Below are 55,212 nucleotides of genomic sequence, written 5' to 3' on the forward strand. Positions count from 1 at the left end.
GAAGGTCGAATCGGCCAGCGTGAAGATGAAGCCGCCGTGGCAGATTTCGTGGCCGTTGAGCATTTCCTCGCGCACCACCAGCCGCAGCACCGCGCGTCCCGGCCCGCACTCGACCAGTTCCATCTGCATGAATTCGCGCGTGGCGCGGTCGGACGCGAACATGCTCGCGGCCACCTGCGCGGCGAGCGCCTGCGGATCGCGCCCCATCACTCGCCCTTGAACCGGGCCGGGCGCTTCTCGCGGAACGCCATCACCCCCTCGATGTAGTCGTGGGTGCGGCCCAGGGCCGACTGGGTGTCGCGCTCGAGATCGAGCTGCGCGTCGAGTTCGTTGCTGGCGGCGGCACGCAGCAGCTTGCGCGTCTCGACCAGCGCCTTCGTGGGCAGCTCCGCCAGCCGCTGTGCCAGCTTCAGCGCCGCGTCCATGCAGTCTTCGCCCTGCGCCGCCACGTCCCAGATCATCCCCTGGTCCTTCGCCTCGGCGGCCGTGAGCTTGTCCCCCAGCATGGCGCAGCCCAGGGCTCGGGCGAGTCCGAGCCGCTTCACGAGGAACCAGCTGCCGCCCGCGTCCGGGACCAGGCCGATCCTGCTGAAGGCCTGGATGAACACGGCGCCCGGCGCCGCCACCGCCAGGTCGCAGGTCATCGCCAGCGACGCGCCGGCGCCGGCCGCGACGCCGTTGACCGCGGCGACCGTCGGCACCCTCAGCGCCTGGAGTTTGCGCACGGTGGGGTTGAACGCCTGGTCGATGACGGGCCCGGGGTCGGCGCGCTCCACGAGGTTCGGCCCCGGCTCGAAGTCGAATTCGGCGAGGTCGGCGCCGGCGCAGAAGCCGCGGCCCGCGCCGGTGATCACGAGCGCCCGCACGCTGGCGTCGGCCTCGATCCGGTCGAGCGCCGCCCACAGTTCGCGGTGCATGGCGCGCGTGAAGCTGTTGAGGGACTGCGGCCGGTTCAGCGTGACCACGGCGACGGCGCCCCGGGTCTCGTACAGCACGGTCTGTTCGGTCATGGTTCTCCCTTGTTTTCGTCGCCGGCGCCCGCGTCGCGCGGCGCCCGTCTCCTGTGCCGCATGACTCTATCACCGCCGCGCCGCGGTCCGCGGCCGCGCCGCTTCGCTATAGTTCCCGCGCAACTTCCAGGAGAAATGTGATGGCGTACGAGCTCATCGAAGTGCGGACCGAAGCGGGCAAGGTCGGCATCGTCACCTTGAACCGCCCCAAGCAGCTGAACGCCCTCAACAACCAGTTGATGGACGAGCTGGGCGCGGCGCTGAAATCCTTCGATGCCGATCCCGCCATCGGCTGCATGATCATCACCGGCAGCGAGAAGGCCTTCGCCGCCGGTGCCGACATCGGCGCGATGGCCAGCTGGTCGTTCAAGGACGTCTACAAGGACGACTACATCACGCGCAACTGGGAGACCATCCGCGGCATCCGCAAGCCGGTGATCGCCGCCGTGAGCGGCTTCGCACTGGGCGGCGGGTGCGAGCTGACGATGATGTGCGACTTCATCATCGCGGCCGACAACGCGAAGTTCGGCCAGCCAGAGATCAAGCTGGGCATCATCCCCGGCGCCGGCGGAACCCAGCGCCTGCCGCGCGCCATCGGCAAGGCCAAGGCGATGGACATGGCCCTGACCGGCCGCATGATGGATGCGGCCGAGGCGGAGCGCTCCGGCCTGGTCAGCCGGGTGGTGCCGCTGGACAAGCTGATGGACGAGGCGCTCGCTGCGGCCCTCGTGATCTGCGAGTTCTCGCAGATCGCCGTGATGGCGGCCAAGGAGTCGGTGAACCGGGCTTTCGAGACCGGCCTGTCGGACGGCGTCATGTTCGAACGCCGGATGTTCCACGCGCTGTTCGCCACCGCCGACCAGAAGGAAGGGATGGACGCTTTCGTGAACAAGCGCAAGGCGCAGTTCCGCAACGAGTAGGCGGAACGCCGGAGCAGTTCCGGGGTCAATCGGCGGTGCCTGCCGATCGTGCCCGGCTTCGCTATAATGGCGGGCTCGGCGCTTTAGCTCAGTCGGTTAGAGCGATGGAATCATAATCCACAGGTCCGCGGTTCGAGTCCGTGAAGCGCCACCAATCAGCCCGGAAACCCGCACCAGCACACGCTGGGGCGGGTTTTTCACTTCCAAGGCCGGTGGTCCAAGCGGTGGGCCAATGCCGACCATGCGAAACGCCGTCCCGCACCTGCACCGCGACCGCCACGGAACCTTCTACTTCCGCATCACCGATGGCGGGAAAACCATCAAGCGGTCCCTGCGGACCAAGAATGTTGAGCTTGCTACGATGCGAGCAGCTTGCCTCAACTACGAATGGGATGCGATGAACCGCAGAACCGAGCCGACCGTCGCCGAGATACAGCAAGCCCTCTCCGAGGGCCGCATCAAGGAATTCGATGTGGAGCTGCCCAACGGCGTCAAGTTGAAGAACATCAACAACGACGACGATGCGCGAAGGGCCAAGGAGTTGCTCGCCAACATCGGCCCCATCTCGCAGCCCAGTGCCACACGGGCCATGATTCCGGAGCCGCCTCGCACGCTTGGTCCCGTGCTCCGCACCGCGACGAAGGCATTCGTCAAGGAGCTGCGGACCTCCAAGCTGCACAAGGCCAAGGGCATCGAGGACAAGGAGGCGACCTATGAGCAGTTCGCCACGCAGTTCAACAACCCCAAGTGCGGCGAGATCGACAAGGCCATGGTGCTCGCCTTCAAGGAAGCCCACTTGAAAAACGCCGGAGCTGGGCGCGTCAACACGAAGATCGGACACATGTCCGTGTTCTTCGATTGGGCCATCGGGCATGGCTTCGCCGATGCGAACCCGTTCACCGGCACGCGCATCGGCAAGAAGTCGCAGCTGGTGAAGGGCGTGCAGTCGTATGAGCCGTTCACCGCTGGCGAGTTGAAGTTGATCTTCAACCCGAAGACCTATCCCGAGTATGCGACGAAGGCTCACTTCCACTGGTTGCCGCTTCTGCTCCTCTACTCCGGTGCTCGCCCGGAGGAACTCGCGAGCATGCCGCTGGACAACGTTCGCAGCGAGGGCGGCATTGACTACTTCGCAGTGGCCTCGGGGAAGAACTCCAACAGCATCCGCAAGATTCCCTTCCACAAGGTCATTCGCAACTCCGGGTTCCTTGCATACGTGAAGATGCGGCGGAAGGTCGACCCGGGCGGGATGCTGTTCCCCGATCTCGCTCCCAGCAAGAACGGCTATTGCAAGAACGTCTCCCGGCGTTTCAATGAGAGCTACTTGCCGCAACTGCGAATCACGGAGAGCACGAAGCGGTTGTATAGCTTCCGCTCCACCTTCATCACACGCATGACCGAGTTGAACGTCAACCCCGGCATGCTGATGGCCCTCGTCGGCCACTACGAGCAGACCGCCGTCGATCTGAGCAGCCCGCACTTCAAGAACTACCAGGGCACGAAGCTGTTGACGGCGTTGCAGTCCACCATCGACCTGTTCGACGTCAAGATTTCGCTGACGCTCTGACGCTGCCAAGCGGGCGTTGACAGGCGCCCTGGCACGCTGCGAGGCTGGTGCTCAGGAGGACCACTCTATGAGCACTGCACTCGCACCCAGCCCCGATCTGCTCGCGGTGGACCTGCTCCGTATGCAGATGGAGTCGATGCCTGCCGAGGACTTGCAGGAACACATCGACGCACTCCGTGCGGTGCTCGTCGCGTTGGTGGAATCGCGCCATCTGCGACCCCACATTAGTCTCACAGCAGCCGCCAACCTCGACCGGCTGATTCGCAAGCTGCAAGCGAAGTTGCCGTATGCCCTGGACCTCCTGTGCAGCCTCCGCGTTACCGCTGCGTGGCTCGATGCCGCACGGCAGGCCGAAAGTGAAAAGGCCGGCAGCGAGTGCCGGCCTTCGCGTCTGGATGCTTGATGGCTCACGCCATCGCAGCTTCCGCGTCTGCTCTCGCTACTTGCTCGCACTCTCGTTGCTGCACCTGCTGGTGATCGCGAAGCGACTTCACCTTGCCCTTCCATCCATAGGACGATTCCAGCCGAAGCGAGCCGTGCTCGCCGTCGATCAACACCTTGCGTTCGCGTAACTCCCTAATAGCCCGCGTCACATTCGGGCGCTGCATCGACAAGGCTGCTGCGATTTCGCTGTGAGTCGGGCGAACATAGTTCTCGAATTCCATTTCGCTCATGAGATACAGCAAAACTCGCATCGACTCGCCTCGGAGCGGCTGCTTTGCCAACATCGCCAACCCATCTTGCATCGCCATAAACCATCCCTCCTTCATTCGCAATCGTCGTGGGACATAGACCATGTCTCCATCATCAATCACCTCTCCGGTATCGCTGTCAAGCAGCTTCACTCGCGTCGGGTGTTTCGTCTTCATCGCCTGCCTCCTCTGGTTGGTATCCGTGAAGATTCATAGGAATCTCACGCGATACCAACGAAGTCAAGCTCTCCCTCTGAGAATTCCTTTCTCTTTATGCCTATGGAAGTGACGCAATGGCTTATGCCGCCGTTGCGTCACTGATCTCGCTGCTTGCACAGGCGTGCAGCAGCGAAGCGCGAGCGGCGGCGCCGCTCGCCGGGCCGGACACCGTCGGCTCGCTGTCGCTCGCGAGCACGATCAACGCGTCGCGTTGTTCGTGCTGCGCGGATCGTGGCTGTTGATCCCTGCCCCACCGGGCAGGGCGAACAACCGAGCTTGCTCGGTGTAGTGAGTAGACCGACCTGCCGGGCGGTCGTGTCATCTTGGCTTCGCGGCGGTATCCATGTCTCATGACTGCACCCGCCGCTCCCGCATACGCCGTGCTCCGCGTGCACGCCAAGAAGGCGAAGACCATGGCCGCGATTTCCGCCGCGTCCGAACACCACATGCAAAGCGAGCCGTCCCCGCACCATGACCCGCGTTCCGGTGCGCCGCTGGTGCTGCACCTTGCGGCGGGCAAGACTCCGTATCAGGCCGCTCGCCACCTGCTGCAAGGCGTCGAGCGTCGCAATCGCGAGACGGTGCTGTGCCGCGAGGTAGTGCTGTCCGCGAGTCCTGGCTACTTCCGGCCAGGACGAGAGGAGCAAGCGGGAGTTGCCGACCCTGAACGGTTGAAGGCATGGACCGTCGCAACCCTCGCTTGGGTGAGGCGGCAATGGCCCGATCAGGTCGCCTCCGTCGTGCTACACGGTGCAGGCAGAGAGTCAACCCCGCATTGCCATGTCCTCGTGGTTCCTCGCGTGCGTGCTGATGGTGGATGCAAGCTGAATAGCAAAGCGCTCTTCGACCGTGCGAGGCTTCGTGAGTTGCAGTCCTCGTATGCAGAAGCTCTCGCACCACTCGGCATTCGGCGAGGCGAGCCGGGGAGCGAAGCGAAGCACTCGGAGGTAAAGCAGTTCTACGGCGTTGTGCAAGCTGCGAAGCAGATGCCCAGGCGAGCACCGCTGCCACCAGCGCCGAAGGCGCCGATGCCGCCCGCCAAGCTCTCGGTGCGAGTCTGGTCCAAGATGCTTGGCGTGCTCGGAATCGAGTCGGACCATGACCGTGCAATGCGAGCACACCGCCAGCAGCTCGCAACATGGCGGCAGGAGGTTCGTTCGATCATGGAACAGAATGAACAGGCTTGGCAGACCCTGCGAGCTGCTGCGTCCTTCGCGCCGCTCGCTCGCAAGGGCCACCACGCCCCGCGCGAGCCGCTGCTCGCACCGCCCGCGCCGGTCAGGTTGCAACCAAGGCACCAACCGCCACGGTAGCTCGTCTCCCGTAGGGGCAAGCCGCTGGCAGAGCTACTCATGCGCTCGAAAAAAGAGCACACTGAGGCTCCACCACTTTGCGTGGTGAGGAAGGCTGCGCCATGCATGAATTCTTGATCCACAATCGCGCCGAGCTCATAGAGCGCTGCAAAGCGAAGGTTGCTCTCCGTCCGCTGCGCTCTGCCACACCGGAGCAGCTGAAAAACGGCATTCCGCTTTTTCTGGAGCAGTTGATACGGACACTGCAAGCGGAATCGGAAGGCGAGTCCGGAGAGAGCATTCGGATTTCGGGTGCGTCCGGCGGCGGATCCTCGAGCACGGTGTCCGAGATGGGCTTGACTGCTACTGCGCACGGCAAGCGACTGCTGGAACTCGGCTACTCGGTCGACCAAGTTGTGCACGCCTACGGAGACTTGTGCCAAGCCATCACCGATACGGCGGTCGAGCGGGATGCACCATTCACGGTGGACGAGTTCAGAACGCTCAACCGCTGCCTTGACAATGCAATTGCCGAGGCGGTGACGGAGTTCAGCGTCCAACGCGACCTTGCGACGGCACGCCGTTACTCGGAGGAATCCAACGAGCGACACGGCTTTCTCCTCCACGAGTTGCGCAACTCCCTGCACACCGCCAGTCTCGCGCTGACGGCTCTGGAAACCGGCAAATTGCCGATTGCGGGTGCGACCGGGGCCGTGTTGCGACGCAGCCTGGTAGCGCTGACTTCGCTCGTCAAGCATGCGTTGGACGAGGTCCGTGTTGCCGCTGCACTTTCAGACGACAAGGAAGTCTTCTCGCTGGCTTCGTTCGTTGCGGATGCCGGTAGCGCCGCACTGCTCGACGCGAATGCACGCGGCTGCTCCTTCATCGTGCGAAACACCATTGACCCGGATATCGAAGTTGAAGGCGAGCGTGAGCTTCTTCTCGGAGCGGTGATGAACCTCGTGCAGAACGCCTTCAAGTTCACGCGCCCCGGGACGGAGGTTTCGCTGAATGCGCACGCAACCAGTGATGGCATCGTGTCGATCGACGTCGAGGACCGGTGCGGCGGCCTTCCCCCCGGCGTCGCCGAAATGATTTTCAGGCCCTTCACCCGTCGCCATGGGGACAAGAGCGGACTCGGCCTCGGACTCTCCATTGCTCGGCAGAATGTCGAGGCAGTTGGAGGCACTCTGACGGTGAGTGACTTGCCCGGGAAGGGATGCGTGTTCACGATTACCCTTCACAGACACAAGCACCACTTCGCGGCAGAAGCACCAGGGAAGTAAGGATGCATACAGGCCCCGTGGTGCACCATCTGGCACAATCGCTGGTCCGATCAACTCTCTGCCCGCTGCGAACGCAGTGCCTCGGAGTTTCCGACTGAGCGGCACCGCTTCTGGAATTGGGGGGCACCCTTTCCCTGAAGCGCCACCAGACCAGAAGAGGGTGACCGGCAGCAGCCGGCCACCCTCTTCGTTTTTCCGGCCTGCCTCTCGCGGCGCAACAGGCGGTCACCCATCTTTCGGTTCCGGGGCCGGTGCAGCCCCGCATCGCCCCTACAGTTCGCGCTCCCCGGCCGCCGCGAACTTGCCCCGGCCACGACCCGCTTTCGCGCTATCCCGCTCCGGACCCATGGCCACTGTCCAGTTGCTTTCCTCCACCGACATGCTCAACGGCGAGCCCTGGCAAGGCCAGGTGACGTCCGCCAGCGGCAGCCAGTTCACGGCCGGAACACCGCCGGTCGCCATCACGTTCACCGGCAGCTTCGCGCTCAGCAGCGCCGGCCTCAGCGGCATCGTCGACGGCGCGGTGCAGACCAGGAACGACGTCCAGCAACTGCTGATCTCCGGCCTGGCCGAGGACGCCGCCGCGGTCCAGGGCGTTCTGGCGCCCGCCCAGAGCCGGCCGGAGCTCTATGCCTGGCTGCTGCGCGCGGACGACACCGTCACCGGCAGCATGCAGCCCGACCTGCTGGCCGGTTTCCGCGGCACCGACACGCTGGATGGCGGCGCCGGCATCGACGGCGCGTTCTACAGCGGTGAGCGCGCCGGCTACCAGGCGACGAAAACCGGCGGCGCCTGGCAGGTGGTGGATCACAGCGGGCTCGACGGCGTCGATACGCTGGTCAACGTGGAGCGGCTGTCGTTCGAGGACGTGTCGGTGGCGCTGGACCTCGAAGGCAACGCCGGCACCGTCGCGCGCATCCTGGGCGCCGTCTTCGGCCGGCACGCCGTGGCCAGCACGGAACTCGCCGGCATCGGCCTGCGGCTGGCGGACACCGGCACCACGGCCGAAGCCCTGGTGCAACTGGCGCTCGACCACCGGCTCGGACCCTGGCACACCACCGACGACGTCGTGAACCTGCTCTATACCAACGTCACCGGCACACCACCACCGCAGCAGCAGCTGGCGGTGTACCGCGGGTGGCTGGACAGCGGCCTGTACAGCGAGGCCAGCCTGGGCCTGTACGCGGCGCAGACCGGCGAGAACGAGGCCGGCATCGGGCTGGCGGGCCTGGCCCAGACCGGGCTCGCGTTCGTCTGACGCCCGGAGGCGGCGCCGGCCGGCCGCCGCAGCGCGCCAACTGCGTACAGTCGCAGCTCCATGGCCCAGCGACCCGGCATCTTCCCGACCTTCTTCCTGTCGGGCTTTGAATGTTCGACCTTCCTGTGGAAGGACCGCCGGCGGCGCGACCTGGTCGAGGAAACGGGGCACCGGGCGCATGCGCTGGAGGACTACCGGATCCTGCAGCAGCTGGGCATCGCGGTGGCACGCGAAGGCATTCCCTGGCCGCTCGCGGATCGCGGCGCGGGCTACGGCTTCGACTGCATCGCGCCGATGATCGACGCCATGAAGCAGACGAAGATCACGCCGGTGTGGGACCTCTGCCACTACGGCTATCCGGACGGGCTCGACCCGCTGTCCGACGCGTTCACGAGCCGCTTCGCGAACTACTGCCGCGCGGCGGCCGAGCATGTGTCACGCCACCTGCCCGGACCGGCCTTCTTCACGCCGATCAACGAGATCACCTTCTTCGCGTTCTGCGGCGGCGAGTGGGGCTGGGTCGCGCCGTACCTGACCACGCGCGCCGACCGCGAGCGGTTCCGGCTCGCCTTGTGCAAGGCGGCCATCGCCGGCGTCAAGGCAATCCGCGAAGTCCGGCCCGACGCGCGCATGATGCACGTCGATCCGCTGGTGCAGGTGGTCGCGCCGCCGGATCGGCCCGACCAGGTGGAAGCGGCCCGCCACGAAACGCACGTGGACACCTTTCTGGCCTGGGACATCCTGTGCGGCAAGGAGCACCCGCAGCTCGGCGGATCGCCCGAAGTCCTCGACATCGTCGGGGTCAACAACTATTCGTTCGGCCAGATGGAGTACCGGGAGCGCGGCCCCCACCAGGCGCTGGAGCCGGGCCATCCCGGCATCGAGCCGCTGTGCGTGCTGCTGCAACGAGTCTGGGAGCGCTACCGCAGGCCGATGGTGATCGGTGAGACCAGCGGCATGGGCCACGGCCGGCCCGAGTGGCTGCGCGACGTCATGAACGAGGCCATGGCGGCGGTGAACCAGGGCATGGACCTGCACGGCATCTGCCTCTTTCCGGCGGTCGACATGCCGGACTGGCACACCGGCCAGTGGCTGCACAACGGGATCTGCGACCTGGTGGAATGCGGCGGCGACCTGCGGCGCCAGCCGTTCGGCCCGTATGTCGACGAGTTGCGCCGCTGGCAGAAGGAGCTGAACCGGGTGACGGCGGTGGACGCCGACCCGTACAGCGATCCGGTCGAACTGCAGGACGTGATCGACGCCGCGCGGCGGCTGCAACCCAGGCCCGACGCCGACTGGCACTAGCAGCGGCGGCGCGCCGGCGCGGGGCGGGCGGGTAAACTTCATGGCCCGGCAGCACCCGCCGCTGCCGCACCCGCGTGAGTGCCGCCCGCCGTCCCGGCCACGGCGCGTGCCGCGTTTTTCCGACACAGCCTCTGGATATCACCATGAACCGCTGCATCCGCTTCCTCCTTGTCTGCTTCGCCCTCGCGACAGCCCCTGCCTTCGCGCAGGGGCTGGAGCGTTCCGCGCCGAAGGACGTCGTCCTGGGCCGGATCGCGGTCACCGCGCCGCCCCAGATCACCGTCGACGGCAAGCCCGACCGGCTGTCGCCCGGCGCGCGCATCCGCGATCTCAATAACATGCTGGTGCTCTCCGCCAGCATCGTCGACAAGCCCATGCCGGTGGTCTACCGCCGCGACGCGGCCGGACTCGTGCACGAGGTCTGGCAGCTCACCGAGGACGAATACCGCAAGCTCGGCGGGGCGGGCAGCGGCGCGGACGGCGCGCGCCGTTTCGCGGAGCTGCTCACGCTGATCTTCGGCGGGCGCCGCTGAAGGGAGACGAAGATGGGAAAGAAAGTCTTCATCAAGACCTTCGGCTGCCAGATGAACGAGTACGACTCGGACAAGATGGCCGACGTGATGCGCGCCGCGGAAGGGTACGAGCCGACGGCGAACGCCGAGGAGGCCGACCTGATCCTGTTCAACACCTGCTCGGTGCGCGAGAAGGCGCAGGAGAAGGTCTTCAGCGACCTGGGCCGGGTCAAGCACCTGAAGGAAAAAGGCGTCCTGATCGGCGTCGGGGGCTGCGTCGCGAGCCAGGAAGGCGCCGCGATCATCGCGCGCGCGCCGTACGTGGACGTGGTGTTCGGCCCGCAGACGCTGCACCGCCTGCCGCAACTGCTGCAGCAGCGCGGGCAGCAGCAGCGGGCCCAGGTGGACATCAGCTTCCCCGAAGTGGAGAAGTTCGACAACCTGCCGGCCGCGCGGGTCGACGGCCCGACGGCCTTCGTCAGCATCATGGAGGGCTGCTCCAAGTACTGCAGCTACTGCGTGGTGCCGTACACGCGGGGCGAAGAAGTCTCGCGCCCGTTCGAGGACGTGCTGGTGGAGGTCGCGGGGCTGGCCGACCAGGGCGTCAAGGAAGTCACGCTGCTGGGGCAGAACGTCAACGCCTACCGCGGCGCGATGGGCGACAGCGGCGAGATCGCCGACTTCGCGCTGCTGCTGGAATACGTGTCCGACATTCCCGGGATCGAGCGGATCCGCTACACGACCAGCCACCCGAACGAGTTCACGCCGCGCCTGATCGAGGCCTACGCGAAACTGCCGAAGCTGGCGAGCCACCTGCACCTGCCGGTGCAGCACGGCAGCGACCGCATCCTGATGGCGATGAAGCGCGGCTACACGGCGATGGAATACAAGAGCACCATCCGCAAGCTGCGCGCGGTGCGGCCGCAGATCGCCCTGTCCAGCGACTTCATCGTGGGCTTTCCCGGCGAAACCGACGAGGACTTCGGCAAGCTGATGAAGCTGATCGAAGACGTCGGCTACGACAACAGCTTCAGCTTCATCTTCAGCCCGCGGCCGGGAACGCCGGCGGCCAACCTGCGCGACGACACGCCCTACGAGGTGAAGCTCGCGCGCCTGCAGCAGGTCCAGGCGGCGATCGAAGGCAACATGCGCCGGATCAGCGAAAGCCTGGTCGGCACGGTGCAGCGGATCCTGGTGGAAGGCCCTTCGCGCAAGGACTCGCAGGAGCTGGCTGGCCGCACCGAGTGCAACCGCGTCGTCAACTTCAAGGGCGCGCAGCACCTGGTCGGCCAGATGGTCGATGTGCGCGTCACCGCCACCAGTTCGCACGCACTGCGCGGCGAAGTGGCCACGGCGGAACGACTCGCGGCTTGAGGGCCCCGTCATCCCGGGCTTGACCCGGGATCCATGGGACCGGCGCGCCGGAGCCGCTCGCCGCGTCCCGGGTCGTCGTCGAGCTTCGTGGGCGCTGGTCCACAGGTCCACCAGCGCGATTGCGCCGGCCGTCCAGCGGCGCTACGCTGCGCTGCAGGAGGGATCAATCATGAAGCAGCGAGCCAGGTTGGCTCTGTATGCGTTGATGCTGGCGGGCTTCGGCGCGGGGGCCGTATTCGCAATCAGCGACCAGTTGATACCGAACTTCAGCGGCTGCCGCGATTGGCTGTGCTCGCTTGCCGACCCGATCGGGCTGGCCTTGCTGCTGATGGAAAGCGGCACGGAAAGCCCAGGGTTCCAGTCGGTGCAGCATGCCTACCACCGGATGCATGGAACGCTGGTGATTGCCGCGCTGCTGCTGGCGCTCTGCGCGGTCCGGGGACGCGCATTGTGGCGCACGCGCGGCGCGTCGCTGCCGCCGGAATTTGCGGGCTTCCCACTTGGCGTTGCGAGTTTCGGGGCGGTCATCTATCTGCTGGAGTCCAATGTGTGGGTGGTCGTTCCGTACCCCCTGCTCAATCCGCCGCGCCTGTACGGCACACTGTCCATGCTGCTCGCGCTGTTGCTGACGGAGGGCTCGACCCTCATCGCGAAACGCCGCGCAGCGCAGGCCCCGGCGCATGTGGCTGGCGAGGACGGCGCCGTCCCCGAAGACCGCCGCGCGCGTTCACGGCGTCGTCCCATCTGGACTATTGCCGCCGTGTCCTCGCCCGCGGTCGGCGTGCTGCTCACGCTCTTGATCTCTGTGACCGTCGGGCGCGCCGGCGGATACGCAGGGATGGCAGCCATGGGTTTGGGCATGATCGCCATCGCCGGGGGCCTGGCCTGCGGCGCCGTGGCAACGATCGTTGCCGTGGCACGTCGCGAGCGCTGGCCGGCGCTGCAGGTCACCGCCTTCCTGGTGAACTTCGGCGTCGGCGTGCCGCTGCTCCTGAAGTTCATGTGACGGCGACGGGCGGGGCTGGCTTGTCGCTCCGCCGCCCCTTCGCCAGCGCAGAGGCCTGCTGCCCGTCCTCGCCAGCTCCTAGAACGGCATCTTCGGCAAGCCGCCCTTGCCGCCGCCCATGCGCTTCATCATCTTCATGAGGCCGCCGCCCTTCATCTTCTTCATCATGCCCTGCATCTGCTCGAATTCGTTGAGCAGCCGGTTGACTTCCTGCACATGAACGCCGGCGCCGGCGGCGATGCGGCGCTTGCGGGTGGCCTTGATCAGTTCCGGCTTGCGCCGCTCCAGCGGCGTCATGCTCTGGATGATGCCTTCCTTGCGGCGGATGTCGCGCTCGGCCTTGTCCATGTCGACCTGGCCGGCCTTGGCCTGCATCTGCGCCGGCAGCTTGTCCATCAGGGTGGAAAGGCCGCCCATGCTCTTCATCTGCTGCAGTTGCGCCAGGAAGTCGTCGAGGTCGAAGCCGGCGCCGCTCTTGACCTTGGCGGCGAGCTTCTGCGCCGCCTCCATGTCGACGCCCGCCGTGACCTGCTCCACCAGGGCCACGATGTCGCCCATGCCAAGGATGCGCCCGGCATGGCGCTCGGCGTCGAACACCTCCAGCCCGTCGAGCTTTTCGCTGACGCCCGCGAACTTGATCGGCGCGCCGGTGATCTGCCGCACCGACAGGGCGGCGCCGCCGCGCGAATCCCCATCCATCTTGGTAAGCACGATCCCGGTGAGCGGTAGCGCCTCCTTGAAGGCCTTGGCCGTGTTGACGGCATCCTGGCCCTGCATGGCGTCGACGACGAACAGCGTCTCGACCGGCTTGAGCGCCGCGTGCAGTTCCCTGATCTCGCGCATCAGCGCCTCGTCGATCGCCAGCCGGCCGGCGGTATCCACCAGCAGCACGTCGAAATACTGGCGCCTGGCGTGATCCAGCGCCGCGCGCGCGATGTCCAGCGGCTTCTGGTCGGGGGTGCTGGGAAACCACTCGGCTCCGGCCTGCGCCGTCACGGTCTTGAGCTGCTCGATGGCCGCGGGGCGGTACACGTCGCCGGACACCGTGAGCACCTTCTTCTTGCGCTTCTCGATCAGGTGCTTGGCGAGCTTGGCCGTCGTCGTGGTCTTGCCGGAGCCCTGCAGGCCGGCCATCAGGATCACCGCCGGCGGCTGCGCGTGCAGGTTGATGTCGCTAACGCCCTCGCCCATCGTCGCCGCGAGTTCACGATTGACGATGCCGATCAGCGCCTGCCCGGGCGACAGCGAGCCCAGCACTTCCTGGCCCAGCGCCTTCTCCTTCACCCGGGCGATGAAGTCGCGCACGACCGGCAGCGCCACGTCGGCTTCGAGCAGCGCCATTCGCACCTCGCGCAACATGTCCTGCACGTTGCCTTCGGTGATGCGGGCCTGGCCCCGCAGTTCCTTGGCCAGGCGGGAGAGTCGTTCGGAAAGGGAGGAGGCCATCGGGGGTGCTCGGAGAACCGGCGCGGGGCGCGCCGCAGTTTCGCGCCGCAGTCAAGCGCGGCTAAACTGTGGGACCATGATTCTAGCGAGTGCGCCCTTTCCCAGTGTGGTGCTCACGCTGGCAGCCGCCGCGGCTTACGCAGTGCCGGCGGCCGGCGCGGCCCGCCTCTCCGACCGCGCCGCGCGCATCGCCCTGCTGCTCGGATGGTTCCTGCATGCGATGGTCCTGGCGTGGGGGCTGCTCAGCGAGCCGCCGCGCTTCGGCTTTGCCCCGGCGCTCTCCGTCACGGCCTGGCTGGTGCTGACCGTCTATGCCGTCGAGCAGCAGATGTTTCCGAAACTGGAGGCGCGCTGGGCGCTCGCCGGGCTCGGCTCCGCCGCCGTGCTGCTGGCGCTGGTCTTTCCGGGCTCCGAACTGCCGGTGACCGCGTCGGCGTGGCTGCCCCTGCACTGGGCGCTGGGCATCGCGTCGTACGGACTCTTCGCCGCCGCGGTGATCCACGCATGGCTGATGACACGGGCCGAACGCAGCATCCGCCACGCGGCCGACGCGCAGGCCGGCCTGCCGCTGCTGACGCTGGAGCGCCTCACCTTCCGCTTCGCGACGGCCGGATTCATCCTGCTCTCGGCCACGCTGCTCGCCGGCCTGCTGTTCAGCGAGAGCCTCTACGGGCACGGCCGTCCCGCGCGCCTGGATCACAAGATGGTGTTCTCCATCCTGTCGTGGCTGGTGTTCGCCTTTCTGCTGCTGGGGCGGGCGCGCTTCGGCTGGCGGGGGCGCAAGGCGGTGCGCGTGCTGTACACGGGATCGCTGCTGCTGCTGCTGGCCTACGCCGGCTCCCGCTTCGTCCTCGAAGTGGTCCTGAAGCGCCCGGCATGAAATACCTGCTGCTCCTGGCCGTCGTGCTGCTGGTCGTGTGGCTGTGGCGCGGCAGCCGCGCCCAGGACCGCGCCGAAGGCGGTGCCAGGCCGCGCCGGCCGGACCCCGGCGCGGCCCAGCAGGACATGATCCAGTGCCCCGTCTGCTCGGTGCACCTGCCGCGCTCGGATGCGCTGCCCGGCCCCGACGGCCAGCTCTATTGCTGCGCCGAGCACCGGGCGCGCGGAGCCGGGTGATCTCCTTGCGACGGCTCGGCGGAGACTGAAGTGAACGGGACGGCCTCGGACTTCGCGCCGCTGCCTGCGCTGGCGGAAACCACCCGCGACTCCGCCTTTTCGCGCCTTTGGCGCGCGTTCATGACGGCCCGGGTCGCGCTGGCCGTCGTGCTGGTGGCGCTGCTGGCCTCGTTGACCCTGATCATGGCGGCCGGCAGCGTGAGCCGCTGGCTGGTGGCGTTGAGCTTCACCTACCTGGCGGCGGCGCTGGGCGTGCGGCTCTTCACCCGGCCGCGGCCGCCGGGCTCGTCATTCGATCCGCAGTGGGTCTCCACCATCGGCGTCGACCTGGTCGTGTTCTCCACGTTGCAGTTCCTGCAGGCCGGCGGCATCAACTATTCACCGCTGCTGGCGCTGCCGGTGCTGATGGGATCAGTGCTCGGGTCGGGGCTGCTGGCGCTCGGCACCGCCGCCGGCGTGACGCTGCTGCTGTTGATGGACGCGTGGGTGCTGTCGCTGCACGCGGCCGAGGAGACGGCGGCGCGTTTCCTGCAGGCGGGCCTCACCGGCACCGGCTACTTCGCGCTGGCGCTGCTGGTCAACCAGATGGCCGTGCGGCTGGCGCGCGAGGAGCGCGCGGCGCGCCAGGGACAGCGTGCCGCGCGGGTGCAGGCGCAGGTCAACCAGCTGGTGATCGAGACCCTGTCCGATGGCGTCCTCGTCGTCGACACCGCCGGCCGCGTGCACGCGGCCAACCCCGCGGCGCGGGTCCTGCTCGGCTTCGAGCAGTCAGGCGACGCCCGCTTCACGCTGACCGCGCGGCCCGCCTGGCAGCAGTTGGTGACGCTGGCGGCAACCACCTTCGAACGGCACGAACCCCAGGTGGCGGACATCACGATCCCGCGGCCGCGCGACGAGCCGAGGCGGTTGCACGTGCGCACCCGGCTCACCAAGACCGACTCGTCCCAGGTCGAGCGCCTGTGCGTCGTCTTCCTGGAGGACCTGCGCGAACTGGAACAGCGCCTGCAGATCGAGAAGCTCGCCGCGATGGGCCGCATGTCCGCCGCCGTCGCGCATGAGATCCGCAATCCGCTCGCGGCGATCGCTCAGGCCAACGCGCTGATGGACGAGGACCTGCGCGAGCCGGCGTTGCGCCAGCTGAGCGGCCTCATCCAGAAGAACACGCAGCGGCTGGCGCAGATCGTGGACGAGATCCTGAACGTCGCCCAGATCCAGCCCCGCGACCGCGCCAGCCTGCCGCCGCTGGAACTCGATCCTGCTGTGGGGAGCGTCTGCAGCGACTGGGCCGTGCAGACGCGCAGCGGCGCCCGGCTGCAGGTGGCGCTCGGAGCCCCCGGCGCCCAGGTGCCGTTCGAGCCGCCGCACCTGCGGCGGGTGCTGGTCAACCTGCTGGACAACGCGTCGCGCTACGCCAGCGAGCAGGCCGGCGCGATCCGGGTGACCACCGCCCTCGTCGAAGGCCACGCCGAGCTGCAGGTGTGGAGCGACGGGGCGGCCCTGCCTCCCGCCGTCGAGCCGCGCCTGTTCGAGCCGTTCTTCTCCTCGGAAAGCCGCTCCAGCGGCCTGGGCCTGTACATCTGCCGCGAACTGTGCGAGCGGCATGGGGCGGCCATCCGCTATCGGCGTCGCAGCGCCGGCGTCGCGCCCGGCGCGCGCGAAGGCAACGAATTCTTCGTGAGCTTCGGCGCACAGCGGCCCGCGTTGGCCGGCGCGGCGCCATTTGACACAATGGCGGCCTGATGTCCGCTCCCGCCCAGCCGCCGCAGATCCTGGTCGTCGACGACGAACCCGACCTGCGCACGCTCTACGAGCTCACCTTGCTGCGCGAGGGCTACCGCGTCGATGCCGCGGGCAGCCTCGCCGAAGCGTGGCAGCGGCTCGAGGCCCAGCGTTTCGACGCCGTGATCACCGACATGCGCCTGCCGGACGGCCTCGGGCTGGAGCTGCTGCAGCGAGTCGCAGGGCAGCAGCGCAGCGAGCGCTGCATCGTGATGACTGCCTACGGGTCCGCGGAGAACGCGGTGGAGGCGCTGAAGGCCGGCGCGTTCGACTACCTCACCAAGCCGGTCGACCTCAAGCAGTTCCGGTCGGTGGTCGCTTCGGCGATCCAGCGGGACGCCACGCCGCCGTGGCCGCGCGCGGTCGGCGGCGCGCAGCGCCAGCCGCCGCCGGCAGCCGGCGCGACGGGCGGCGGCCCGGCGCTGCAGCGGCTGGTCGGCGAATCGGCCGCCATGCGCCAGGTGAAGGAGCGAGTCGCGAAGGTGGCGCGCAGCATGGCGCCGGTGCTGGTGCGCGGCGAGTCCGGCACCGGCAAGGAGCTGGTCGCGCGCGCCATCCACGACTGCAGCCACCGCGCGGGCGGCCCCTTCATCGCCGTGAACTGCAGCGCGATCCCGGAGTCGCTGCTGGAAGCCGAATTCTTCGGCGCGAGAAAGGGCTCGTATACCGGATCGCACCAGGACCGCGAAGGCTACTTCCAGGCCGCGCGCGACGGTACGCTGTTCCTCGACGAGATCGGCGACCTGCCGCTGCCGATGCAGTCCAAGCTCCTGCGGGCGATCCAGGAGCGCCGGGTGCGCCCGCTCGGCTCGACCCAGGAGGACGCGGTCGACGTGCGAATCGTCAGCGCCACCCACAAGGACCTCGCCGCCGAGGTGCGCGCCGAGCGGTTCCGCCAGGATCTCTTCTACCGCCTGAACGTCATCGAGATCGTGGTGCCGCCGCTGCGCGAGCGGCGCGACGACCTGCCGGCCCTGTGCGAGGCGCTGCTCGCACGGATTGCCCAGGAATCGCAGCTGCCCGTGCCGTCGCTGTCCGCCGAGTGCCTGCAGCGGCTCGCCGAGCAGCCGCTGGCGGGCAACGTGCGCGAACTCGAGAACCTGCTGCACCGCGCCGTGGCGCTCAGCGACGGCGAGCAGCTGCACGTGGACTTCGAGCCGGACCCCGATGCGCCGCCGCAGGCCGGCGAGCCGGGGCCGCCAGCGGTGCCCGCCGACCTCCAGGCCTGGCTCGACCAGCAGGAGCGGGAGATCCTGGTCAAGGCCCTGCAGGACAGCGGCTTCAACCGCACGGCCGCGGCGCAGCGCCTGGGCCTGAGCCTGCGGCAGATCCGCTACCGCATCGCGCGGCTGGCCATCACGGCGCCGGGCGACGAGGCCAATGACGATCCCACCTGACGTGCCGCCCGCGCTGTGGCACGACGGCTGGTACCGGTTCGCCCGCCGGCTCGCGTCGCCCAACCACGGCCCCCGTCCCGCGGGCGCGCAGGTCGACCTGATCGTGGTTCACTCGATCAGCCTGCCGCCCGGCGAGTACGGGGGCGACCAGGTGCAGCAGCTGTTCACCAACACGCTCGACTGGAATGCCCATCCCTACTTCAAGGGGATCGAAGGCATCACGGTGTCGTCGCATTTCTACATCCGGCGCGGCGGCGAGTTGTGGCAGTTCGTGAGCTGCGACGATCGCGCCTGGCATGCAGGTGCATCCCGCTACCGCGGCCGCGCCGACTGCAACGACGACTCGATCGGCATCGAACTCGAAGGGCTCGAGGGCGAGCGTTTCGAGCCGGCGCAGTACGAGGCGCTCGCCGCGCTTTGCGCGGCGCTCGCGCAGCGCTACCCGGTGCAACACGTCGCCGGGCACGAGCACATCGCGCCGGGGCGAAAGCGCGATCCCGGCGCCGGCTTCGACTGGCGGCTCCTGCAGCAAAGCCTCGCCTGGCCGCCGCAGTATTTCCCTGCATAGCGCGCGACCCCGACCCCGTCGCCGGTTGCTGCGTTGCAGCGAACGCTCCGGCGCCTGGACACTAGATCTAGTGGGTTGCGTGGCGGGTACACACTAGATATAGTGCCAACCTTCCACCGCACTCCGGCGCGATGCGGTGGCGGCGGGCCGCCTCGGGGCCGGCCCACACCAAGAAAAGAAGTGAATGGGAGAAGCAATGCAGATCGCCGTCAGCACACCGTCCAGCGCACCCACCGCCATGCCGCACAGCGGCGTCGCCGCCGCCAGTGGCGCCCTCGAACCCGGCGTCCTCGCCCACTACCAGATCATCCGCCGCAACGGCGCCGTCGTGGCGTTCGAACCGCAGAAGATCGCGATCGCCATGATGAAGGCGTTCCTGGCCGTGCACGGCACGCAGGGCGCGGCGTCGGCAAGCGTGCGCGAGACGGTGGACCAGCTGACGCAGGCGGTGGTGCGCGCGCTCATGCGCTCGCGGCCCGGCGGCGGCACCTTCCACATCGAGGACGTGCAGGACCAGGTGGAGCTCGGGCTGATGCGCGGCGGCCACCACGAGATCGCCCGCGCCTACGTGCTGTACCGGGAGCGGCGCGCGCAGGAGCGGGCGCGCCAGGCCACGCCGGAAACGCCGGCGGCGCCGGTGCTGCATGTGCTCGACGGCGGCGAGCGGGTACCGCTCGACCTGCAGCACCTGCAGTCGCTGATCGGGGCCGCCTGCGAGGGGCTCGGCGGCGACGTGAAGCCCCAGCCCATCGTGGCCGAAACCATGCGCAACCTGTACGACGGCGTGCCGATGGATGAGGTCTACAAGGCCTCCATCCTGGCCGCGCGGACGCTGATCGAGAAGGACCCGGACTACACCTATGCCACGGCCCGCCTGCTGCTGCACACGATCTTCAAGGAGGTGCTGGGGCGTGACCTGGCGCCCTCGGAGATGGCGCGCAGCTACGCCGAGTATTTTCCCGACTTCATCAGGCGCGGCGTCGACGCCGAGCTGCTGGACGAGAAGCTGCTGCAGTTCGACCTGCCGCGGCTGGGCGCCGCGCTGAAGGCCGAGCGCGACAAGCAGTTCGACTACCTGGGACTGCAGACCCTGTACGACCGCTATTTCCTGCACGTGCGCAAGACGCGCATCGAACTGCCGCAGGCGTTCTTCATGCGGGTCGCCATGGGCCTGGCCCTGAACGAGATCGACCGCGAAGCACGGGCCATCGAGTTCTACGAGGTGCTGTCGAGCTTCGACTTCATGTCCAGCACGCCGACCCTGTTCAACAGCGGCACGCTGCGCTCCCAACTGTCCTCCTGCTATCTCACGACGGTGCCGGACGACCTCGACGGCATCTACGAATCGATCAAGGAAAACGCGCTGCTGTCCAAATTCGCCGGCGGCCTGGGCAACGACTGGACGCGGGTGCGGGCGCTGGGCTCCCACATCAAGGGCACGAACGGCGAGTCGCAGGGCGTGGTGCCATTCCTGAAGGTGGTGAACGACACCGCCGTGGCGGTGAACCAGGGCGGCAAGCGCAAGGGCGCCGTGTGCACCTACCTGGAAACCTGGCACCTGGACGTGGAGGAGTTCCTGGAACTGCGCAAGAACACCGGCGACGACCGCCGGCGCACCCACGACATGAACACGGCCAACTGGATCCCCGACCTGTTCATGCGCCGCGTCGCCGAGCAGGGCGAGTGGACCCTGTTCTCCCCTTCCAATGTCACCGACCTGCACGACCTGGTCGGCGCCGAGTTCGAGCGCGCCTACGTCGCCTATGAGGAGAAGGCCCGCCGCGGCGAGATCAAGCCGACCCGGACCATCCGCGCCGTCGACCTCTGGCGCAAGATGCTCAGCATGCTGTTCGAGACCGGCCATCCCTGGATCACGTTCAAGGATGCCTGCAACGTCCGCTCGCCGCAGCAGCACGTCGGCGTGGTGCACTCGTCCAACCTGTGCACCGAGATCACCCTCAACACCAGCGACACCGAGACGGCCGTGTGCAACCTCGGTTCGGTCAACCTGCTCAACCACCTGAAGCAGGGCGCGGACGCGCAGGTGCTCGATCACGAGAAACTGCGCCGCACCGTCGCCACGGCGATGCGGATGCTCGACAACGTCATCGACATCAATTACTACGCCGTGAAGAAGGCGCGCGACGCCAACATGCGGCACCGCCCGGTCGGCCTGGGCGTGATGGGTTTCCAGGACGCGCTGTACCAGCTGCGCATTCCCTACGCGTCGCAGGCGGCCGTGGACTTCGCCGACCGCTCGATGGAAGCGGTCTGCTACCACGCCTACTGGGCCTCGACCGAGCTGGCGCGCGAGCGCGGCCGCTACTCGAGTTACCAGGGTTCGCTGTGGGACCGCGGAATCCTTCCGCTCGATTCGCTGGACCTGCTGGAGCAGCAGCGCGGCGGCTGGGTGGAGGTGGACCGCTCGAGCACGCTCGACTGGGACGCGCTGCGCCAGAAGATCGCCCGTGACGGCATGCGCAACTCCAACTGCGTCGCCATCGCGCCCACGGCCACCATCTCCAACATCATCGGCGTGGACGCCTCGATCGAGCCCTGCTTCGGCAACCTGTCGGTGAAGTCCAACCTGTCGGGCGAGTTCACCGTCATCAACCACTACCTGGTGCGCGACCTCAAGCGCCTGGGGCTGTGGGACGAAGTGATGGTGATGGACCTCAAGCATTTCGACGGCTCGCTGCGCCCGATCGACCGCGTGCCGCAGGAGGTCAAGGCGCTCTACGCCACGGCCTTCGAGGTGGAGCCGCAGTGGCTGGTGGAGGCCGCGGCGCGCCGGCAGAAGTGGATCGACCAGGCGCAGTCGCTCAATATCTACATGGCCGGCGCTTCGGGCAAGAAGCTGCACGAGACCTACACGCTGGCATGGCTGCGCGGGCTGAAGACGACCTACTACCTGCGCACGACGAGCGCGACCCAGGCCGAGAAGTCGACGGTGCAATCGGGTCGCCTGAACGCGGTGGCGAATGGCGCCGCCGTCGGATCCGGCGCGCTCGACGCGGCGGCCGCGGCGCCGGCGACCGACATCAAGTTCTGCGCGATCGACGATCCGTCGTGCGAGGCGTGCCAGTGATCGAGGAATGTGTCGGCGTTCTCCGACAGAACGTCGATGCAATTGAGCAACAGAATCGAGCGGTGACGCGAAGGGGCACTTTGCAATTCGCAATCACTGCTCACATAATCCGAGCACTGGAAAACTTATGTTGACCTGGGACGAAGAAGTCAAGCCCATTCCGCCAGCATTGAACAACGGTTCGAATTCGAGCCGGGTGCCGCATTCACCCGTTCAGACAGTTTCCGCCCTCCCCCAACTCGCTGCTGCCGTCGCGTCCGCACGGCCCGCGACCATCGCCGCGCGTCCCGCGCCGACCGCCGAACGCCGCGTCAACGCCGCCGACAAGCGGATCATCAACGGCCAGACCGACGTCAACCAGCTCGTCCCCTTCAAGTACAAGTGGGCCTGGGAGAAGTACCTGGCGACCTGCGCCAACCACTGGATGCCGCAGGAAATCAACATGAACCGCGACATCGCCCTGTGGAAGGACCCGAACGGTCTGTCCGAGGACGAGCGCCGGATCATCAAGCGCAACCTCGGCTTCTTCGTCACCGCCGACTCGCTGGCCGCCAACAACATCGTGCTGGGCACCTACCGCCACATCACGGCGCCCGAGTGCCGCCAGTTCCTGCTGCGCCAGGCGTTCGAGGAAGCGATCCACACGCACGCCTACCAGTACATCGTCGAATCGCTCGGCCTGGACGAGTCGGAGATCTTCAACGCGTACCACGAGGTGCCGTCGATCCGCGACAAGGACCAGTTCCTGATCCCCTTCATCGAGGCGATCATGGATCCGGGCTTCCACACCGGCACGCCGGAGAACGACCAGAAGCTGCTGAAGTCGCTGATCGTCTTCGCCTGCCTGATGGAAGGCATGTTCTTCTACGTCGGCTTCACCCAGATCCTGGCGCTCGGCCGCCAGAACAAGATGACCGGTGCCGCCGAGCAGTACCAGTACATCCTGCGCGACGAGTCGATGCACTGCAACTTCGGCATCGACCTGATCAACCAGCTCAAGCTGGAGAACCCGCTGCTGTGGACGCCGGAGTTCAAGACGGAGATCAAGGCGCTGTTCCTGAAGGCCGTCGAACTCGAATACCGCTACGCCGAGGACACCATGCCGCGCGGCGTGCTGGGCCTCAACGCCTCCATGTTCAAGGGCTACCTGCGCTACATCGCGAACCGACGCGCCACGCAGATCGGCCTTGAAGCGCTCTTCCCGAACGAGGAGAATCCGTTCCCGTGGATGAGCGAGATGATTGACTTGAAGAAGGAACGCAACTTCTTCGAGACCCGCGTGATCGAGTACCAGACCGGCGGCGCGCTGAGCTGGGACTGACACGCACGGGGGAAGAGACATGCACCGGATGCCGACCGTGCCGAAAGAGCATGGCGCCATCCGGGCAACGGTGTTCATGGAGCTGGGCCGCGGCCCAACTTCATGGATCGCTTCGTGCCACCAACAGGCCTGGAGCGCTTCATTGGTTGACGTTTTGATCAACTTGAACAGGAGATAGCAATGGCAACTGCGAAAAAACCGGCCGCGAAGAAGGCCGCAGCAAAACGGCCGGCCGCGAGGAAGTCTGCGGCCAAGAAGGCCCCGGCGAAGAAGGTAGCCGCGAAGAAGGCCCCGGCGAAGAAGGCCGCGGCCAAGCGTCCGGTCGCCAAGAAGGCGGCAGCGAAGCGCCCGGCCGCCAAGAAAGCGGCAGCGAAGCGCCCGGCAGCCAAGAAGGCAGCCGCGAAGCGCCCGGCCGCCAAGAAGGCGGCGGCGAAGCGTCCGGCAGCCAAGAAGGCGGCACCGGCCAAGAAGGCAGCTGCGAAGAAGACGACGGCGAAGAAGGCCGCCGCGAAGCGCCCGGCCGCCAAGAAGGCCGCCAAGAAGGCCCCGGCGAAGAAGGCTGCGAAAGCTCCTGCTGCGAAACCCGCGGCAAGTGCAGCGCCCGCGGCCCCGGCAGCCCCTGCGGCTCAGACGACCCTGAACCCGCAAGCAGCCTGGCCGTTCCCGACGGCAAGCAAGCCCTGAAGACACGGCAGTTTCGTGTCCCGACCCGGCATCGCAGGATGCCGGGTTTTTTGTTGCCCGCGGTCGGCGGTGCGGCGCCCAAAATGGCGTCATGAATTCCGGCGGCCTGCAATCCGAATTGTTCGAACCCGCCGCGCCCCCGCTGCCGGAGGGAATGCGCTACGAGCCGGAATTCCTGAGCCCGGCCGAAGAGGAATCGCTGGTGGCGCTGGCGCAATCGCTGCCGCTCGCCGAGATGAATTACAAGGGCTACACGGCACGGCGCCGCGTGGCGAGTTATGGCGGCTCCTACGATTTCGATGCAAACCGGCTGCGGGAAGCGCAAGCGCTGCCGCCGTCGCTCGAGCCGCTGCGCGCCAAGGTGGCGGCATGGCTGGGCGTGGCGCCGGGGGCGTTCACCCAGGCGCTCGTCGCCGAGTACCGGCCGGGCACGCCGCTCGGCTGGCACCGCGACGTGCCGGACTTCGAGGACATCGTGGGCGTGTCGCTGCTGGGTGAGGCCGTGATGCGCTTTCGCCCGTACCCGCCGGACCGGCCGAAAAAAGCCGACGTGCTGAAGCTGGTGGTCGAACCGCGCTCGATCTACCTGCTGCGCGGTCCGGCGCGATGGGCGTGGCAGCACGCCGTCGCGGCGACCAGGACGCTGCGCTACTCGATCACGTTCCGCACTGCGCGGCGGCGCTGACGGCGGCCGGCCGCACCCCGCGGGGCTAGCGCTCGCCCGCCGCGAGTGCCATGCGCCGGCGCAGCTGCTGCGCCTCCTCGAGCGCGCCGGCCTGTTCCGCGCGCAGCGCGCGCACCCCAAGCCACGCGAGCAGCGGACGCCGCCAGCCTTGCGCGGAGGCGGTGTCGCTGGCGACGACCAGCACGTCCGGACTGGCGCGCCCGGTGCGAAAGAGCACGCCCGCCGCCACCAGCCGCGCCACCGGATCGGTGATCGCGCCGAGGCCAGCCGGATCGGCGGCGCCTTGCGCCAGCGGCCGGTGCTGCGGCGGCAGCATCGGTACCTGCTCCGCGCCGATCCGGCCCGCCAGGTAATCGGCATAGGCGCGCTCGGCGGCGGGGGCGTCGGCGCGCAATGCTTCGAAGCCGGCGCAGGACTCGAACGCCAGGGTAGCGACCAGCAGTGCGCAGCGGGTGAGCTCCGCGCGTGCGACGAGGCCCGGCTGCCCGGTGCCCGCGAGTGCGGCGCGCGCGCGGGCGAACTCAGCGGCCGCCGCCGGAGCGCGGCCCTCGAGGAACGCCGACGTGTAGCGTGCGAGGCTGTCGTACGCGTTCATCTGCCAGTCGGGCGCCCGCGGCTTGCTGCCGCAGCCGGCGGCGAGGAGGACGAAGGCCAGCAGCCAGCGCCGGCTTGCGCTCATGGCAGCTTCACCTCGGTGTCGCGGGCAAACGGCCATTTGCGATTCAGCTCGTTGATCATCCCCTCGACCTTGCGCAGGGTGGCGTCCACCTCGCCGCGCAGCGTCCCCAGGTCCGCCGTGGCGCCGCGCACGTTGGCGCCTATGCCCTGCGCCTCGACCAGCACGGCGTCGACCCGGCCCAGGCTGGCTCGGGCGTCGCCGAGCAGCCGCTGCAACTCGCGCACGGTGGAGCGGGTGTCGTCCATCACGCCTTGCGGGCCGAACACCTGTGTTTCCGTCTTCGCCGCCATGCCGTCGACGCGCGCGGCGAGGCTGTCGATGCGGGCCAGGACCGCATTGGTACGGTCCAGCGCCGCCACCAGCTTCCTGGAGTCGGCTTCGTTGCCGAACAGCACGCCCATCGCGCCGCGCGGTCCGTTCAGCTTGTCGGCGACCTGCTGCACGCTGGCGAGCGTCTGGCGCAGCGCCGCGTCCTCGCGCGTCATGGCATTGATGTTCTCCAGGACCTCACGGGCCGTCGCCAGCACCCGCGGCAGTTCCGCGGTTGCATCTCCCCGCAGGACCGGACGCTCGGCGCCGTCCGGCAGCGGCGGATCGCCGAGCACGCCGCTGAACGCCCGGATCGCAGTGCCTCCCACGAGGCCGCGCACCAGCGTGAAGACGCTCGAGGTGCGCAGCCAGTGCGCATCGCGGCGCGGCACGTCGACCAGGATGCGCACGTTGCCGGCGGGCGCCAGCTCGACGCGCCGCACCCGGCCGATCGGAAAGCCGGAGAACGTCATGTCCATTCCGGCGGCCACCCCTTCGGCGTCGTCGGTGACCAGGACCAGCGACTGCGTCGGTTCGAAAAAGCCGCGGGCATGCAGCAGGTAGAGCACCGAGCCGGCCACCAGGAGCGCCGTGAACACCAGCAGCAGCGCCGCCTTCAATTCGAGGTTGCGCACCGGGCTGGCGGCGCCCGGCTCAGAGCTCTCCAGCGGTGTCGGCGCGGCCGGCGGCGTGGCCATCAGGCGTAGTTCCCGGCGAGCGACACCGCTTCGAGCACCAGCAGCACGGCGAACATGCGCACCAGCCCCTGCAGCGCGGCGCTCTCGCGCGAGCCGTGGCTTTCGACGTCGTGGAGTCCCGACGCCATCGGAATGATGGAGACCGCCAGGCTGAAGAAGATCGTCTTCAGCAGGAAGATCAGCGCGACCGACGGATTGAACACATGGCCGAAGACGTGGGTGTAGCCGGCCACGCCGGCCAGCGTCCAGCCATACACCGCGAAGTACGCGAGCACCAGCGCGACGACGCAGCTCAGCGCCGCCAGCGTGATGGTGGCGTAGACGCCGGCCAGCGCCCGCGGCAGCGCTTCGGTGACCACCGGGTCGGCGCCGCGGCCGCGCAGGACCGCGAAGCGGCCGTCGCGCCGCATCTGCGCCAGCGCCGCGCCGTTGGGAATGGTGCAGCGCAAGGCGACGAACAGCGCCGCGGTAAGCGGAATGAGCTCCAGCACCAGCACGCGGATCACCATCTCCAGCGCGTAGCGCGACAGGCCGTAGCTGTACGCGGTGACCACCACGATGCGCGTGATCACGAGCGTGAGCAGCGCACACAGCGCGGTGAACCACCACAGGATCGGTGCCGTGTCCTGGTACAGGTGCCGCAGCAGGGCGGAGCGCGTCTCGCGGCCATAGCTCGAGGGCGAGCCGGCCAGCACCAGGATGCAGGCGCCGAAAAAGAGGATGCGCCACCAGCCGGCCGCCCAACGCAGCGGCACGGCGCCGGCCGGACCAAGCCTGGAAAACACGGAAGTCGGCACGCCCATGGCCGGGATGATAGGGCAGCGGCCCACCGGCGCCATTGCCCGCGCGACGCACCGATGCGAAGGCCGCATGCGTGTGGCGCGCGGCCACGCCCACCTTACGCGGCATTACAAAAGAAATCACGCACGGCGCGCCCTTTACCTGCCCTTTGCGATGTCGTCATCAGTCCAAGCGGCCGGTTTGGCAGAGTCGGCTGTCATGAGTGCCCCTGCCCCGTTTCGCGTCCTGCTGCGCGTCCTGCCCGTGGTGCTGCTGTTGCTCGCGGCGGCGTCGGTCCGCGCCGACCCGCCTGGGCGGGTGGCGCGCGTCAATCACGTGGAGGGCAGCGTCAGCCTGGCACCGGCGGGCGACGACGAGTGGACGGAGGCACCGCGCAACCGGCCGCTCACGCGCGGCGACCGGCTCTGGACCGATCGCGGCTCGCGCGCCGAACTGCAGGTGGGTTCGTCGGCGCTGCGGCTCGACGGCCGCACCCGCCTCGACATCCTGGCGCTGGACGACCGCTCGACGCAACTGAGCCTCACGCAAGGCACGCTGTACGTGCGCGTGCGCAGCATCCCGGAAGGCGAGAACTTCGAGGTCGACACGCCCAACCTCGCCTGGCGTGCCGCCTGGCCCGGCGACTATCGCATCGACGTCGATCCCGGCGAGGGGACGACCCGCGTGACGATCCACTCCGGCACCGGCGCCGTGTACGGCGAGAGCGGACAGGCGCTGCCACTCGGCGGCGGCCAGCAGATCACCTTCCGCGGTCGCGAGCTGGCGCAACTGGCAGCGCAGGAGTCGCCGCCGCTGGACGGCTTCGACCGCTGGGCGCAGGCGCGCAACCGGCGCGAGGACCAGTCCATCGCCGCGCGCTACGTGCCGCGCGAGGTGGTGGGCTACCAGGATCTCGATCCGCACGGGCAGTGGCGCCGCGACCCGGTGCACGGCGCGGTGTGGCTGCCGCAGGCCATGCCGGCGGACTGGGCCCCGTACCGGCACGGCCATTGGGACTGGATCGGGCCGTGGGGCTGGACCTGGATCGACGACGCGCCGTGGGGCTTTGCGCCGTTCCACTACGGGCGATGGACGCTGCTCGACGAGCAGTGGGCGTGGGTGCCGGGCCGCCTCGGCGTGCGTCCGGTGTATGCGCCGGCCCTGGTCGCCTTCCTCGGCGGCGGCACCGGCAGCGTGACCTGGTTCCCGCTCGCCCCGGGCGAGGCATGGCGGCCGCCTTACCGGACGAGCCCGGCATACCTTGGCGCCGTCAACCGCGACCTTGCGCTGGAAGCAAATCCGGTGCACGCACACCAGCGCAGCCCGCAGGCGCTGACGTCGGTGGCGGTGTCGGACTTTCACCGCGGCCGGCCCGCCGGCGCCGGCTGGCTGCGAATCGCGGCGAACGTCCTGATGAATGCGCAGGTCGTGGCGCCGCCGGCGATGCCGGATCGCACGGCGCTGGCGCAGGCGCGCGCCAACCGTGTGCCGGTCACCGCGCCGGCGTCAGTGCGGCAGGTCGTTGCCGATGCCGCGCGTCCCGAAGCGACAACACGTTCGGCCTCGCCGGCGCCGGCGCTGCGGGCGCAAGCAGCGACCCAGCCACCGGTGCGGGCGGCGGCTCCCGCCGCGTCGGATCCTGCGCCCGCAGCCGCCGCATCCACGCGAGCGGCCACCCCGCAGCCGGCGCGCGTGCCGAAGGCGGTGGCAGTCGCGAGGGAAGCGGCGCGCAGCGAAGCAGTCGCAGTCCGGCGCGAGCCCGGCGCCGTCCGCGGCAGCCGTGGCGCAGCGGCGCCGCCGCCCGTGCGTGCGCAGGCCCCGCTACCGGCTCGACCCGTTGCGGCCGAGGCGCGCCAGGCGGCGCAGGCGGCGGCAGCCCGCCAACGCGCGGTCCGCCAGCTCGAAGCGAAGCGCGCGGTCGCCGCTCGCACGGAAGAAGCGCGACGCGACAAGCTCCGCGCGGCGGACCTGGTGCGGCGCGAGGCGACAGCGAGAAGAGCCGAGCAGCTCCAGCGGCAGGAGCAGTTGCGGCGCGAAGCCGTCGCCCGCCGCGCGGAGCATGCGCGGCGTCAGGCGCATGCGCAGCAGGTCGAGCAGGCCCGCCAGGCCGCGGAACGCGACGCGCGGGCGCTTGCCGAGCAGCGAGTGCGCCGCGAGCAGCAGGCGCGCCGGGCCGAGCAGGAGCGCGAGCAGGCGGAGCGCGCGGCGTGGCAACGCGCGCAGCAGGCGACCACCGAGCAATGGCGCCGCGAGCACGATGCGTGGGAGCAGCGCCAGCGCCCCCGCGGGCGTCCGGACCTGCGCTCCGATCCCCGCTACGAACCCGCGTATCGCACGCCGGAAGTGTGGCAACGCGGTATTCCGCTGCTCGCGCCGGGCCGCACCAGCTGACGCCCGGCGCGCGGCAGGACCTGGCAAGGCTCGCAAGGAGAACGACATGGATGCACGCGGCAAGATCCTCAGCTCGCTGATGGTGATCGCCGGCCTCGCCGGCGCGGCGAGCTCCGCCCATGCGAGTGCCGCCGCGGCGGCCAGCATGAGCCATCGCGAAGGCTCGGTGGCGGTAGCCCCGGCCGGCGCCACCGAATGGACCGAAGCCGCGCCCGGGCGGGCGGTGGCGGGCGGCGACCGCCTGTGGACGGACCCGGGTGCGCGCGCCGAAGTTCACCTCGGCGGTGCCGTCCTGCACATGGACAGCGAGGCCTTCCTGGAGGTGGCCGATTTGGGCGGCGGACTGTTTCTGGGCCATCTGCATGACGGCGCGCTGATCGTGCGCGTGCGCGCGCTCGCGGCTGGGGACCAGCTCGAGATCGGCACGCCGCACTTTTCCGTCCGGTTGCTGCGCGCCGGCGACTACCGCATCGACGTCGACCCGGCGCGTGGCGCGAGCCGGCTGACGGTCGGCCAGGGGCACGCGTTCGTGCGTGCCGGCAAGGGCCAGGCGCTGGCCGTGCCGGCTTCGCAGCAGCTCGAATGGACCGCGGGCGAACTGAAGCTGGTGCCGGCAGCGCGGGCCGCGCCGGATGCATTCGAGCGCTGGGCCGCGGGTCGCCACCGTCGCGAAGAGCAGGTGCTCGCATCGCGTGCCCGGCCCGCCTCGCGCCAGGGCGTGGCCGACGCACAGACTGCGGGGGCATGGGTGTGGATCGGCTCCCGATGGGCCTGGATGCCGGCACCGGCACCGGTGGCACCGTCGTCAGGCGGCGAGTGGGAGGAACCGCGGGCGAGGTTGCCGGCGCCCAGCCGGATCACCCGCGGCGAGGCGGAGGATCCGCGCACGCAGTGGCAGCTTGACCAGGCGCAGCGGCAGATGCAGCCGCTGCCGCCCCGCACGCGGCCTCCGGGGCCCTGATGCAAGAACGCCGCAGCGGAGCTGCGGCGCTTGATTGGATGCCGGACAGGGTGACTCGCCCCGCCGTGCGGTCAGGCCTCAGTTGACGGCCTGGGCGAAGGAACGGACGACGGGCGCCGGCTTGTCTTCTTCGGGCGGCAGGTAGATCGTCGTGCGGTCGATCTTCGCGTCATAGGCCGCGAGTTCGGCGCTGGCGCTGCGGATCACGGCGCGGTCCAGCGGATGGCACTTGCGCTGGCTGAGGCGGCTCAGGGATTCGGATTTCTCGATCGTCTGCCGAATGCTGCCGGGGTCGGTGATCAGCGCGAAAGGATTGCCAGCCGCCGTTTCTGTTCTCATTCTCTGAACTCCTGTAATTGCCGAAGTGATCGATGGAGGCAATGTGGCAGGAGGGCCGACTTTGTAACGTCAGGGCGTTTCGTTACACCTTGTAGGACGCATTCTCACGCGGTAGCAAGAACTGATGCTGTGGCGAGCGAGGTTGCACAATAGCCGCATGCCCTTCCTGCCGCCCTTCATCGAGCCGACGCGGCACAGCGATCCCGACAGTGCGCTGGCCCAGGTCCGCAAGATCTACTCGCAGCAGATCGCCCACCTGCGGGGAGCCATGCAGCGCTTCGTTGCGGGTGAAGACCTGCCCGGCCACGTACGTGCCTGCTATCCCTATGTGCGGATCCACACCGACACCGTGATCCGGCAGGAGGTGCTGGAAAACCTCGGCCTCAGTTACGGCTTCGTCGCCGGGGTCGGCCGCTTCGAGACGACGCTGACCCGCCCGGACCTGTACGCGCGCTATTACCTGGAGCAGTTCCGGCTGCTGCAGCAGAATCACGGCGTCGAACTCGAAGTGGGCACCAGCACCCAGCCGATCCCTGTCCACTTCTCGTTCGCGGAGAACGACCACCTGGAGGGCAGCCTCAGTCCGGCGCGCCGGATGATGCTGCGCGACCTGTTCGACCTGCCGGACCTCGGGTCCATGGACGACGGCATCGCCAACGGCACCTGGGCGCCGCACCCCGGGGAGGCCCAGCCCCTGGCGCTCTTCACCGCGGCGCGCGTCGACTACTCGCTGCACCGGCTGCGCCACTACACCGGCACGCTGCCGGAGTGGTTCCAGAACTTCGTGCTGTTCACCAATTACCAGTTCTACATCGACGAATTCGTGCGGCTCGGGCACGAGGAGATGGCCAACCCCGACAGCGGCTACGCCGCGTTCGTGGAGCCGGGCAACGTCGTCACGCGGCGCGCGGGACTGGCCCCGGAACCGGGCGACGAACTCGGCGCCGTGCCGGGCCGGCTGCCGCAGATGCCGGCCTACCACCTGAGCCGGCCAGGCCACGGGGGCATCACGATGGTCAACATCGGTGTGGGGCCGGCGAATGCGAAGACGATCACCGATCACATCGCGGTGTTGCGGCCGCATGCGTGGATGATGCTGGGGCACTGCGCGGGCCTGCGCAACAGCCAGCAGCTCGGCGACTACGTCCTGGCCCATGCCTACGTGCGCGAAGACCATGTGCTGGACGAAGAACTGCCGCTGTGGGTGCCAATCCCGGCGCTGGCCGAAATCCAGCTGGCGCTGGAGCGCGCCGTCGCCGACGTCACCCAATGCCAGGGCGCCGACCTCAAGCGGATCATGCGCACCGGCACCGTGGCCAGCACCGACAACCGCAACTGGGAGCTGCTGCCGAACAACATGCCGCAGCGCCGTTTCAGCCAGAGCCGCGCCGTCGCCCTCGACATGGAAAGCGCGACCATCGCCGCCAACGGGTTCCGCTTCCGCGTCCCCTACGGCACCTTGCTGTGCGTGAGCGACAAGCCGCTGCACGGCGAGATCAAGCTGCCGGGAATGGCCAACAAGTTCTATCGCGAACGCGTCGACCAGCACCTGCGCATCGGCATGCGGGCCATCGAGATCCTGCGCGCCGAGGGGCCGCAGCGGCTGCACAGCCGCAAGCTGCGCAGCTTCGACGAGGTGGCGTTCCAGTAGCCGGCGCGGCGTCAGCGCAACGCGGTCGCCATCGGCTCGCCCAGGCGCACCGGCCGTGTCGGGGCCCAGTCCGGCACGAAAGTGAGCACGTTCTTCGGGAACAACATGACGACCGTGGACCCGAGCAGGAACCGGCCCATCTCGGCGCCCTTGGCCAGCACGATGTCCTGGTCTTCGTAATGCCACTCGCGGATGCCGCGGGTGCGCGGCGGATTGACCACGCCGTGCCACACGGTGGCCACGCTGCCCACGATGGTCGCGCCCACCAGCACGTTGACGAACGGCCCGAACGGCGTCTCGAACACGCACACCACCCGCTCGTTGCGGGCGAACAGGCTCGGCACGTGGCGCGCCGTCAGCGGATTGACCGAGAACAGGTCGCCCGGCACGTAGATCATGCGCACCAGCCGGCCGTCGCACGGCATGTGGATGCGGTGGTAGTCGCGCGGTGCCAGGTACAGCGTGGCGAAGTGGCCGTGGTCGAAGCGGTGCGCCAGCGCCTGGTCGCCGCCCACGAGGGCGCGGGTGGAATAGCTGTGCCCCTTCGCCTGGAAGAGCTGGTCGCGCTCGATCGGGCCGAACTGGCTGATCGCGGCGTCCACCGGGCACACGAACGGCGAATCGGCGATCGGCCGCACGCCTTCGCGCAAGGCGCGCGTGAAGAAGTCGTTGAACGTGGCGTAGCTCTCGATCGACGGGTCCGCGGCCTCCGACATGTCGACCCCGTAGTGGGCGACGAACTTGCGGATCACGGCGTGGGTCAGCGCGCCGCCGCGCAGGTTCGCGAACTTGCCCGCCAGCACGGTGAGCACCCGCTTGGGCAGCAGGTATTGCGGCGTCACCGCCAGACGGTTGGACATGGGGCCGGTCTTTCTCAAAACGGAAAATTCTGCCATCGGGCAGTGCCGGCGGGGCGGCGCCGCGGACGATCGCTGCTGACGGACAATACGCGCTGTCCACCTGCCCGTCGATGAGCGAACCCATTTTCGATGTCCGCCACCTGAGCAAGCGCTACGGCGGCACGCCCGTCGTGCAGGACCTGTCGTTCGGGATCGCGCGCGGCGAGTGCCTGGGCGTGATCGGGCCCAACGGCGCCGGCAAGACGACCACCATCCGCATGTGCCTGGGCCTGACGGCGCCCGACGGCGGCAGCATTTCGTACTTCCCCGGCGGCGCTGCCGCGGACGCCCTGACCATGCCGCGCGATGCGCTCGCCATCAAGGCGCAACTGGGCGTGGTGAGCCAGTTCGACACGCTCGATCCGGACTTCACCTGCGCCGAGAACCTGCTGGTCTACGGCCGCTACTTCGGGATGCGAAGCGCCGACATCCGCGCGCGCATTCCGCAGTTGCTCGAGTTCGCTGCCCTGTCGCACAAGGCGCAGGCGCGGCCCGCCGAACTCTCCGGCGGGATGCGCCGCCGCCTCAGCCTGGCGCGCTCGTTGATCAACGACCCGCGCCTGCTCCTGCTCGACGAGCCGACCACCGGCCTGGATCCGCAGGCGCGCCACCTGATGTGGGAACGGCTGCAGCTGTTGCTGCAGCGCGGCAAGTCGATCCTGCTGACCACGCATTTCATGGACGAGGCCGAGCGCCTGTGCTCGCGGCTGCTGGTGATCGACCACGGCCGCAAGATCGCCGAGGGCCGGCCGCGCGACCTGATCGCCCAGCACCTCGAGCCGGAGGTGGTGGAGGCCTACGGGCAGGGCGCGCTGGAACTGGCCCAGGCGCCGCTCGCGCGGCTGGCAGCGCGGGTGGAAGTCAGCGGCGAGACCGTCTTCTTCTACATCCATGACGCGCGCTCCCTGGTGGAGGCGCTGTCCGCGCGCCCGACCCTGCGCACGTTGCACCGGCCGGCCAACCTGGAAGACCTGTTCCTGAAGCTGACTGGCCGCCAGATCAGGGAGGAAGGATGAACGGAGCCGGCATCTGGCGCGCCCCCGACCTGTCGCTGCGCTGGTGGCCGGTGTTCCTGCGCAACCTGCTGGTGTGGCGCAAGCTCGCCGTTCCCAGCCTGGTAGGCAACATCGCGGAGCCGCTGATGTGGCTGGTCGCCTTCGGTTACGGCATGGGCGCGCTGGTCGGCCAGGTGCAACTGGGCGGCACCCGGGTGCCGTACATCCTGTTCCTGGCCAGCGGCTCGATCTGCATGAGCGCGATGAACGCCGCCTCGTTCGAGGCGCTCTATTCCGCCTTCTCGCGTATGCATGTGCAGAAGACCTGGGACGGCATCATGAACGCGCCGGTGAACCTGGACAACGTGGTGATGGCCGAGATGTTGTGGGCCGCCTTCAAGGCGATGTCATCGGTGACGGCGATCCTCGTGGTCATGCTGGCCCTCGGGATCAGTTACAGCCCCAAGCTGCTGGTGGCCTGGCCCGTGCTGCTGGGGGTGGGCATCACGTTCTCCTGCATCGCGCTGATCTTCAACGCGCTGGCGAAGGGCTACGACTTCTTCACGTACTACTTCACGCTGTTTCTCACGCCGATGATGTTCCTGTCCGGCGTTTTCTTCCCGCGCGACCAGCTGCCCGTTGCCCTGCGCCTGTTCTCCGACTGGCTGCCCCTCACGAACGCCGTGGAACTGGTCCGTCCGATGTTCATGGACCAGTGGCCGGCGGCGCCGTGGCGGCACGCCGTGGTGCTGGTCGCCTACACCGTGGCGGCTTTCTGGCTTGCGTTGGCCCTCACCCGTCGCCGGTTCCGCGCCTGACCGCCGCTGTCACTGGCGAGACAGTGGATGGGGACCGCATGTAACACTATGTATCAGAGCTACCGAACGGTGCCTCGACGGCCATGACCGCCACCTTCGCGCCACCCACCAGTCCGACGCCGCCGACCGACGGGCTTCAACTGCGCGCCAGCCCGCAGCTCGAGGCGGTGCCGTTACACCGTCCGCGGCCCGCGTCCGCCCCTGCCAGCGCGACCGCCACGCCAACCGGCGTATCCGGGCGCACCCTCGGCAATTCGCCGCTCTGGCTGCTGGTCGGCCTCGCCGCGCTGGCGAGCGCGGGCTGGCTGCTGGAACGCCGCCGCCGCCGCGAGCTCGAAACCGAAAAGGACTCCGTGCTGTGGGCCGGCGTGCAGCCGCCAGGCTCCTCGATCATCACCGAGCTGAGTGACGGCGAGGCGGACGACGATGACGCGCCGTCGCGGCCGCCGCTGCCGTCGGCCGCGCCGCCGACGACCGCCGGCGCGCGGCGCGAGGCAACCCTGACCGACCTGCACGAGCTCGACGGGCGGCTGCGGCGCCGGCGGGCGAGCGGCGACCTGCTGGCCGCCGTGCTGCTGCTCCAGCAGCACGTCGCGGATTTCCGCTTCACGAGCCCGTGGGTGTTCCTCGAACTGCGCGAGCTCTATCACCTGCTGTCGCGCGAGCGCGACTGGGAACTGGCGCGCGAGGTGTTCCAGCTGCGCTTCGGCCAGCGCGCCCCGCTGTGGCAGGCACCATCCACCGCCGAGGCGCAACTGGCCGACGATCGGGTGATCTGCGACGAGCTCGTCCCGCAGTGGCCATTCCGGGAAGCGAGGGTGGCGATGCTGCGCTGGGTGCTCGGGGAGCCGGAGACGCCCGGGGAGCCGTACCACCCGCCCGTGCTCGCGCTCGGCGTATACCGCGACCTCCTGTTCCTCGATCGGCTGCTGGACCGGGTGCTCATCACGCGTGCGCCCGCCGTGGATTCGCTTCTGTAGCCGCGCACCGCGGGCCCGGGCAGCACGGACAATGGGGCATGTCCTCCCATCCCTTCGACGCGCTCACGCCCGACGTCGTGCTCGACGCGCTCGCCGCCGTCGGCCTGCATGGCGACGGCCGGCTGCTGGCCCTGAGCTCCTACGAGAACCGCGTCTACCAGGCGCACCTGGAGGCGCCGTGCGACGGCCATGCCGCCGTGGTCGCCAAGTTCTACCGGCCGGGCCGCTGGAGCGAAGCGCAGATCCTGGAGGAGCATCGCTTCGCGGCCGAACTGATGGCGGCCGAAGTGCCGGCGGTGGGCCCGCTGGTCCTGGGCGGTGCGACACTGCACCGGCACGCGGGTTTCCACTTCAGCGTCAGCCCGCGCCACGGCGGCCGCTCGCCGGAGCTCGACGACGCGGAAGTACTAGAATGGATCGGCCGGTTCCTGGCGCGCATCCATGACGTGGGCGCGGCCCGGCGGTTCGAACACCGGCCGCCGCTCGATCCGCAGACCTTCCTCGTGGAGCCCAGGGACTGGCTGCTGCACCACCACATGATCCCGCTCGACGTCCAGTCCGCCTGGGAGAAGCGCTGCAACGAGGCGCTGCGAATGATCGAGGATTCTCCGCTGTCGCGGACGGCCGCGGCCGGCATCGCCGTGCTGCGCCTGCACGGCGACTGCCACCCGGGCAACATCCTGTGGACGCCGGACGCCGGGCCGCACTTCGTCGACCTCGACGACGCGCGCACCGGATCGGCGGTGCAGGACCTGTGGATGCTGCTGTCCGGCGACCGGGCCCAGCGCCAGCGGCAACTCGGCCCGCTCCTGGACGGCTACGAGACCTTGCGCGAGTTTGACCGCGCCGAACTCGCGCTGATCGAGCCGCTGCGCACCTTGCGGCTGATTCACTACAGCGCCTGGCTCGCGCGACGCTGGGACGACCCGATCTTTCCGATCAACTTTCCCTGGTTCGGCACCAGCGATTACTGGCAGGGACAGGTCCAGATGCTCGAGGAGCAACTCGAGGCGATGGCGGAGCCGCCCCTGATCGCGTAGCGATGGATTTGCTGAAATCTTTCGACCGCATCGCGCGGGTTTACCCTGAGCAAACAGAGCGCCGCTTGTACGCAGGAGCCCTCATGCAGCGGGGCTCCGGCCGACGTTAGGATTTGCGCCAGCGAACTGTTCTCGCGCCACTTCCGGAGAATTTCTGATGCACCGCCGTTCCGTACTTGCCGCCCTGTTGCTGTCCATCGCCAGCCTGGCCGGCGCGCAGGGGTCATACCCGACCAAGCCCATCACGATGGTGGTGCCGTTCCCGCCGGGGGGCCTTGCCGACCTGGTCGGCCGCCCCGTTGCCGAGGCGATGTCGCGCGACCTCGGCCAGAACGTGATCGTCGAGAACAAGGGCGGCGCCGGCGGCGGCATCGGCATGGCGCACGCCGCCAAGGCGCAGCCCGACGGCTACACGGTGCTGATGGCGCTGTCGTCGTTCACCGTGATTCCGGAGGCCGACAAGGTGCTGGGACGCGCACCGATGTACGCGCTGAATTCGTTGCGCCCGATCGCCCGCATCACGGCCGACCCGACGGTGCTGGCCGTGCGCGCCGACTCGCCGTGGAAGACGGTGAAGGATTTCGTCGAGGATGCCAGGAAGCGGCCCGGCGCGATCAACTACGGCTCGTCGGGCAACTACGGCACCATGCACGTCCCGATGGAGATCCTGTCGCAGAACGCGGGCATCAAGATGACGCACGTCCCGTTCACCGGCGCCGGCCCGGCCGTCGTGGCGCTGCTCAGCGGACAGATCGACGCGGTGTCCTCGGGCCCCGCCACCGTGCTGCAGCACGTGAAGGCCGGCAAGCTGCGCGTGCTGGGCCACTGGGGCAATGCGAAGCTGGAATCGATGCCCGAGGTGCCGTCGCTCAAGTCCGCCGGCTACAACGCCGAATACGCGCAGTGGTCTGGCCTGTTCGTGCCGGCGGGCACGCCGGAGCCGGTCGTGCAGCGCCTGCGCAAGGCCGCGCAATTCGCCGCCAACGACGCCAAGGTCAAGGACACCATCCTGAACGCCGGCAGCCCCGTGCTGTACCAGGACACGCCGGACTTCGAGAAGTACGTGGCCACCGACGCGAAAAACATGACCGAGGTGGTCAGGAAGATCGGCAAGGTCGAATAAGAGCTGCACGGCCGCGACGCGCGGCCGGCGACGGAAACGAGAAACGGCCGTCAGGAGCTGTAGCGCGAGCTGTGCCGCGATAGCCTTCTCTCTCGCTTGGCCGCGGTGCTGGTGAGTGTGACCCTCGGAGACCGCGTTGGACTAGTTGCGCCCGATGTACATCAGACCGGTTGACTTGTCCGAATCCGCCGCGACGAGCACGAGCCGCCGTGCGGCTCTGTCGTAGTACGCCGATCCGGTGAAGGTGTACAGCCGGCTCAGTTTGCACCCGACGCCAACCGTGACTGTCACATCGAAGACGTTCTTGCCGCTGGCGCGTGGCGTGAGCCTGCCCGATCCTCCGCACGCAATGGCGAACGGGACTGTGAACGCACCCGAGCTGTCGACTGTGATCGAGATGCCCGCCTGAAGAGGGCTAACGAGGGCAGAGCCGGCGCCACTGAAGGTGCCAGCGACGTCCGCCAGTAACGCGGGTTCGTCATACCCGGGCTGGTACCTGGCCTCTATCGTGGTGCCGGTGGAGGTCGTCACCGCGATCATGCTTTTCGCACTGAACGTCCCTGAGTACGAGCCGGGGGTCAAGATCAGCGGGGTCTTCACTGTCGTCCCGATGGCCCCACCCGAGCCGGAGAAGGCGTTTCCGCTGGCGGTGGTGGTGCCATAGAGACCTCCGAAGGGCCACTGCGGGAATGACGGCGGCACGCCTTCGTAGACAGCCCACGTGTCGCCGTTTTCCAGGATCAACATTGAGACGTTGTAGCCGGTCGTCCTGTTGTAGCCCGGGCTCGAAACACCCTGCCAGTAGCCTTCCGGGGTCGAGTCGCCACCGCCACATCCCGCCAAGACCGACGCGAGAATGGCCGAAATGATCAGGTTGTTCACTGCTCTGTACTCCTACCGAGGCGCAAGCCAAAACAACTGACACCGGCCACTTCGGTGAGCGTCAGTCTACTCGGGCCCCTGCTTTTGCGGATCGTGCTCGCTAAAGGTATATGGTGGCCGGACGCTTGCACTCACCCACCCGCGCGCCAACCTGACCCTGCGCACTGGCCGGTCCTCTGACGGCGCCGTCCAGCGCAAACCGAGGCGCCGGGTCGCCAGCGCGCCGCGCCATCTCTCAACGTTGAGACCAGCCCGCTGACCCAGTCATAAACTGCTATCTCGGCCCGGCGTCAAGGCGGGATCGCCGCGCTTACGCCGTTCTTGCGTACCGGCTCAGGCCAGCAGCGCGTTGACCCGGCGCACGTAGGCGGCCGGGTCTTCCGGCAATCCGCCTTCGGCCAGCAGCGCCTGGTCGAACAGGATGTGCGCCAGCTCGTCGAAGTGCTCGCCGCCTTCGAGCTTCTTCACCAGCGGGTGCGCGGCGTTGACCTCCAGCACGGGCTTGACGTCCGGCACCTTCTGGCCGGCCTGCTTCAACATCCGGGCCAGCTGCATGCTCATCCCGCTGTCCGTCACCACGAGGCAGGCCGGCGAATCGACCAGCCGCGTCGTCACCCGCACGTCCTGCGCCTTGTCCTTGAGCGCCTCCTTCAGGCGCTCGAGCACCGGCTTGAACGTCTCCGCGGCTTCCTCGGCCGCCTGCTTCTCGGATTCGTCCAGCAGCTTGCCCAGGTCGACCGCGCCCTTGGCAACCGACTGCAGCGGCGTGCCGTCGAATTCGTGCAGGAAGTTCAGCGCCCATTCGTCGACGCGGTCCGTCATGAGCAGCACCTCGATGCCCTTCTTGCGGAACACTTCGAGCTGCGGACTGTTCTTTGCCGCGGCCGGCGTGTCCGCGGTGATGTAGTAGATGGCCTCCTGGCCTTCCTTCATGCGCGCCTTGTAGTCGGCGAACGAGACACTTACCGCGTCCGACTGCGTCGAGGCGAATCGCAGCAGCTTCGCGAGGCGTTCGCGGTTGGCCATGTCCTCGCCCAGGCCTTCCTTGAGCACCGCGCCGAACTCGGCGTGGAACTGCGCGAACTTGCCCTTGTCCTCCTCGGACGCGGCCTCGTCCTTCTCGTGTTTCGCCAGGTCCTCGATCATCGCCAGCACCCGCTTGGTGCAACCCTCGCGGATCGCCTTGACGTCGCGGCTCTCCTGCAGCAATTCGCGGCTCACGTTGAGCGGCAGGTCCGACGAGTCGACCACGCCCTTGACGAAGCGCAGGTAGGAAGGCAGGAGCGCCTCCGCCTCGTCCATGATGAACACGCGCTTGACGTACAGCTTGACGCCGGCGGCCTTTTCGCGATTCCAGAGGTCGAACGGCGCGCGCGACGGCAGGTACAGCAGCTGGGTGTACTCGGTCGCGCCCTCCACCCGGTTGTGCGACCAGGCGAGCGGCGGCTCGTGGTCGTGGCTGATCTGCTTGTACAGCTCCTGGTACTGCTCCGCGGTGATGTCCTTCCTGGCGCGCGTCCACAAGGCGCTGGCCTGGTTGACGGTCTCCCACTCGTCGGTGAGCACCATCTCCCCGCCCTTGTTGTCCTCGCCTTCCTTCCATTCCTCCTTGCGCATCAGGATCGGCAGCGAGATGTGGTCGGAGTACCTCGAGATGATCGACTTGAGCTTCCAGGTGCCGAGGTAGTCGCCGGCGTCCTCGCGCAGGTGCAAGGTCACGCTGGTACCGCGCTGGGGACGCGGGATGCTCTCCACCTCGAAGTCACCGGCGCCGGCGCTGGTCCAGCGCACGCCTTCGTCGGGTGGCAATCCGGCGCGGCGCGACTCCACGACGATGCGGTCGGCGACGATGAAGCCCGAATAGAAGCCGACGCCGAATTGCCCGATCAGCTGCGCATCGGCCTTCTGGTCGCCGGTCAGGCGGCTCACGAACTCGCGCGTGCCGCTCTTGGCGATCGTGCCCAGGTTCTCGATCGCCTCGTCGCGCGACAGGCCGATGCCGTTGTCGGCGATCGTGAGGGTGCGCGCTTGCCTGTCGAAGCTGACCCTCACTTCCAGATTGGGCTGGTCCTCATACAGGGCGTTGTTGTGGAGCGCCTCGAAGCGCAGCTTGTCGCAGGCGTCGGACGCATTGGAGATCAGCTCCCGCAGGAAGATTTCCTTGTTGGAATACAGGGAATGGGTGACCAGGTGCAGCAGCTGTGCGACCTCGGCCTGGAACGAAAGCGTTTTCTTCTGGCTCATGGCGGCTCGTGGTGGACGAAAAAATGCTCCGCACAAGTGGGGGTCGCCGAATGCAATTCAAGTCCCCGCCTGCCCGGCCGTCGGAACCGCGCCACAAGGCGTCCGTGACAAATTCGCGCCGCGAGGCAGCTGCGAGGCAGTTCTCCGCCCGCCGCGTTGGACAAATTCCGTCTGCCGGTACAGTAGAGCTTGGCCTTGAGGAGCCGTGCTATGGAGCACGACGGGGCCGAGCAAGAGTCCGCATGACCAGTCACACCCCAGGATCAGGCGCCCAGCCCGAAGGCACGTCCCTGCCCCCGCCGCGCCCGTTCGGCGAGGCGAACACGTTGACGCTGCCGCGCCGGCGGCGCCACGCGCCGGGCCAGGGCAGCGTCGTCGGCCTGACCGCCGTCGCCGTCGCCGACGCGGGCGGCGCCGTGCTGCGCGCGGAGATCATGCGACTGGAGGCGACGCCGGTCACCGTCACCTTCTGACCGGCCGCGCGAAAGAAGAAAGCGCCCTCGCGGGCGCTTTCTGTCTTCTGCCGGCGGGCTGCCGGGGTGTTCAGCCGGCTTCGCCGCGCGGAATCAGGCCCTGGCGCAGTGCCTGCGCGGCCCGCGCGCGCACTTCCTTGGCATCGATGCCGGACTTGACCTGCGCCGCGACGCGCGAGCCGGCGGGCTCGGTGCTGCGGGTGGCGGAAACGGTCGCCGCTTCCGCCTGCACTTCGGCCTTGGTGCGCGTGCCCTGGAACTGGACGGCGTACTGGGAGGCGTCGGCTTCGTCGGCGCGCGCGGCACCCGCGGCGATGGTGGCGACGGCGGCGATGGCGAGGAGGATTCGGGAGGACATGATGGCTACCTTTCAGTGAGTGGGACTGTCCGGTCGTTGCCTGCTTTCGCATCGACCGTGTTGTCACTGTAGGCAGGCTGACTGAGCTGACGCTGAGCGGTTTCTGAGCTGGAAATGAGCGCGCCGTGCCGCCCCGCGCCGGGTTCCACGCGCGCGACCAGGCCCTGGACGTCGGGACGATTGCGCAGGCTGATGCGCAGGCCGCAGCGCTCGGCGGCAGCTTGCGCGATGGCCAGGCCGAGGCCGCTGCCGCGCGAGTCGCCGCCCGCGACACGGTAGAAACGATCGAACACGCGATCGAGGAGCTCCGGCGGGATTCCGGGCCCGGTGTCGACGACCTCCACCACCGCCGCGGGAAGCAGCCGGACGTCGACCACCCCGCCCTCGGGCGTGTAGCGCAGGGCGTTCTCGATCAGGTTGTCGACGACGCTGCGCAGGTCGCCGGCGGCGCAGCGCCAGGTCGCCCCTGCCTCGCCCTGGGTCAGGTCGATGAAGCCGAGATCGATGTGCCGGCGGTCGGCCAGCGCGATCAGCGAGCTGATGCTCTCGTGCAGTTGTGCGCGCAGGTCCAGGTCGCGAGCCTCCTCCACGAAGGGCGCCTGCTGTCGCGACAGCTTCAGGAGCTGTTCCACGAGCCGCTGCGCGCGCCTCAGTCCGGCCTCGAGCTGCGAGAAACTCTCGGCGCAGGCGCCGGGCGGCAGGTCGCCGCGGACGTTCTCCATCTGCAGCGCCAGGGCCGTGATCGGCGTGCGCAATTCGTGCGCCGCGTCCTGCACGAAGCGCCGCTGGTCGGCGAAGGCGTCACGCAGCCGCGTCAGCAGGCTGTTGAACGACACCACCAGCGGCTGGATTTCCTGCGGCACCCGCTCGAGCGGCAGTTCCGCGATGCTGTGCGCATCCTGCAGTGCCGCCTGGCGGCCGATGTCCTGCACGGCCAGCGACATCGCGCGGGCCAGCCCCCACAGGATCGCGATGGCCAGCGGCAGCAGGATCAGCACCGGCGCGGCGGCCGCGAGCGCGCGCTCGGCGGCGAGCCGGCTGCGGAAGCTGCCGCTTTGCAGCACCTGGACCCGGCGGCCCCCGGCGCCCGAAGCCTGCGTGCTGTACACGCGCCAGGTCACCCCGCCGGCCTGGACGTCGGCGAATCCGGCGGCCGGCTGCAGGCCGGCCTGCAGCTGCGGCAGCGAACTCGCGAGCAGTGCCCCGTCGGCGCCGTACACCTGGGTGACGAAGTTTCCGGAGGTGTGGATCCTCTCGGGAGCCGGCACCGGGGCTGCGGCCAGGGTGCGGCTGCCGGCGACGGCCTGCGCCAGCTGCTGCATCTGGTCGTCCATGAAGACGCTGGCCATCCGGCTGAAACCCCAGTAGGAAAACAGCGCGGAGCCGAGGCCGACGGCCAGGAACAGCGGCACCAGCCACAGCAGGAGGGCGCGGCGCAGCGAGCACATCGGCCCGCCGGCCGGGAAGACGTTGAACAGGCGCCGCTGCGGCGCGCAGATCCACTCTGGCGGGGCCGGCTGCGAGCTCATGTCGCGTTCTCCGGCCCGGACCGCGCCGTGTCGGCCGGGGCGGCGATGCGCCAGCCGAGGCCGCGCACGTTCCGGATGGCGTCGGGACCGAGCTTGCGCCGCATGCCGTGGATCAGGACGTCCACCGCGTTGCTGCTCACCTCTTCGCCCCAGCCATAGATGCGGTTTTCCAGTTGCGCCCGCGACAGGATCGCGCCCGGACGCTCCAGCAGTGCGTGCAGCAGGGCGAATTCGCGGGCGGAGAGCTGCGCCCGCTCGCCCTGAAGGAGGACTTCGCGCGTGGTGAGATCGAGTTGCATTCCTTCGCTGCCGATCACCGAATGCGCGCTGCCGTCGCGCCGCCGGATCACGGCACGCATGCGCGCCAGCAACTCCTGCAGATCGTACGGCTTGACCAGGTAATCGTCGGCGCCGAGGTCGAGGCCGGCCACCCGCGAATCGACTCCGTCGCGCGCGGTGAGCACCAGCACCGGCGTACGGTCGCCGGCGCCACGCGCCTTGCGCAGCACCTCGATCCCGTCGCGCCCCGGCAGGCCCAGATCCAGCAACACACAGGCGTAATCGCCGTCGGACAGCGCGCTCTGGGCGAGCAGGCCGTCCTTGACCCAGTCGACGGACCAGCCCGCGCCAGCCAGCGCCTGCTTCAGGCTGGCGCCGATCATTTCATCGTCTTCGGCAAGCAGAACACGCATCTCTTTTCCGACCTTCCCGCCACGGGTTTGCGCTGGCTGACAGTAATCCCGCGCCGTTAGGTGACTGTTAGCCCAGCGCAGGGGGCCCCGGAATTTGACCGCCCTTGTCGTTCAACGCGCCGGCCGCATCCCACTCCGACGAAATGGTTAATCGATGCTGCAAATATAAGTTATTGGAAGTAACCGTGACTTTTCCCACACACAATGCGTTGCATCGTGTTACGAAGTCGCTTAAAGTTCGGGCTTAGGAAATCCACCTAACACCGCTCAACCATATTTCGTAAGGGGGTCGCATGAAACTACCTAAGGCTCTTCCGCTGCTGGTGGCTACGCTCGTGATGTCGTCGACCGTGTCCGCCCAGGTCATTGCTCCGCTGTCCGCCACCAAGGACGTCACTGTCGACGCGAACCTGACAAGCGCCTGCGTGTTCACCACCGCCACAGCCGTGAGCCTGACCGCCGTTTATCCTGCATTTTCGGCGGATCCGGTCGAGCCCAACGATACCGTCAGCGTGCAGTGCACGCGCGGCGGGGGCACGCCCTCGGTCAATTTCGCCGGGGGTGCACTCGGGGTCGTTGGTGGCCTCGTCTTCCAGCTGAGCGCGGCCTGGACCAGTGGCGCGGCCGGGGCCGCTCCTGCCGGGGCGCTGATCACCGACCTCGGTTCTCCCCGTACCGGAACGTTCCTGGTCAAGGCCAGCTTTCCGGCCGGCCAGGCGGGTACCACCGGCGCGACTACACCCGTCACCAAGCAGATGACGCTTACGTTCTGACGACCCGGACTCACGAGAACCCGTGCACGCTGGCTTGCGTTTCATTTCGCTGATCGCAACGGCTCTGCTGTCCAGCGGTGCTGTGGCGGGGCCGTCGCTCGACCTGGTTGTCAGCGTCGTCCCGGCCTCGGGAATTTGCGGCGCCACGGTTCAACCCTCGTCGATCAGCGTGGCGTGCGGCCTGCCGACGGGCGTTCCGGTCGTAGTCCCCCCCGTGCTCGCGGCGACTCAGCATCCACCAATCGCTGCAGGCACCTTTGGACCAGCGGTGGCGCCCTTCATTCCCCCTGTCATCACGGCCAGCCGGGGGCTTGCGGGAACCGCGCCACTCGGCCCGTCCAGGCTCCCGAACGTGCGTCCCGGCCCCGCCGGCGCGACCGAGCCGGCCACTCCGTTGTTCTTCGATACCGGACCCGCCGCACCTTCGGAGCTCCCGTCGGACGGCTTTTACCGCTCACCGGACGAAGAGCCAGGGTACCGCCAGATTGGCGAGCTGCCGTCGGTCGCCGGGCGGCCAGGCGTGGCCCTGTACAGCGGTGGTGTAAACATAAGTAGCTGGCGAATGGTTTCCACAGATAATGTTCAGCATGTCGAACTGACCATTTTCTGGTGACCACCATGACGACGGATTCGAGAATGAGCCGGCTGACTGTCGGGCTCGCCGCAGCTGCTGTCGTTTTGCCCCTGGCGCCGGTCGCCGCATCGGCCGCGGCTTTCTCGGTCAGCCCGGTTCGCATCTACATGCATGCTCGGGAGCGTGCCACAGCGATCACGGTGGTGAACGAAAGCGATACCGAACTGGTCATGGAGGCCGAGCTCTTCCAGTGGGCCCAGAAGCCTGACGGCACGGATGAGCTGGTTCCGACCGATGACCTGATCCTGGCGCCGCCATTGCTCAAGATGGCGCCCAAGTCCCGGCAAGTACTGCGCCTCGCGAACCTGAAGCCCGTCCCGCCCGGCGAGCAGCTCACGTACCGGATGATCGTGCGGGAAGTACCGGAAGCCGCCCAGGCCGCTGAAGGGGTACAGGTCCAGGTGACGCTCGCCTTCTCGCTGCCGGTATTCATCACGCCCGCGGGCGCCAAGCAGCGCCTGTTCTGCGATGCCAAACCGGCCGACGCGGAAACGATCGTCGCCTCCTGTGAAAACCAGGGCGGCGCGTATGCACAGCCCGTCAACTTTTCTTTTCGCGGGCCCTCCGGCGATGTCCTGCTTTCGCAAGACGTGATCGGCGGCTACATCCTCCCGAAGATCCGCCGGGATTTCCAGTTAAAACGTCCTGCGGCCGGTCCGGCCCTCAGGGGCCCGATGAGATTGGCCGTGACGCAGGATGACGGCTCGGTGCAGTCCTTTGATGTCATGTTGGGCAACTAGCGACGGCACCGGGCATGTCAGAAAGACGCTCCGACTCCTGGCACTGGCGGTCACACTCGTCGGGGCCGGCGCGCTGGCTCAATCCGCCGGCCCGGTGGAAACGAGAGTTCGCGTCTATCCCCTCGAAGTCCTGCTGAACGGCGCGCCGGTCGGCATCTGGCCCATCGTCGAGCGCAACGGCCAGTCCTTTGCGCCGCCCGAGGCATTCGACTCGTGGCGCGTGCAGCGGTCCGTCCGGGGCGAGCCCCTGGAATACAAGGGGCAAACCTATTTCTCGATCTCGTCCCTGCCGGGCGCGAACGTCCATGTCGACGTAGTCCAGGGCACGCTCAGGCTGGATGTTGCGGCCGAGGCATTCGCCGGCATCCGGGCACAGCGCCAGGAGGCCGCGTCGCTGCGCCGGGACGCAGTCGTCCCGAGCGTCTTCCTCAATTACGACATCAACTACAACCACAGCCAGTTCCGGGACGCCGACGGCAACCGCTCGCTGGGGATGCTGGGCGAGTTGGGGTATTCGAACGCCCTGGGCCTGTTCACGAGTTCCTTCGCCGTCCGGGACCTCGTGAGCAGCCTTCCCGAAACGCGCGCGAAGCTGCTGCGGTTGGAAACGACCTTCCGGCGCGACATCCCGGAGCAGGGCCTCACGTTCAATGCCGGGGACGCAACCACCCGCAGCGGGTATCTCGGTCGCCCGACGCTGTTCGGCGGCTTCCAGGTCGGCAGCAACTTCGGCCTGGCGCCGCAGGTGAACCGGCAGCCCCTGCCCGTGATCATGGGCCAGACACTGGCGCCTTCGACCGTCCAGCTGTACGTGAACGATGTGCTCCGGCAGACCGCCAGGATCCCTGCGGGTCCGTTCACGATCGACTCCCTGCCTGCCATCGTCGGCAACGGAGACGTCTCGGTCGTGGTGCGCGACATCCTGGGCCGCGAAACAGTCATCACCCAGCCTTTCTTCATTTCAGCTGATCTCCTGGCTCCCGGGCTGAACGATTGGAGCGTCGAGGCCGGCCGGCTGAGGGAAGACCTGGGAAGCTCCAGTTCGCGCTACGGGGCTGCATTCGCGAGCGGGATGTGGCGGCGCGGGCTGACGCCCACAATCACGGCCGAAGGTCGCGCTGAAGTGTCCCGCACCAGGAGCACGCTGGGACTGGCCGGAGTGACAGCGCTCGGCGGCAGCTACCTGGCCCGCGGCGGACTGGCCGCCAGCCGCGACGAGCGCCTCGGACAGGGAGTGCGTTGGTCGCTCGGACTGGATTGGCGCGGCAAGGCGAATAGCGTACTGGTCAATGCGGCTGGGAGTTCGCGCGTCTTTCGCTACCTCGCGGAGCCCGAATCCGCTGCGCCGTCGCGGCTGGAGCTCGCAGCGCAGGCCGGCTTCTTCCTTGGCCCCTATGGTCGTCTCGGGGCCGGCCTGGCGATGCAGTTCCCATACGGCCTGTCGCGCATTTCGACGGCGTCGCTCACTTACACCACTGTGTTGCGCGACAACTGGCAGTTGAACATCGGCCTTTCTCGGGCGATGGGCCCTGCCCCCGCGACGAGCTTCGGTGTTTCGGTCAACATCCCCCTGTCCAGGCGCAGTGCGGCGGTGGTTTCAGCTCAGTCGCGCGGCGGCCGGCTCGATACCTACAGCAGCTTTTCGCGCTCGCCGGAAGGCGCCTACGGGACCGCATGGCGGGTTCTGGGCGGCTATCAGGACGAGCCTCGGGCCGAGGGAAGCCTCTATCACTTCGGCGCCGGCGGCATCGCTTCGGCGGACGTCAGCGCAACCCGCGACGAGACCCATCTTCGACTCGGATCGGTCGGCGGGCTGCTCTACACCGGCGGCAAGGCCTATGCCTTGCCACGTCACGACTCGAGCGCGGCGCTGGTGCGGGTACCAGGCTATCGCGGCGTCGGCGTCGGCCTGGGGCAACAGGTATCGACGCGCACCGATACCGATGGCTATGCGCTGGTTGCGCGCCTGAACGCGTACCAGTCCAACCCGATCCGGCTCGATCCCAACGACCTGCCGATCACTGCCGAAATCGACAGCATCGAACTGCCCGCCGTGCCGGCGTGGCGCAGCGTGGCCCTCGTGGTGTTCCCGGTCCGCGGCGGGCGGGCCGCGGTCATTCGTGTCATGCTCGAAGACGGACAGCCGGCACCGACCGGCGCCTCGGTCCGCATCGTCGAGGAGGCCCGAGAGTTCTACGTGGGGCGGCGCGGCGAGGCCTACATCACGGGACTTCGGGCGCGCAATCGACTGCGGCTGTCGTGGAAGGGAGCAAGTTGCGCGTTGGATGTCGACCTGCCCGAGGGGAGCGTCGACGAGGTGGCCCGCGTGGGGCCGGTGACATGCCAAGGAGCAATACAGCGATGATGCCCAAGGTTCTTTGGGCGGCCGCTCTGGTCGCGAGTGCGTTGATGTATGGCGAGGCCCGCGCCGCACTGAGCTGCACGATCATGGCCGCGCCGCCGACGATCGCGGGCGCGTACGATCCGGCCGGCCATCTGGACCTGCAGGGCTCGTTCACCATCAACTGCACGAGGGCCAAACAGGACAAGAACTGGACGGTGTGGGTGGGCTTGAACCAGACCACCGCCCAGGCCTTGGCGAAGGCGCCGCCCTACGCCGACACGCTCGCCTATGGCATCTACACCGATGCGGCCCGTTCGATCCGCTGGATGGACGGGGTCAGTGGCGGGTCGACGGCCGTCCTTCCCTTCTCCGGCAGCGTCACGGCCGCCTCGGTCAGCGTGCCTTTCTACATGCGCGCACCCGCTGGTCAGCAGGACAAGGCCGCGGGCACCTATCAGGACACGCTGACGGCGACGCTTCGGCTCACCGACAGCGTGGGTCAGCAGCTCGGCACGACAACCGTGACGACCGAGGCCGAGGTTGCGAAGAACTGTTCCGTCGGCGCGGCACCGATCGCCTATAGCGTCTCGTACCAGGCTTTCCGCAGTACGGCACTGGTGGATTCCTCGCAAAGCGTATCGGTGACCTGCAGCAAGGGCACGCAGGTCAGCCTCAGTCTGGATCAGACGACCGGCGTCATTTCGCCGATCGGCCTCACATACGCGCTCACGTTTCCTGGCTGGTCACCCTCCACCACGGGCACTTCGAGCACGGGGACCCTGCCGCAGTCGTTCGGCTTGGTGCTGACGCTGCCCGCGGGACAGGCAGGCACTTGCGCCAGCGGGACCTGCAATGGCACGGCGACGCGGCAGATCACGATCACCTACTGATCAGAGCCCCCCAGGGGTGCCCCGCCCCGGGGACACGATTCGCCGCCCGTCCATCACCTGTAACATCGCCCGCCGTCGTAACCAACTGTGACAAAGTTGCGGAAGCGGCTGATTTTAAAGAGATTACCGCGATTATTCGCTCGTCATAGGTTGCTTTCCTAAACCCAAGGAGTAACCTTCGGTTGCCTTTTGATACATTTCCAGTTGGGCATGTACCTGGCACCGAAGCAGTACCACCCTCAAGGAGCATCGAAATGACACTGAATCGCATCGCCAAGACCGCCGCTCTGGTGGCGCTCGTCTCGGCCTCGTCCCTCGCCCTTGCCGACACGCAGAACCTCGTGGTCACCGCCAGCGTCACGGGCGTGTGCAAGCTGACGAATATCCCGAACCTGGTGTTCGGCCCGATCGACCCGTCAAGCGTGGGCGCCGGCGGCGTCAACGCCTCCACCAGCGTCACCTACAAGTGCACCAAGGGAACGGCCGCTACGGCGCTCTCGGCCTCTGCGCTGTCGGACACGATGAGCGATGGAACGAACACCCTGGCCTTCTCCATCACGCTGCCGGCCGTCGGTACGCTGTCGGCAGGTACCGGATTCTCCGCGGCGGCCGCTGCCACGACGTTCACGGTCAACGGCAACATCGCGCAGGCCGCTGCGCAGGACGCGGTCGCCAGCGCCGCCTACACGAAGACCCTGACGCTCACGCTGACGCCGTAAGGGCGCGGCATTCCCGCCGCCCGGGCATCCCGCCCGGCGCGGGGGACGCCCCAGACCCGACGATGTCTGCCAAACGCCTTTGGATTCACGGGGGCCACGATTGAAGGCTCGACTCGCGCCCTGGCTGCTGCCCATGGCACTGCTCGCGATGGCGGCGCCCGTCATGGCCAAGGACTTGACCTGCAGTTTCAGGGCCAAGGGACTCACCATGAGTTTCGGCGCGCTCGACCCGAGCAGCGGATTGAACGCCAGCGCGGTCGTTTCGCCGGCGACCCTCACTGCCGACAGCGCCGGCGACTGCGACAAGGCCGTCACCATGACCATCGATGCGGACGGCGGCAGCAATTACAGCGGGAGCCGGCGGCTCAGGGGCGCGAGCGGTTCCGACTTCATTCCGTACACGCTGGTCGGAATCCCGATCAGCATCGCCGGCCCGGGCAACGCGAAGTACACGCAATTCACGTTCAGCGGGGTCATCCTCTGGACCTCCTACGCGGACGCGCCGGCGGGCAACTACTCCGATACGGTTATGATTTCAGTCACTCCGTAGAGCGCGCGAGCGCACAGGTGATTGGATCCCGGCCGATGGCATCGATCTTCAGGAGCTTCGCGACGGTCTTGCTCAGTGCCGCGGCACTCGCCGGCGCTTCCGCCTTCAGCGGGGAGTTCGCGGTGCAGCCGGTACGCCTCGACCTCGGCCCTTCGGTCAGGAGCGGCGCCATCGCGGTGCGCAACGAGGGGAAGGAGAAGCTCTCCTTCCAGATCCAGGCCGTGGCCTGGAGCCAGGACCAGTCCGGCAAGGACCAATACCAGGACACCCAGGACCTGATCTACTTTCCGCGGCTGCTTTCGGTGGAGCCGGGCGAGGAAGGCGTCATCCGGATCGGCGCCCGCAACACCGTGCTGCAGGTAGAGAAGACCTACCGGGTGTTCATCGAGGAGTTGCCGGGGAATCTGCAGCAGGGTGAAAAGGGCACCGCGCAGGTGAGCGTGCTGATGCGTTTCGGGGCTCCGGTTTTCATGAGCCCGGTGAAGCCCCAGGACAGCATCGTGATCGGATCCATCCTGCTGTCCAAGGGCGCGCTCACTTTCTCGGCCCACAACACGGGCAACCGCCACCAGGTGCTCGGAGGCATCGACGTAAAGGGAGCGGACGCGACAGGCAGCCAGGTCTATGCGACCACGCTGGCCGATCGATACCTGCTGGCAGGAGCCACCAAGTCATTCTCGACCAACATCGCGGCGGAGCAGTGTGGCAGGATCAAGAGCATCGTCATCGACGTCAAGACGGACAAGGCGGGCGCGTCGCGCACCATCGACGTGACGCCAGCCATGTGTCCGTGACCAGCGTCCGGCCCCAGCCCGTCGAGGAGTTGGGTCGCCGACGGTCGCGCGCATTCGGTTTCGCTTCATTCGTGGCCGCCCTGCTGTCGGTGGTGCAGGCCCCTTGCTGGCCGGACGACGGCACCGCCGCTGCGGCGCAGGCGGCGCAGGCGGAGCACCTTGTCGCCAGGGTCACGCTGAATTCCGAGGACAAGGGCGACCTGTTCGTGCGGCGCGATGCGAGCGGCGACTTCCTGGTGCGGCTCCAGGATCTCAAGGCGATGGGCTTCAAGGACCCCGCCCGCGCAGCGACCCTCCTCGACGGGGAGCCGCACGTCGCATTGACGTCCATGCGAGGCGTGTCGTTCAGCTTCGACCAGAAGAAGCTCACTCTTGACATCGTCGCCGACCCGCGGCTGCTCCCCAGTCAGACGCTCAACGCCGATCAGGGCCGCTGGCTGCGCGGCAGGCCGCTGAAAGGAGCAAGCGCCTTCTTCAATTACGCGCTGGATCACGTCAAGAGCGACGGCGCCCCCGCCGCAACGACCTTTTCGGGCGAGTTCGGATGGAACAGCGGCTCCTTCCTGTTTCTCACGGACGCAGTTTCGATGCAACCGGCGCTCGGCGAGCGCCGGCTGATTCGGCTGAACACCAGCCTCACGCGCGAGGACCTGGACGACCTGCGCCGGGTGGTCGTCGGCGATTTCTTCACGCCGTCGCGCGACATCAGCAGCGGCGTGGCGATGGGCGGCCTCAGCGTGTCGAAGGTCTTCGCCCTGAACCCCTACGTCGTGCAGTTCCCGACCCAGACCGTGAGTGGCACCGTCGCCCTCCCGAGTGATCTGGAGGTCTATGTCGACGGGCAGCGCATCAGGGTGGAGAAGCTCAGGCCCGGCGAGTTCGAGTTGCGCGACATCCTCGGCTACGGGGGTGCGCGGTCGGTGCAAGTGGTGCTGCGCGACGCGTTCGGCCGCGTGCAGCAGCTCGACTACTCGTTCTATTTCAGCGACCAGCCGCTGAAGACGGGGCTGCATGAATACAGCTACAGCGCCGGTGCGCTCAGGCGCCGTTACGGGACGGCAAGCAGCGATTACGGGCCGGCCGCCGCCGCCATGTTCCACCGCTACGGAATCAGCGACACGGTGACGCTGGGCCTTCGTGCCGAAGCCACCCGCGGATTCCACAACGCGGGCCCGCTGGCCACCGTGGTGCTCGGGAATGCCGGCGTCGTCAATCTCGCGCTCGCATCCAGCCGGCTGCACGAAGCGCGTGGCCGCGCGGCGTCGGTCGCCTACAACTATCTGGCCCGCCGGTGGAGCACGGGGCTGGCGCTCCGGCGCGACTGGGGCGACTACGCCGCCCTGGGCAGCCCCCCCGCGTTGAGCACGAGGCGGTATGAGGCCAGCGCCATCGTCAGCTTCAACCTGCCGGGCTCGGCTGCCCTGTCCCTCAGCCATTCAACCCGCGCCTTCCGCGGCGCCCGCAGCCTGGCTCCGGCCACGCCGCTCCTGCCATTCACCTCGGTTGCCGGAAACCAGCGCGTCACCACCGTGAGCTACTCGGCGCCGCTCTTTCCGGGGCGTGCTTCGCTGTCGGCCAGCCTCAGCCGCATCCGGGACCGGGAGCCTCGTACCGAGGTCACGTTCCGGCTGACCGTCTATCTGGACAAGGACCATTCGGTCGCAGCCAACTATCAGGGCAGCCGGTCCGGGCGGGCCGCCAATGTGCAACTCATCAGGAACCAGCCGGTCGGCGAGGGACTGGGGTATGTGCTCGATGCGAGCCACACCAGCGATGCGGCCACCCGACGATGGGACAGCCGCTCCACGGTGCAGTACAACGCAGCCCCGGCGATCGTGCGCGCCGAGTACGCCCGCCACCGAGACCGCGATTCGGCGGCGACCAACGAGTATCGGGCTTCGCTGGCGGGCGGAATGGCATATGCCGGCGGTGCCTTGGCCCTGGGGCGGCCGGTGACGGGCAGTTTCGGGATCGTGAAAGTCGGCGAACTGGCCGACGTCGCCGTGGCAGTGAACGGTCAGCCGATGGGGAAGACCGGCGCCAACGGCACGCTGTTCATACCTACGCTCAACTCCTACTACAACAACGACATCGTCATCGCACCCGACAGCATCCCGATCGACTATTCGATCCGTTTCACCAGGCAGCGCGTGGTGCCCCCTGGTCATGGCGGAGCGCTCATCGACTTCCCCGTCACGAAAATCCAGGCGCTCAGCGGCCGGATCAAGGCCGCGGCGGACGGTACGGCAAGTGCGGTCGAATTCAGCGAGGCGACGATCACCGCGGCAGGCGAGCCGCTGAAGTTTCCGACCGGCCGCGGCGGCGAGTTCTACCTCGAGAACATCGGGCCAGGGGCCTACCCGGGCGCCGTCCTGCTCAACGGCCGCGACTGCCCATTTACCTTGACCGTCCCGCGGTCGGACGAAACGTTCGTGGAATTGGGCGATGTCATCTGCCGGCGGGCGCAGTGAGCGCCGCCGCCTGGACCGTCAGATCGGCGTCACCGACAGGTGGACCGGCCAGGCGTAGGTACCGGGCCGCGCGCCTTCCGCCAGCATGAAGCGAAAACCGAGCTCGAGGGTCGTCCGGGTCACGCCGGTTGCACTCGCGGGCTGCATCACTGCGCCGCCGGTGGGACTCAGCTGCAGCTGACTGGACAGCCCCTTGACGAGGATCTGCCGCATGAAGTCCCCTTCGCTGGCAAATTCAAGCATGTAGCCGCGCGGGCTGTTGCTTTTGATCGCCACCTGGGCCGGCGCACTGACGTCCACGTAGCCCCGAGCGACATCCTGAGGCGTGACGACGACAGCGGCCGGTTGCGCGAGCACCCTCAGGCTGGCGTGCTTCAACACCGTGGCCGACACGGTCATCCGGGCCTGCTCGGTGGCAACGGCCGGCGCCACGGGCGCCACCATCAGCAGCGCCATGGAAGACGCGCTGAAAGAAGACGAATTGAACGAAGACGCGCCGAACGCGGAATGGCGCGCTTCGTTCTTCTCGTCCTGATTGCGCTGCCAGAAGAATCTCATGTCGTCCTCCCTTTCCGGCTTTGCCGCATGAGGGATTCATACGAAGAATAGACCCTCGCCGCAGGATTGCATAAGAAACGCGCCGGTCCGCCTTAGGAATTTCGCTGACTCCTGGCTCCTTTCGACCGGCCCCTGGTCTGGCGCCTGCGTACCCCGCCGAAATGCAGGACCATACTCTTCCGCGCGCCGGATGGCGACAGGAGAATCACTGAGAACCGCCCTCAGAAGCCCTCGTGCTCCCCCAGATACCGCCACTGCCCCAGTGGCAGCTGACCCAGCAAGACGCGGCCGATGCGGACGCGCTTCAGGCCGGTGACCTTCAGGCCCACCAGTTCGCACATGCGGCGGATCTGGCGCTTCCTGCCCTCGGTGA

General features: G+C 68.1%; 54 protein-coding genes and 1 tRNA gene (2 of these 55 only partly in view). 39 read left to right on the plus strand and 16 right to left on the minus strand.

The features are described 5' to 3' along the window. Both paaI and RAMLITH_RS18140 read right to left on the minus strand, forming a co-directional pair. A protein-coding gene (gene paaI, locus RAMLITH_RS18135) for a hydroxyphenylacetyl-CoA thioesterase PaaI (protein WP_168108855.1) crosses the window boundary here: on the minus strand, nt 1-207 show its beginning. It extends 234 nt beyond the left edge of the window; 207 of the gene's 441 nt are visible here — the first part of the coding sequence; the start codon lies at nt 205-207; the stop codon falls past the left edge of the window. Next, a complete protein-coding gene (locus tag RAMLITH_RS18140; protein ID WP_168108856.1) occupies nt 207-1,010 on the minus strand; it encodes an enoyl-CoA hydratase-related protein in 804 nt (267 codons plus the stop codon). The genes paaI and RAMLITH_RS18140 overlap by 1 nt, the downstream gene beginning before the upstream one ends. A 140-nt stretch (nt 1,011-1,150) precedes the next feature. Here RAMLITH_RS18140 and RAMLITH_RS18145 point away from each other — a divergent pair, with 140 nt between their 5' ends. The 4 genes from RAMLITH_RS18145 to RAMLITH_RS18160 all read left to right on the plus strand — a co-directional run bounded on the left by RAMLITH_RS18145 (nt 1,151) and on the right by RAMLITH_RS18160 (nt 3,900). Further along, on the plus strand, nt 1,151-1,930 hold the full coding sequence (locus tag RAMLITH_RS18145; RefSeq protein WP_168108857.1) for an enoyl-CoA hydratase: 780 nt from the start codon (nt 1,151-1,153) through the stop codon (nt 1,928-1,930). Between the two features lie 77 nt (nt 1,931-2,007). Continuing rightward, a tRNA-Met gene (locus RAMLITH_RS18150) sits at nt 2,008-2,084 on the plus strand. Nucleotides 2,085-2,171: 87 nt separating this feature from the next. Beyond that, nucleotides 2,172-3,497, plus strand: a complete 1,326-nt coding sequence (locus RAMLITH_RS18155) for a site-specific integrase (protein ID WP_168108858.1) — start codon at nt 2,172-2,174, stop codon at nt 3,495-3,497. A 67-nt stretch (nt 3,498-3,564) separates the two neighbouring features. Continuing rightward, the gene (locus tag RAMLITH_RS18160; RefSeq protein WP_168108859.1) at nt 3,565-3,900 is read left to right on the plus strand and encodes a hypothetical protein; all 336 of its coding nucleotides are present in this window, start codon (nt 3,565-3,567) and stop codon (nt 3,898-3,900) included. A 4-nt stretch (nt 3,901-3,904) separates the two neighbouring features. Here the strand turns inward: RAMLITH_RS18160 and RAMLITH_RS18165 are convergent, their stop codons facing one another. Then, the gene (locus RAMLITH_RS18165; protein WP_168108860.1) at nt 3,905-4,366 is read right to left on the minus strand and encodes a helix-turn-helix domain-containing protein; all 462 of its coding nucleotides are present in this window, start codon (nt 4,364-4,366) and stop codon (nt 3,905-3,907) included. Between the two features lie 116 nt (nt 4,367-4,482). Between RAMLITH_RS18165 and RAMLITH_RS18170 the strand changes: the two genes are divergently transcribed. The 8 genes from RAMLITH_RS18170 to RAMLITH_RS18205 all read left to right on the plus strand — a co-directional run bounded on the left by RAMLITH_RS18170 (nt 4,483) and on the right by RAMLITH_RS18205 (nt 12,441). Further along, nucleotides 4,483-4,650: a hypothetical protein gene (locus tag RAMLITH_RS18170; RefSeq protein WP_168108861.1), complete on the plus strand. Its 168-nt coding sequence runs from the start codon at nt 4,483-4,485 to the stop codon at nt 4,648-4,650. 108 nt (nt 4,651-4,758) lie between these two features. After that, nucleotides 4,759-5,721: a plasmid recombination protein gene (locus RAMLITH_RS18175; protein ID WP_168108862.1), complete on the plus strand. Its 963-nt coding sequence runs from the start codon at nt 4,759-4,761 to the stop codon at nt 5,719-5,721. A gap of 101 nt (nt 5,722-5,822) precedes the next feature. Next, nucleotides 5,823-6,986 carry a sensor histidine kinase gene (locus tag RAMLITH_RS18180; RefSeq protein WP_168108863.1) on the plus strand — a complete coding sequence of 388 codons (1,164 nt, stop codon included), beginning with the start codon at nt 5,823-5,825 and terminating at the stop codon, nt 6,984-6,986. A gap of 346 nt (nt 6,987-7,332) precedes the next feature. Beyond that, a complete protein-coding gene (locus RAMLITH_RS18185) occupies nt 7,333-8,244 on the plus strand; it encodes a hypothetical protein (RefSeq protein WP_168108864.1) in 912 nt (303 codons plus the stop codon). A 60-nt stretch (nt 8,245-8,304) separates the two neighbouring features. Further along, complete coding sequence (locus tag RAMLITH_RS18190; protein ID WP_168108865.1) at nt 8,305-9,549, plus strand: glycoside hydrolase family 1 protein; 1,245 nt, start codon at nt 8,305-8,307, stop codon at nt 9,547-9,549. A 143-nt stretch (nt 9,550-9,692) separates the two neighbouring features. Then, the gene (locus RAMLITH_RS18195) at nt 9,693-10,082 is read left to right on the plus strand and encodes a hypothetical protein (RefSeq protein ID WP_168108866.1); all 390 of its coding nucleotides are present in this window, start codon (nt 9,693-9,695) and stop codon (nt 10,080-10,082) included. A gap of 12 nt (nt 10,083-10,094) precedes the next feature. Continuing rightward, nucleotides 10,095-11,435: a tRNA (N6-isopentenyl adenosine(37)-C2)-methylthiotransferase MiaB gene (gene miaB, locus RAMLITH_RS18200; protein WP_168108867.1), complete on the plus strand. Its 1,341-nt coding sequence runs from the start codon at nt 10,095-10,097 to the stop codon at nt 11,433-11,435. Nucleotides 11,436-11,604: 169 nt separating this feature from the next. Then, on the plus strand, nt 11,605-12,441 hold the full coding sequence (locus tag RAMLITH_RS18205) for a hypothetical protein (protein WP_168108868.1): 837 nt from the start codon (nt 11,605-11,607) through the stop codon (nt 12,439-12,441). Between the two features lie 78 nt (nt 12,442-12,519). On the opposite strand, the gene ffh is transcribed toward RAMLITH_RS18205, so the two are convergent. Beyond that, on the minus strand, nt 12,520-13,887 hold the full coding sequence (gene ffh / locus RAMLITH_RS18210; RefSeq protein WP_168108869.1) for a signal recognition particle protein: 1,368 nt from the start codon (nt 13,885-13,887) through the stop codon (nt 12,520-12,522). Nucleotides 13,888-13,963: 76 nt separating this feature from the next. On the opposite strand from ffh, the gene RAMLITH_RS18215 reads away from it, so the two are divergent. The 9 genes from RAMLITH_RS18215 (at nt 13,964) to RAMLITH_RS18255 (ending at nt 24,525) form a co-directional block, all read left to right on the plus strand. Continuing rightward, nucleotides 13,964-14,767: a cytochrome C assembly family protein gene (locus RAMLITH_RS18215; protein WP_168108870.1), complete on the plus strand. Its 804-nt coding sequence runs from the start codon at nt 13,964-13,966 to the stop codon at nt 14,765-14,767. Beyond that, entirely contained in the window at nt 14,764-15,003 is a 240-nt protein-coding gene (locus RAMLITH_RS18220) for a PP0621 family protein (RefSeq protein ID WP_168108871.1), read from the plus strand. The genes RAMLITH_RS18215 and RAMLITH_RS18220 overlap by 4 nt, the downstream gene beginning before the upstream one ends. 30 nt (nt 15,004-15,033) lie before the next feature. Beyond that, nucleotides 15,034-16,743 (plus strand): sensor histidine kinase, encoded by a 1,710-nt coding sequence (locus RAMLITH_RS18225; protein WP_337786177.1) that lies wholly within the window; start codon nt 15,034-15,036, stop codon nt 16,741-16,743. Beyond that, nucleotides 16,743-18,179, plus strand: coding sequence for a sigma-54-dependent transcriptional regulator (locus RAMLITH_RS18230; protein WP_168108872.1), 1,437 nt, complete (start codon nt 16,743-16,745; stop codon nt 18,177-18,179). The genes RAMLITH_RS18225 and RAMLITH_RS18230 overlap by 1 nt, the downstream gene beginning before the upstream one ends. Continuing rightward, nucleotides 18,163-18,747 (plus strand): 1,6-anhydro-N-acetylmuramyl-L-alanine amidase AmpD, encoded by a 585-nt coding sequence (gene ampD / locus RAMLITH_RS18235; protein WP_168108873.1) that lies wholly within the window; start codon nt 18,163-18,165, stop codon nt 18,745-18,747. Before RAMLITH_RS18230 ends, ampD begins: the two co-directional genes overlap by 17 nt. Nucleotides 18,748-18,943: 196 nt before the next feature. Further along, entirely contained in the window at nt 18,944-21,835 is a 2,892-nt protein-coding gene (locus RAMLITH_RS18240) for a ribonucleoside-diphosphate reductase subunit alpha (protein ID WP_168108978.1), read from the plus strand. 127 nt (nt 21,836-21,962) lie between these two features. Beyond that, complete coding sequence (locus tag RAMLITH_RS18245; protein ID WP_168108874.1) at nt 21,963-23,156, plus strand: ribonucleotide-diphosphate reductase subunit beta; 1,194 nt, start codon at nt 21,963-21,965, stop codon at nt 23,154-23,156. A gap of 180 nt (nt 23,157-23,336) precedes the next feature. Next, nucleotides 23,337-23,840, plus strand: a complete 504-nt coding sequence (locus RAMLITH_RS18250; protein WP_168108875.1) for a histone H1-like DNA-binding protein — start codon at nt 23,337-23,339, stop codon at nt 23,838-23,840. A gap of 91 nt (nt 23,841-23,931) precedes the next feature. Then, nucleotides 23,932-24,525 (plus strand): alpha-ketoglutarate-dependent dioxygenase AlkB, encoded by a 594-nt coding sequence (locus RAMLITH_RS18255; RefSeq protein WP_168108876.1) that lies wholly within the window; start codon nt 23,932-23,934, stop codon nt 24,523-24,525. A gap of 25 nt (nt 24,526-24,550) precedes the next feature. Here RAMLITH_RS18255 and RAMLITH_RS18260 read toward each other — a convergent pair whose 3' ends face one another. The 3 genes from RAMLITH_RS18260 to RAMLITH_RS18270 are packed head-to-tail and all read right to left on the minus strand — an operon-like array spanning nt 24,551 to nt 27,014. After that, a complete protein-coding gene (locus RAMLITH_RS18260; protein ID WP_168108877.1) occupies nt 24,551-25,204 on the minus strand; it encodes a hypothetical protein in 654 nt (217 codons plus the stop codon). Continuing rightward, a complete protein-coding gene (locus RAMLITH_RS18265; RefSeq protein WP_168108878.1) occupies nt 25,201-26,211 on the minus strand; it encodes an MlaD family protein in 1,011 nt (336 codons plus the stop codon). The genes RAMLITH_RS18260 and RAMLITH_RS18265 overlap by 4 nt, the downstream gene beginning before the upstream one ends. Next, nucleotides 26,211-27,014 (minus strand): MlaE family ABC transporter permease, encoded by an 804-nt coding sequence (locus RAMLITH_RS18270; RefSeq protein WP_168108879.1) that lies wholly within the window; start codon nt 27,012-27,014, stop codon nt 26,211-26,213. The genes RAMLITH_RS18265 and RAMLITH_RS18270 overlap by 1 nt, the downstream gene beginning before the upstream one ends. Nucleotides 27,015-27,210: 196 nt before the next feature. Here RAMLITH_RS18270 and RAMLITH_RS18275 point away from each other — a divergent pair, with 196 nt between their 5' ends. Both RAMLITH_RS18275 and RAMLITH_RS18280 read left to right on the plus strand, forming a co-directional pair. After that, complete coding sequence (locus RAMLITH_RS18275; RefSeq protein ID WP_168108880.1) at nt 27,211-29,382, plus strand: FecR family protein; 2,172 nt, start codon at nt 27,211-27,213, stop codon at nt 29,380-29,382. Between the two features lie 46 nt (nt 29,383-29,428). Further along, a complete protein-coding gene (locus RAMLITH_RS18280) occupies nt 29,429-30,343 on the plus strand; it encodes a hypothetical protein (protein ID WP_168108881.1) in 915 nt (304 codons plus the stop codon). A gap of 78 nt (nt 30,344-30,421) precedes the next feature. Here RAMLITH_RS18280 and RAMLITH_RS18285 read toward each other — a convergent pair whose 3' ends face one another. After that, on the minus strand, nt 30,422-30,682 hold the full coding sequence (locus RAMLITH_RS18285; protein WP_168108882.1) for a hypothetical protein: 261 nt from the start codon (nt 30,680-30,682) through the stop codon (nt 30,422-30,424). Nucleotides 30,683-30,839: 157 nt separating this feature from the next. Between RAMLITH_RS18285 and RAMLITH_RS18290 the strand changes: the two genes are divergently transcribed. Beyond that, complete coding sequence (locus RAMLITH_RS18290; protein WP_168108883.1) at nt 30,840-32,333, plus strand: AMP nucleosidase; 1,494 nt, start codon at nt 30,840-30,842, stop codon at nt 32,331-32,333. Nucleotides 32,334-32,344: 11 nt separating this feature from the next. Here RAMLITH_RS18290 and asd read toward each other — a convergent pair whose 3' ends face one another. After that, entirely contained in the window at nt 32,345-33,193 is an 849-nt protein-coding gene (gene asd / locus RAMLITH_RS18295; protein ID WP_168108884.1) for an archaetidylserine decarboxylase, read from the minus strand. Nucleotides 33,194-33,303: 110 nt separating this feature from the next. Between asd and RAMLITH_RS18300 the strand changes: the two genes are divergently transcribed. The 5 genes from RAMLITH_RS18300 to RAMLITH_RS18320 all read left to right on the plus strand — a co-directional run bounded on the left by RAMLITH_RS18300 (nt 33,304) and on the right by RAMLITH_RS18320 (nt 38,188). Next, nucleotides 33,304-34,248, plus strand: a complete 945-nt coding sequence (locus RAMLITH_RS18300) for an ATP-binding cassette domain-containing protein (RefSeq protein WP_168108885.1) — start codon at nt 33,304-33,306, stop codon at nt 34,246-34,248. Then, entirely contained in the window at nt 34,245-35,045 is an 801-nt protein-coding gene (locus RAMLITH_RS18305; protein WP_168108886.1) for an ABC transporter permease, read from the plus strand. Before RAMLITH_RS18300 ends, RAMLITH_RS18305 begins: the two co-directional genes overlap by 4 nt. A gap of 83 nt (nt 35,046-35,128) precedes the next feature. Beyond that, on the plus strand, nt 35,129-36,025 hold the full coding sequence (locus RAMLITH_RS18310) for a hypothetical protein (RefSeq protein ID WP_168108887.1): 897 nt from the start codon (nt 35,129-35,131) through the stop codon (nt 36,023-36,025). 38 nt (nt 36,026-36,063) lie between these two features. Then, the gene (locus RAMLITH_RS18315; RefSeq protein WP_168108888.1) at nt 36,064-37,065 is read left to right on the plus strand and encodes a serine/threonine protein kinase; all 1,002 of its coding nucleotides are present in this window, start codon (nt 36,064-36,066) and stop codon (nt 37,063-37,065) included. A gap of 157 nt (nt 37,066-37,222) precedes the next feature. Next, nucleotides 37,223-38,188: a Bug family tripartite tricarboxylate transporter substrate binding protein gene (locus RAMLITH_RS18320; RefSeq protein ID WP_168108889.1), complete on the plus strand. Its 966-nt coding sequence runs from the start codon at nt 37,223-37,225 to the stop codon at nt 38,186-38,188. A 141-nt stretch (nt 38,189-38,329) separates the two neighbouring features. Here the strand turns inward: RAMLITH_RS18320 and RAMLITH_RS18325 are convergent, their stop codons facing one another. Both RAMLITH_RS18325 and htpG read right to left on the minus strand, forming a co-directional pair. Further along, entirely contained in the window at nt 38,330-39,070 is a 741-nt protein-coding gene (locus RAMLITH_RS18325) for a hypothetical protein (RefSeq protein WP_168108890.1), read from the minus strand. Nucleotides 39,071-39,403: 333 nt separating this feature from the next. Continuing rightward, nucleotides 39,404-41,314 (minus strand): molecular chaperone HtpG, encoded by a 1,911-nt coding sequence (gene htpG, locus RAMLITH_RS18330; RefSeq protein ID WP_168108891.1) that lies wholly within the window; start codon nt 41,312-41,314, stop codon nt 39,404-39,406. 242 nt (nt 41,315-41,556) lie between these two features. Here htpG and RAMLITH_RS18335 point away from each other — a divergent pair, with 242 nt between their 5' ends. After that, nucleotides 41,557-41,787, plus strand: coding sequence for a hypothetical protein (locus RAMLITH_RS18335; RefSeq protein ID WP_168108892.1), 231 nt, complete (start codon nt 41,557-41,559; stop codon nt 41,785-41,787). A gap of 70 nt (nt 41,788-41,857) precedes the next feature. Here RAMLITH_RS18335 and RAMLITH_RS18340 read toward each other — a convergent pair whose 3' ends face one another. From RAMLITH_RS18340 to RAMLITH_RS18350, 3 genes are read right to left on the minus strand one after another with little or no spacing between them, the layout of a single operon-like run. Beyond that, nucleotides 41,858-42,148, minus strand: a complete 291-nt coding sequence (locus tag RAMLITH_RS18340) for a DUF4148 domain-containing protein (protein WP_420376925.1) — start codon at nt 42,146-42,148, stop codon at nt 41,858-41,860. Between the two features lie 2 nt (nt 42,149-42,150). Beyond that, nucleotides 42,151-43,674 carry a sensor histidine kinase gene (locus RAMLITH_RS18345; RefSeq protein WP_238344271.1) on the minus strand — a complete coding sequence of 508 codons (1,524 nt, stop codon included), beginning with the start codon at nt 43,672-43,674 and terminating at the stop codon, nt 42,151-42,153. Continuing rightward, nucleotides 43,671-44,366 carry a response regulator gene (locus tag RAMLITH_RS18350; protein WP_168108894.1) on the minus strand — a complete coding sequence of 232 codons (696 nt, stop codon included), beginning with the start codon at nt 44,364-44,366 and terminating at the stop codon, nt 43,671-43,673. Before RAMLITH_RS18350 ends, RAMLITH_RS18345 begins: the two co-directional genes overlap by 4 nt. A 293-nt stretch (nt 44,367-44,659) precedes the next feature. Between RAMLITH_RS18350 and RAMLITH_RS18355 the strand changes: the two genes are divergently transcribed. The 9 genes from RAMLITH_RS18355 (at nt 44,660) to RAMLITH_RS26210 (ending at nt 54,281) form a co-directional block, all read left to right on the plus strand. After that, nucleotides 44,660-45,139 carry a spore coat protein U domain-containing protein gene (locus RAMLITH_RS18355; protein WP_168108895.1) on the plus strand — a complete coding sequence of 160 codons (480 nt, stop codon included), beginning with the start codon at nt 44,660-44,662 and terminating at the stop codon, nt 45,137-45,139. Nucleotides 45,140-45,173: 34 nt separating this feature from the next. Continuing rightward, nucleotides 45,174-45,752, plus strand: a complete 579-nt coding sequence (locus RAMLITH_RS18360; RefSeq protein WP_168108896.1) for a hypothetical protein — start codon at nt 45,174-45,176, stop codon at nt 45,750-45,752. Between the two features lie 5 nt (nt 45,753-45,757). After that, on the plus strand, nt 45,758-46,513 hold the full coding sequence (locus RAMLITH_RS18365) for a fimbrial biogenesis chaperone (protein WP_238344278.1): 756 nt from the start codon (nt 45,758-45,760) through the stop codon (nt 46,511-46,513). 94 nt (nt 46,514-46,607) lie between these two features. Beyond that, entirely contained in the window at nt 46,608-48,878 is a 2,271-nt protein-coding gene (locus RAMLITH_RS18370) for a fimbria/pilus outer membrane usher protein (RefSeq protein ID WP_168108898.1), read from the plus strand. Further along, on the plus strand, nt 48,875-49,747 hold the full coding sequence (locus tag RAMLITH_RS18375; protein WP_168108899.1) for a spore coat protein U domain-containing protein: 873 nt from the start codon (nt 48,875-48,877) through the stop codon (nt 49,745-49,747). The genes RAMLITH_RS18370 and RAMLITH_RS18375 overlap by 4 nt, the downstream gene beginning before the upstream one ends. Before the next feature lie 254 nt (nt 49,748-50,001). Next, entirely contained in the window at nt 50,002-50,466 is a 465-nt protein-coding gene (locus RAMLITH_RS18380; protein ID WP_168108900.1) for a Csu type fimbrial protein, read from the plus strand. 133 nt (nt 50,467-50,599) lie between these two features. Continuing rightward, entirely contained in the window at nt 50,600-51,016 is a 417-nt protein-coding gene (locus tag RAMLITH_RS18385) for a spore coat protein U domain-containing protein (RefSeq protein ID WP_168108901.1), read from the plus strand. Nucleotides 51,017-51,051: 35 nt separating this feature from the next. Then, nucleotides 51,052-51,810: a fimbrial biogenesis chaperone gene (locus RAMLITH_RS18390; protein ID WP_168108902.1), complete on the plus strand. Its 759-nt coding sequence runs from the start codon at nt 51,052-51,054 to the stop codon at nt 51,808-51,810. Further along, the gene (locus RAMLITH_RS26210) at nt 51,807-54,281 is read left to right on the plus strand and encodes a fimbria/pilus outer membrane usher protein (RefSeq protein ID WP_168108903.1); all 2,475 of its coding nucleotides are present in this window, start codon (nt 51,807-51,809) and stop codon (nt 54,279-54,281) included. Before RAMLITH_RS18390 ends, RAMLITH_RS26210 begins: the two co-directional genes overlap by 4 nt. 18 nt (nt 54,282-54,299) lie before the next feature. On the opposite strand, the gene RAMLITH_RS18400 is transcribed toward RAMLITH_RS26210, so the two are convergent. Both RAMLITH_RS18400 and RAMLITH_RS18405 read right to left on the minus strand, forming a co-directional pair. Beyond that, complete coding sequence (locus tag RAMLITH_RS18400; RefSeq protein WP_168108904.1) at nt 54,300-54,839, minus strand: hypothetical protein; 540 nt, start codon at nt 54,837-54,839, stop codon at nt 54,300-54,302. A 221-nt stretch (nt 54,840-55,060) separates the two neighbouring features. After that, nucleotides 55,061-55,212, minus strand: partial view of a pseudouridine synthase gene (locus RAMLITH_RS18405; RefSeq protein ID WP_168108905.1) — the 3' end only. It continues 622 nt past the right edge of the window; only the last 152 of its 774 coding nucleotides appear in the window; the start codon falls outside the window, past its right edge — the gene reads right to left on this strand; it ends in the stop codon at nt 55,061-55,063.

This window comes from Ramlibacter lithotrophicus (assembly GCF_012184415.1).
Taxonomy (GTDB): domain Bacteria; phylum Pseudomonadota; class Gammaproteobacteria; order Burkholderiales; family Burkholderiaceae_C; genus Ramlibacter; species Ramlibacter lithotrophicus.

What these genes read in the sequence shown, in the direction of transcription:
- RAMLITH_RS18250 (WP_168108875.1), top strand. Translation starts at nt 23,337, where the DNA reads ATGGCAACTGCGAAAAAACCGGCCGCGAAGAAGGCCGCAGCAAAACGG.
- RAMLITH_RS18315 (WP_168108888.1), top strand. Translation starts at nt 36,064, where the DNA reads ATGTCCTCCCATCCCTTCGACGCGCTCACGCCCGACGTCGTGCTCGAC.
- RAMLITH_RS18335 (WP_168108892.1), top strand. Translation starts at nt 41,557, where the DNA reads ATGACCAGTCACACCCCAGGATCAGGCGCCCAGCCCGAAGGCACGTCC.
- asd (WP_168108884.1), bottom strand. Translation starts at nt 33,193, where the DNA reads ATGTCCAACCGTCTGGCGGTGACGCCGCAATACCTGCTGCCCAAGCGG.
- RAMLITH_RS18355 (WP_168108895.1), top strand. Translation starts at nt 44,660, where the DNA reads ATGAAACTACCTAAGGCTCTTCCGCTGCTGGTGGCTACGCTCGTGATG.
- RAMLITH_RS18245 (WP_168108874.1), top strand. Translation starts at nt 21,963, where the DNA reads ATGTTGACCTGGGACGAAGAAGTCAAGCCCATTCCGCCAGCATTGAAC.
- ffh (WP_168108869.1), bottom strand. Translation starts at nt 13,887, where the DNA reads ATGGCCTCCTCCCTTTCCGAACGACTCTCCCGCCTGGCCAAGGAACTG.
- RAMLITH_RS18220 (WP_168108871.1), top strand. Translation starts at nt 14,764, where the DNA reads ATGAAATACCTGCTGCTCCTGGCCGTCGTGCTGCTGGTCGTGTGGCTG.
- RAMLITH_RS18400 (WP_168108904.1), bottom strand. Translation starts at nt 54,839, where the DNA reads ATGAGATTCTTCTGGCAGCGCAATCAGGACGAGAAGAACGAAGCGCGC.
- RAMLITH_RS18310 (WP_168108887.1), top strand. Translation starts at nt 35,129, where the DNA reads ATGACCGCCACCTTCGCGCCACCCACCAGTCCGACGCCGCCGACCGAC.
- RAMLITH_RS18185 (WP_168108864.1), top strand. Translation starts at nt 7,333, where the DNA reads ATGGCCACTGTCCAGTTGCTTTCCTCCACCGACATGCTCAACGGCGAG.
- RAMLITH_RS18380 (WP_168108900.1), top strand. Translation starts at nt 50,002, where the DNA reads ATGACACTGAATCGCATCGCCAAGACCGCCGCTCTGGTGGCGCTCGTC.
- RAMLITH_RS18390 (WP_168108902.1), top strand. Translation starts at nt 51,052, where the DNA reads ATGGCATCGATCTTCAGGAGCTTCGCGACGGTCTTGCTCAGTGCCGCG.
- RAMLITH_RS18175 (WP_168108862.1), top strand. Translation starts at nt 4,759, where the DNA reads ATGACTGCACCCGCCGCTCCCGCATACGCCGTGCTCCGCGTGCACGCC.
- RAMLITH_RS18365 (WP_238344278.1), top strand. Translation starts at nt 45,758, where the DNA reads ATGACGACGGATTCGAGAATGAGCCGGCTGACTGTCGGGCTCGCCGCA.
- RAMLITH_RS18190 (WP_168108865.1), top strand. Translation starts at nt 8,305, where the DNA reads ATGGCCCAGCGACCCGGCATCTTCCCGACCTTCTTCCTGTCGGGCTTT.
- RAMLITH_RS18345 (WP_238344271.1), bottom strand. Translation starts at nt 43,674, where the DNA reads ATGAGCTCGCAGCCGGCCCCGCCAGAGTGGATCTGCGCGCCGCAGCGG.
- RAMLITH_RS18145 (WP_168108857.1), top strand. Translation starts at nt 1,151, where the DNA reads ATGGCGTACGAGCTCATCGAAGTGCGGACCGAAGCGGGCAAGGTCGGC.
- RAMLITH_RS18375 (WP_168108899.1), top strand. Translation starts at nt 48,875, where the DNA reads ATGATGCCCAAGGTTCTTTGGGCGGCCGCTCTGGTCGCGAGTGCGTTG.
- RAMLITH_RS18230 (WP_168108872.1), top strand. Translation starts at nt 16,743, where the DNA reads ATGTCCGCTCCCGCCCAGCCGCCGCAGATCCTGGTCGTCGACGACGAA.
- RAMLITH_RS18270 (WP_168108879.1), bottom strand. Translation starts at nt 27,014, where the DNA reads ATGGGCGTGCCGACTTCCGTGTTTTCCAGGCTTGGTCCGGCCGGCGCC.
- RAMLITH_RS18265 (WP_168108878.1), bottom strand. Translation starts at nt 26,211, where the DNA reads ATGGCCACGCCGCCGGCCGCGCCGACACCGCTGGAGAGCTCTGAGCCG.
- RAMLITH_RS18160 (WP_168108859.1), top strand. Translation starts at nt 3,565, where the DNA reads ATGAGCACTGCACTCGCACCCAGCCCCGATCTGCTCGCGGTGGACCTG.
- RAMLITH_RS18285 (WP_168108882.1), bottom strand. Translation starts at nt 30,682, where the DNA reads ATGAGAACAGAAACGGCGGCTGGCAATCCTTTCGCGCTGATCACCGAC.
- RAMLITH_RS18255 (WP_168108876.1), top strand. Translation starts at nt 23,932, where the DNA reads ATGAATTCCGGCGGCCTGCAATCCGAATTGTTCGAACCCGCCGCGCCC.
- RAMLITH_RS18170 (WP_168108861.1), top strand. Translation starts at nt 4,483, where the DNA reads ATGGCTTATGCCGCCGTTGCGTCACTGATCTCGCTGCTTGCACAGGCG.
- RAMLITH_RS18155 (WP_168108858.1), top strand. Translation starts at nt 2,172, where the DNA reads ATGCGAAACGCCGTCCCGCACCTGCACCGCGACCGCCACGGAACCTTC.
- RAMLITH_RS18350 (WP_168108894.1), bottom strand. Translation starts at nt 44,366, where the DNA reads ATGCGTGTTCTGCTTGCCGAAGACGATGAAATGATCGGCGCCAGCCTG.
- miaB (WP_168108867.1), top strand. Translation starts at nt 10,095, where the DNA reads ATGGGAAAGAAAGTCTTCATCAAGACCTTCGGCTGCCAGATGAACGAG.
- RAMLITH_RS18305 (WP_168108886.1), top strand. Translation starts at nt 34,245, where the DNA reads ATGAACGGAGCCGGCATCTGGCGCGCCCCCGACCTGTCGCTGCGCTGG.
- RAMLITH_RS18240 (WP_168108978.1), top strand. Translation starts at nt 18,944, where the DNA reads ATGCAGATCGCCGTCAGCACACCGTCCAGCGCACCCACCGCCATGCCG.
- RAMLITH_RS18320 (WP_168108889.1), top strand. Translation starts at nt 37,223, where the DNA reads ATGCACCGCCGTTCCGTACTTGCCGCCCTGTTGCTGTCCATCGCCAGC.
- RAMLITH_RS18280 (WP_168108881.1), top strand. Translation starts at nt 29,429, where the DNA reads ATGGATGCACGCGGCAAGATCCTCAGCTCGCTGATGGTGATCGCCGGC.
- RAMLITH_RS18215 (WP_168108870.1), top strand. Translation starts at nt 13,964, where the DNA reads ATGATTCTAGCGAGTGCGCCCTTTCCCAGTGTGGTGCTCACGCTGGCA.
- RAMLITH_RS18195 (WP_168108866.1), top strand. Translation starts at nt 9,693, where the DNA reads ATGAACCGCTGCATCCGCTTCCTCCTTGTCTGCTTCGCCCTCGCGACA.
- RAMLITH_RS18385 (WP_168108901.1), top strand. Translation starts at nt 50,600, where the DNA reads ATGGCACTGCTCGCGATGGCGGCGCCCGTCATGGCCAAGGACTTGACC.
- RAMLITH_RS18275 (WP_168108880.1), top strand. Translation starts at nt 27,211, where the DNA reads ATGAGTGCCCCTGCCCCGTTTCGCGTCCTGCTGCGCGTCCTGCCCGTG.
- htpG (WP_168108891.1), bottom strand. Translation starts at nt 41,314, where the DNA reads ATGAGCCAGAAGAAAACGCTTTCGTTCCAGGCCGAGGTCGCACAGCTG.
- RAMLITH_RS18140 (WP_168108856.1), bottom strand. Translation starts at nt 1,010, where the DNA reads ATGACCGAACAGACCGTGCTGTACGAGACCCGGGGCGCCGTCGCCGTG.
- RAMLITH_RS18260 (WP_168108877.1), bottom strand. Translation starts at nt 25,204, where the DNA reads ATGAGCGCAAGCCGGCGCTGGCTGCTGGCCTTCGTCCTCCTCGCCGCC.
- RAMLITH_RS18290 (WP_168108883.1), top strand. Translation starts at nt 30,840, where the DNA reads ATGCCCTTCCTGCCGCCCTTCATCGAGCCGACGCGGCACAGCGATCCC.
- RAMLITH_RS18180 (WP_168108863.1), top strand. Translation starts at nt 5,823, where the DNA reads ATGCATGAATTCTTGATCCACAATCGCGCCGAGCTCATAGAGCGCTGC.
- RAMLITH_RS18300 (WP_168108885.1), top strand. Translation starts at nt 33,304, where the DNA reads ATGAGCGAACCCATTTTCGATGTCCGCCACCTGAGCAAGCGCTACGGC.
- RAMLITH_RS18205 (WP_168108868.1), top strand. Translation starts at nt 11,605, where the DNA reads ATGAAGCAGCGAGCCAGGTTGGCTCTGTATGCGTTGATGCTGGCGGGC.
- RAMLITH_RS18165 (WP_168108860.1), bottom strand. Translation starts at nt 4,366, where the DNA reads ATGAAGACGAAACACCCGACGCGAGTGAAGCTGCTTGACAGCGATACC.
- ampD (WP_168108873.1), top strand. Translation starts at nt 18,163, where the DNA reads ATGACGATCCCACCTGACGTGCCGCCCGCGCTGTGGCACGACGGCTGG.